The organism is Bradyrhizobium sp. SZCCT0148 (genome assembly GCF_018129985.1).
In the GTDB taxonomy this organism is placed as follows: Bacteria; Pseudomonadota; Alphaproteobacteria; order Rhizobiales; family Xanthobacteraceae; genus Bradyrhizobium; species Bradyrhizobium japonicum_H.
The window spans coordinates 1-56,451 of sequence record NZ_JAFCKT010000001.1 but is presented as its reverse complement, the minus strand read 5'-3'; the positions used below and the strand labels follow the sequence as shown (position 1 = coordinate 56,451).

Sequence of the window (56,451 nt, the reverse complement as noted above, 5' to 3'; positions counted from 1 at the left end):
GAGCAGATCGTAGGCGCGCAGGTGGATCGGAAACTCCTTGATCAGCTTGGGCGAGACGACCTTGCGGTTGAGCCGCTGTTGCAAAACGTTGAAGCTCTGCACCCGGCCCTCGCGCAGGATCAGAAGCTCGCCGTCGATCGCGCCAGGCAGGTGCAGCGACGGTACGAGATCGGGAAAACTCCCGGTAATGTCCTCGCCGGTGCGCGAATAGAGCCGGCCCGTGATGTGGCCGTTTTCGTCGCGCCCCGCCACGGCCTGCACGCGAATGCCATCCCATTTCCATTCGGCGATGTAGTCGGCGGGATCGAGCGCAGCGAAATCGCTGTCCTCGATCGCGTGCGCCAGCATCACGGGGCGAAACGGCGCGGGATCGCGATTGACCGGCTTTTCGGCGCGATCCTCCAGCCAGGCGAACAGGTCGAGATAGGGCGGTGCAAGGCCCGGCCAGACCAGCTCGACATCATGCGGATCCTTGTCGCCGAGCGCGGCCGCCGCGGTCTTCGCCAGCCGCGCGGAGATGCCGATGCGCAGACTGCCGGTGACGAGCTTCAGCAGCGCCCAGCGCCCGGTCTCATCGAGCTCGTCGAGCCAGCGCTCGAGCTGCTTCGGCAACTCGGTCTTGCCGAGCGTGCGCAGCGTGGTGACGACTTCGGTCAGCGTCGGGGGTGGCGGGTTGTTGTGCACACCCACGGCCTTCGGCCACATCAGCGCCACCGTCTCCGAGAGATCGCCGACATAATCGTAACTCAGCCCGAACAGCACCTCATCCGTGCGAGTCGCAATGAGATTGCGGATCAGCGCCGACTTGGCGTGTTTGAAGCTGAGCGCGCCGGTCAGTGCGGCCAGCGCATAGCCGCGGTCGGGATCGCCGACCTCGCGGAAATAGCCGGTGAGCAGCCGTAGCTTGTTGTTGCGGCCGGGCTCGTAGGCGAGCCGGTCGAGCAGTTCGGCGAAGCGGTTCATGCCTCGGCCTCGTCGGAGGGCGGCGTCTCGCTCTCCTCCTCGTCGCCATAGCCGACGAGATCGAGTGGCCGTGCTTTCAGCCCTTTGGTCTGGCACCAATGCACCAGTGCATCTTCCTGGCCGTGCGTGACCCAGACCTCGCCGGCGCCGGTCGCAGCGATTGTGGCGGTGAGGCCGTCCCAGTCGGCGTGATCGGAGATCACCAGCGGCAGCTCGATGCCGCGCTGCCGCGCCCGGGCGCGCACCCGCATCCAGCCCGAGGCGAATGCCGTGACCGGATCGGGAAAGCGCCGCGTCCAGAGATCGGAGGTCGCCGAAGGCGGTGCCAGCGTGATGGTGCCGGCCAGCGTCGCCTTCTTCACGCCTTTCGCCGGCCTGAGCTCGCCGAGGTCGATGCCGCGGCTCTGATAGTAATCGGTGATCTTCTCCATCGCGCCATGCAGATAGATCGGGGCGTCATAGCCCGCCTGCCGCAGCAGCTTGATCACGCGCTGCGCCTTGCCGAGCGAATAGGCGCCGACCAGATGTGCGCGCTCCGGAAACAGCGCGACGGAGGCGAGCAGCTTCTTGACCTCGTCAGCAGCATCACCATGCCGGAACACCGGCAGCCCGAACGTCGCCTCGGTGATGAAGACATCGCATTGAACCAGTTCGAACGGCGTGCAGGTCGGGTCTGGCGCGTCCTTGTAGTCGCCGGAGGCGACGATGCAGGTGTCCTCGCAGGTCACCGCGACCTGCGCCGAACCCAGCACGTGACCGGCCGGGTGAAATTTGACGGTGACGTCACCGAGCCGGATCTGCTCGCCATAGTGAATGGCTTGCGTCGAGCCGGCAAAATTCTCGCCGTAACGCAGCCGCATCATGTCCAGCGTTTCCTGCGTCGCCAGCACCGCGCCATGGCCGGGGCGGGCATGGTCGGAGTGACCGTGGGTGATCACGGCCCGCTCGACCGGACGGACAGGGTCGATATGGAAGCCACCGGGCTTGCAGCAAAGGCCGGCAGCAACCGGCAGCAAGATGTCTTGTGGACGCATGCGAATAATATAGGAAGGAGCCGCTCCAAATTAAGCCGTCATGCGCGGGCTTGACCCGCGCATCCATCGTCCTAAAGAGTTCCTTTTTTGATGGATTGCCGGATCAAGCCCGGCAATGACGAACCCGGTTCCTCAATGCCCCTGCGCCTGTTCCTGTCCTCGGGCGATCTCATCGCCGACCGCCGCTTCGAATTCGCACGGGATCTCCAGCTCAAGGGCGATCTGCCCGCCGCTGCCGACCTGCTGGAACAAGCGCTCGAGCTCGCGCCGAACTTCACCTCGGCGTGGTTCACGCTCGGCGAAATCCGCGAAGAGCTCGGCGAGCGCGACAAGGCCATCGCCGCCTTCCGGAAAGCCCGCGAGTCCGACCCGGACGACCAGCACGGCGCCGGCTTGCGTTTGATCCGGCTGGGCGACGAGCAGCTCTCGGAGATGCCGAAGGCCTATGTGCAGGCCTTGTTCGATCAATATGCGCCGCATTTCGAGGATGCCCTGGTCAACGATCTCGGATACCGCGCGCCCTCCCTGATCTTCAAGGCGGTGATCGCCGCACGCGTCGCCGCCAGGAAACCGGCTTTGTTCAAGCGCGCCATCGATCTCGGCTGCGGCACCGGGCTTGCGGCCGCCGCCTTCGCCAAGCAGGTCGATCATTTCACCGGGATCGACCTGTCATCCGGCATGATCAAGGAGGCGCGCGCGACGGGTCTGTACGCCGAGCTCGAAGTCGCCGACATGATCGATGGCTTGCGCGGCAAGCCCAATGCAAGCGCGAACCTGATGCTTGCGGCGGATGCATTCGTGTATCTGTCGGATCTCGCACCGGTGCTGACGGAAGCAAGGCGCGTGCTTGCAGCGGGCGGCGTGCTCGCCTTCACGCTCGAGACCCACGATGGCAACGGCATCATCCTCGGGGAAGGCCTGCGCTATGCCCATGAAGCGGAATATGTGCGGAGCGCGCTCGTCAGGGCCGGCCTGAAGCTTCTGACATTGCAGACGGCATCGCCGCGCATCGAAAACAACGAGCCGGTGCGAGGCCTCGTCGTGGTTGCCGAGAAAACTTGAGTCTAGGCGCTAACTCCCTGACATTTCAGCGTCATTGCGTCGCAAAGCAGTGACTTCCCACTTGCGAGCGGAACGGCGATGCCAGCACAATGCCCTCGCTAGGGAGAAACACATAATGACAAAGAATCCATCGCGGCGCGATTTCAGCGCCGCCGCGCTTGCCACCATCGCCGCATCGACCTTGCCCGCGCCTTATGTCTGGGCCGCGGAGAAGAAATACGATGCGGGCGCCAGCGACACCGAGATCAAGATTGGGCAGACCGTGCCGCATTCCGGCCCCGGCTCGCTCTACGGCGTGCTCGGGCGCATCGGCGAGGCCTATTTCCAGATGCTGAACGAGAAGGGCGGCATCAACGGACGCAAGGTCAAGTTTCTCACCATGGACGACGCTTATAGCGCGCCGAAATGCGTCGAGGCCACGCGACGCCTGGTCGAGCAGGAAGAGGTGCTCGCGCTCTACGGCTCGCTCGGCACCGCGCCGCAGACCGCCGTGCACAAATACCTGAACTCCAAGGGCGTGCCGCAGCTGCTGCTCAACACCGGCGCGTCGAAGTGGAACAACCCGAAAGAGTTCAAATGGACGATGGCGGGCCTGCCGCTCTATCCGACCGAGGCGCGCATCCTGGCGCGCCACGTCGTCAGCGTGAAGCCGAACGCCAAGGTCGGCATCCTCTACCAGAACGACGATTTCGGCCGTGATTTCCTCGGTCCGTTCAAGAAGGTGTTGGCCGATGCCGGCGGCACGGCATCGGTGATCATGGAGCAGACCTACGATCTCACCGAGCCGACCGTCGATTCCCAGCTCATCAATCTCTCGAAGTCGGGCGCCGACGTCTTCTACAACATCTCGACCGGCAAGGCGTCGTCGCAATCGATCCGGAAGGTCGCCGAGCTCGGCTGGAAGCCGTTGCAGCTTCTCTCCGCCGGCTCGACCGGCCGCTCGATCCTCAATGCCGCGGGGCTCGAGAACGCCGCCGGCATCGTTGCCATCCGCTACAACAAGGAGGTCGGCCTGCCCAAATGGGAGAAGGACCCCGACGTGATGGCGTTCGAGGAATTGCGCAAGAAATACACGCCGGCGATCGACCAGGACAACACCATCGCCTTCGCCGGCTACGGCCAGGCGGTGACCATGGGCGAGATCCTGCGCCGCTGCGGCGACGAACTCACCCGCGCCAACGTGCTGAAGCAGGCCTCGAACCTCAAAGGCTTCCACTCGCCCTACTTCCTCGACGGCGTCACCTACAGCTACACGCCCGAGGATTACACGCCGATGAAGACGCTCTTCATCTCCACCTTCACCGGCAAGGACTGGGACATCTCCGACAAGCCGATGTCGGAATAGTCGAGCGCGCACGCCACAGTGCTATTTTGCGATCGCCAGCCGATACGCCCGCGTCGCATTGACACCAAAGGCCTTGGCCCGCACCTGCGGGCCAAGCTGCGTCAGGCAGGCCTCCAGCGCGCGCTTGATCTCGCCGTAGTTGCCTGCAAGCAGGCACACCGGCCAGTCCGAGCCGAAAATCAACCTGTCCTCGCCGAAACAGCTGGCGGCGTGTGCGACGAACGGCAACAGCCGCTCCGCATCCCAGTCGTCCCAGGCTGCCTCGGTCGCAAGCCCGGAGATCTTGCACCAGACATTGCCGCAAGCCCCAAGCGCCTTGATGCGATCGGCCCAATCATTGCTTCCACCATCGGCGATCGGCGGCTTGGCGGCGTGGTCGAGCACGAAGCGCGCCTGCGGGAAGGCCTGCGCGGTTGCGATCGCGGCGGGCAGCTCGCGGGTACGGACGAGGAAATCGTAGGCGAGATCGTGCGCGAAGACCGCGGTGAGACCGCGCTGCACGTCCTCCCGCAGCAGCCAATCGGGATCGCCCTCGTCGTGCACCTGATGGCGGATGCCGACCAGCTTGTCGCCGCCGCGTGAAGCGCGAAGCCGATCGAGCGTGTCGCCGAGCGCGCTATCCGTCAGGTCAACCCAGCCGACCACGCCGACGACGATGGGGTTTTCGTGCGCAATGCGCAGGAATTGCTCGGTCTCCTCCAGCGCGGAGCGGCATTGCACCACGATGCTGGCGTCGATGCCGTTCGCCTTCAGCAGCGGCGCGAGATCGTCAGGGCCGAAGGCGCGGCGGATCGGCGTCAGCTCGTCCGCTGCCATCCAGGGATAATCGGCACCCGCCGGATCCCAGAAGTGCTGGTGGGCGTCGACGATCATGCCTTACGCGCCACCTGGCATTGGCGCGCGGGCATCGACGAGGTTCCGCGCCCGCAATTCTTGCCAGAAGGCCGCCGGCACCGTCGTCTCCGACATCGCGATATTGTCGGCAACCTCGCCTGCGTTGCGCGCGCCCATCACGGCGACCGTGACTGCAGGATGGGCCATGCAGAACTGCAGTGCGGCGGCCTTCAGCTCGGTGCCATGCTTGCGGCAGAGCGCGTCGAGTTCGAGCGCCCGCGCGACCAGCACCGCATCGGCATCCTGATAGTTGAACTTCGCGCCGGCGTGCGGATTGGCGAGGATGCCGCTGTTGTAGATGCCGCCGAGCAGGATGCCGATGCCTTTCGCGGTGCAGATCGGAAACAGCGCATCCAGCGCGCCCTGGTCGAGCAGCGTGTAGCGCCCGGCGAGCAGGAAACAGTCGACCGGCACGGCCTCGGCGAAGCGGACCAGCATTTCCGACTGGTTCATGCCGGCGCCGACCGCCTTGACGGTTCCGTCGCTGCGCAGACGCTGTAGCGCGCAGAAGGCACCGGCGACGGCGTCGTCATAGTGATCGTCGGGGTCGTGCACCAGGAGCACGTCAACGCGATCGAGGCCGAGGCGCGACAGGCTTTCCTCCACCGATCGCATCACGCCGTCATAACTGAAATCGAACACCGGCCGCTCGCGCGGCGTGCCCTTGTAATGCTCGTCCTCGGCGGCGCCGTGATCCGGTGCGCGCAGCAGACGGCCGACCTTGGTCGAGATGACGTAGGACTCGCGCTTCTGATGCCGCAGGAATGCGCCGAGCCGCCGTTCTGCGAGGCCGAAGCCGTACAGCGGTGCGGTATCGAAGAAGCGCACCCCGAGAGACCAGGCGCGCGCGACGGTCGCCTCCGCATCGGCATCGCTGACGGGGGCGAACAATCCGCCGAGCGGGGCGGAACCGAGCCCGATTGAAGTGACGTCGAGCGAGCCGAGCCGCGATCTTTTCATTCCCATTGCCTTCCAGCAGCCTTCATTTCAGCCGCCCAAATCATCTCTCCCGCTCGCGGAAACCGCAAGCGGGAGAGATTCGCAGGAGCACGGGGTTGGCGTCGCTCCTACTTCAACATCTGCGCGACGTTGTCCTTGGTGACGAGGTCGAGGCCGGTGTAGACGATCTCCGGCACCTTCTCGCCCTTCTTGATGGCGAGCAGCGTGTCCATCGCCTTCTCACCCATCTCGAACGGACGCTGGCCGACCAGCGCATTGGCATAGCCGTCGCGCAGGAGTTCGAGCTGCATCTTCAGCGTATCGGCGACGACGAGCGTGAACTTGCCGGAATCGATGTCCTTCTTGTTCCGGCTGGCGAAGGCCTTGAAACCTTCAGGCGCGAACATCGGCCAGCCGCCGATCGGAACGATGGCGGCGAGATCGGGTGTCGCCGTGCGCATGTCCGTCATCTGCTGAACCGCGAGTGCCGGATCGTCGTTGCAGAACGTCGGAGAGCCCGCGACCTCGGTCCATTTCGAGCCCTTCAGCGCCTCGCGCACGCCATCGACACGCTCGGCGAGGTTCTTCGCACCGGGGCCGCCCGAGACCATGGCGTATTTGCCGCCGTCGGGCCGCATCTTCAGCAATTCCTTGCCGAGCGCGACACCAAACTCCTTGTTGTTGGTGCCGATATAGGCGATGCGCTTGGAGCCCGGTGCATCGGCATCGAAGGTGATGACGGGAATTCCGGCCGCGCTCGCCGCCTCGATCGACTTGGTCATGGCCGCGACGTCGGCGACCGAGATCGCGAGGCCGTCGACCTTCTGGGTGACGAAGTCCTGGATGATCTGGGCCTGCGTCGCCGGCTCGTGCTCGACCGGTCCCTTGTAGATGCACTCGATGTTGCCGAGCTCCTTGGCACGTTTGAGGCACCCGTCGCGCGCGAAGTCGAAGAACGGATTGTTCATCGCCTTGGGCACGATCACGAAGCGGTAGTTCGCGGCGAATGCCGGCGTCGCCATGATCGCAACCGCGATGCCGGCAAGTAGAAATTTCCTCATCGTCTCCTCCACCCTTGTTTGGTGCCCATCCTCTCGAAAGTGCCCGGGAAGCGGACAGGCAGCATTTTATTTGCCTTCCCGGAACGACATTGACTCAGTTCATCCGCGAGCGGATGCGGTCGACCAGCACGGCCAGGATGATGATCACCCCGACCAGCGTCTGCTGCCAGTAGGAGGAGACCTGCGCCAGCACGAGACCGTTGCGGATCACCTCCAGCAGCACGCAGCCGACGATGGCCCCGAGCGGTCCGCCGATGCCACCGGCGAGGTTGGCACCGCCGATCACGGCCGCCGCGATCACGTTGAGCTCGTAGGACGTCGCCATGTTGGCCGGCGCCGAGCCGAGCCAGCCGGAGATGATGATGCCTTGCAGGCCCGCGGCGAGGGCGCAGAGCACGTAGACCTCGATTTTCACCCGCACCACCGGAATGCCGGTGAGTTCGGCGGCCTTCTCGTTGCCGCCGAGCGCGAAGACGTGGCGGCCTAACGAGGTGTGATGCAGCACCACCGCCATCGCCAGTGCGAGGACGATCAGATAGATGAAGGGCACGGGCACGCCGAGCACGTCGCCCGAGGTGAGCGCATAGAAGCGATCCGCGTCCGGCCCGCCCGGGAAGCTGCCGCGGCCGTTGGAGACGACATAGCCGAGTCCGCGCACGATCGAGAGCATGCCGAGCGTGGTGACGAAGGGCGACAGGCCGAGCACCGCGATGCAGAAGCCATTGACGAGACCCGCGATCAGCGCGACGCCGAGGCCGGCGAGGATCGAGACCAGCAGGATCAGGCCGGGCACGTTGGCCACCACGGTCTTTCCGTCGGCCGCCGTGTGCACGAACATCGCCCCCACCTGCGAGCCGGGTGCCGACAGCTCGGTCATCACCATCGAGGTGATCATGGCGGAGAAGCACATCATCGATCCCACCGACAGATCGATGCCGCCGGTGATGATGACGAAGGTGACGCCGAGCGTGGCGATGGCGATGAAGGAAAAGTTCTTCGCCACGTTCTGCATGTTGCCTTCGGTGAAAAAATAAGGACTGGCGAAATGCATGATCACCAGCAGCACCGCGAGGGCGAGCAGGACGTAGCCGGTCTGCGAGGCGAAGATGCCGCGCTGCCACCACTTCGTCTTGCCGACGTTCGAGAAGATGACGGGAGATTCCATGGGCATGGCCATCACGCCGCCTCCTTCGCGCCGGTGATGAGGGCGGTGACTTCCTCCGGCGAGGTCTGGTGGATCGGTTTGTCCGCTCGCTTCTCGCCACGGCGCATGACGATGACGCGGTCGCACACCGCAAACACGTCGGGCATGCGGTGCGAGATCAGCATCACGGCGACGCCCTGCTCCTTGAGCCGGTGGATCAGGCCGAGCACCTGCTCGACCTGGCGCACCGAGATCGCCGCCGTCGGCTCGTCCATCATCACCAGCCGCGCATTGGAGAGCCGCGTCCGCGCGATCGCGACGGCCTGGCGCTGGCCGCCCGACATCTGCTTGACGAGGTCGTCGGGGCGCGTCTCCGAGCGCAGCTCGCCGAACAGCTCCAGCGCGCGCGCCGCCATCGCCTTGTGGTCGAGAAGCGCGATCGGCCCGAATTTGCGCTTCAGCTCGCGGCCGAGGAACACGTTGGCCGCCGCGGTGAGATTGTCCGATAGCGCGAGGTCCTGGTAGACGACCTCGATGCCGACCGCACGGGCATCGACCGGCCGGCTGAAATGCACCGCGTTGCCGGCAAAGCGGATCTCGCCGTGGCTGGGCCGGAAATTGCCGGCGATGATCTTGACCAGTGTCGACTTGCCGGCGCCGTTGTCACCCATCAGCCCGACCACCTCGCCCGGCATGACCTGCATGTCGACGCCGTGTAGCGCGCGGATCGCGCCGAACTCCTTGCCTATCCCGGACAGCTCGAGGACCGGTGTCGCGTCAGCATTTGCCATCAGCAGCCTCGCTCAGACATAGCGGTTGACCAGGGATTCCAGATATTCCTGCCGGCCCGAGCGCGGCTGCGGATCGAAGCCCGGCTGAAGCGCGCGGTCGGCGAGATCGGCGAGCGAACGCTGACCGCCGAGAATGGCGCGGCCCTCAGGCTCAGCCCATCCCTGGTAACGTTCAGTCAGCGGCGCCGTGAGCGCGCCGGCATCGACCATGTCGGCGGCGGCGAGGAACGCCCGCGCGCAGGCATCCATCGAGCCGACATGGGCGTGGATCAGGTCGTCCGGGTCGATCGACTGCCGCCGGATCTTGGCGTCGAAATTGAGCCCGCCGGAGGTGAAGCCGCCGCGGTTCAGGATCTCGTGAAACACCAGCGCCAGCTCCGGGACGTTCATCGCAAACTGGTCGGTGTCCCAGCCGAGCAGATCGTCGCCGCGGTTGATGTCGAGCGAGCCGAACACGCCAAGCGCCTCGGCCAGCGCGACCTCATGGTGAAAGGAGTGGCCGGCAAGGATGGCGTGATTCTGCTCGATGTTGAGCTTGACGTCGCTGAGCAAGTCGTAGCGTTCGAGGAAGCCGTAGCAGGTGGCGACGTCGAAATCATATTGATGCTTGGTCGGCTCCTTCGGCTTCGGCTCGATCAGGATAGGCCCCTTGAAGCCTATTCTGTGCTTGTGCTCGACCACGAGCGAAACGAAGCGGCCAAGTTGGTCGAGTTCGCGCTTGAGATCAGTGTTGAGCAGCGTCTCGTAGCCCTCGCGCCCGCCCCACAGCACGTAGTTCTGACCGCCAAGCCGATGCGTCACCTCCAGCGCGGCGCGGACCTGGCCTGCCGCGTAGATGAAGATGTCGGGGTCCGGATTGGTCGCGGCGCCCGCCATGTAGCGACGATGCGTGAACAAATTCGCCGTGCCCCACAGCAGGCGCACCTTGCTCGACCCCATCTTCTGTTCGAACAGATCGGCAATCGCGTTGAGATTGGCGACGGATTCGGCGAGCGAAGCGCCTTCCGGCGCCGCGTCGACGTCGTGGAAGGTGAAGAACGGCACGTCGAGCAATCGGAACAGCTCGAACGCGACGTCGGCCTTGGCCCGCGCCTGCGCCATGGCGTCCGTGCCGTGGTGCCAAGGCCGCAGGAACGTCTCGCCGCCGAAGGGGTCGCTGCCCGGCCAGCACAACGAATGCCAATAGCAGACCGCAAAGCGCAGATGATCCTCCAGCCTGCGGCCGTGCACGAGGCGGTCCTTGTCGTACCAGCGAAACGAGGGCGCTTGTCCCGCCTCCTTGCCGGCGAAGGCAACGGGCGCAGTGGCATCGAAGAATTTGGCTGGCGCGTTCACTTAAGGACACTCCTTCAATGCGGGATACAGCTCGCGCCATCGCCGATAGGCTTCGTCATAGGCTCCCGTGACGGATGCGCGGGGCGTGAAGCTCGCGAGCCGCCGCGGGCGGGTGCAGACCGCGGCCGGTCGCTCGCCGGTCGCAGCGAGTTGGCCGAGCCTGGCGGCGCCGAGCGCTGCCCCGACCTCGCCTTCCTCGACGCGGTGAACGGGAATGCCGAGCACATCGGCGCAGATCTGCGCCCACAGCGGCGAGCGCGAGCCGCCGCCGACGAGATCGAGTTCGGCAACCGGCCCGCCCGCCGCGCTCAGCGCCGCCAGATTGTCGCGCGCGGCGAAGGCGACGCCTTCGAGCACGGCCTGCACGATCTGCGTTCGCCCGGTCGCACCGCGCAGGCCGACGAAGGCGCCGCTGGCGGCGGCATCGTTGTGCGGCGTGCGCTCGCCGTCGAGATACGGCAGGAATTTGATCGGGCTCGGCCCATCGACGCGTTCGCCGAGCGGCGCCAGCAGCGCTGCGGCCGGTGTCTCCATCACGCCGGCGAGCCAGGCCAGCGACGCCGCCGCCGAGAGCATCACGCCCATCTGGTGCCAGAGGCCCGGCAATGCGTGGCAGAACGCATGCACTGCGGTTTCAGGCGCCGGCGCGAACCGGTCGGTGACGCGGAACACCACGCCTGACGTCCCCAGCGACAGGAACGCATCGCCCGGCGCGATGGCGCCGAGCCCGATCGCGCTCGCGGCGTTGTCGCCGGCGCCACCGGCGACGACGACATCCTTCATCATCCCCCAGCGCTGGGTGAATTCCGGCCCGAGCGCCGCGCTCACGGCGCTGCCCTCGACGAGGCGCGGCATGTGGTGGAGATCGAGCCCGGTGGCGTGCAGCAACAGGGGCGACCAGCGACGCAGACCGACATCGAGCCACAGCGTGCCGGCCGCATCCGACATGTCCTCGACCATCTCGCCGGTCAGGCGATAGCGCACGTAGGCCTTGGGCAGCAGCACCTTTGCGATCCGCGCAAAGGTTTTTGGCTCATGCCGCGCGACCCACAGCAGCTTCGGCGCGGTGAAGCCGGGCATCGCCAGATTGCCGGTGATCGCGTGCAGCGAGGGGCAACGCTGCTCCAGCACGGCGCATTCGGCCTGCGATCGGCCGTCGTTCCAGAGGATCGCCGGACGCAACGGCCGACCGTCCTCGTCGAGCAGCGTTGCGCCATGCATCTGGCCCGACAGGCCGATGCCGCGGACCTGCGCGACCTCTCGCGGATGGCGGGCCGCAAGATTGTCGACCGCACCGATGGCGGCCTCGACCCAGGAATCGGGATCCTGCTCGGACCACAGCGGCGCCGGATGCGACAGCGCGAGCTCGCGCGCCGCCGTCGCGAGGATCGCGCCGGCTTCGCTCACGAGCACCGCTTTCACGCCGGACGTGCCGATGTCCAGTCCGAGATACACGTCGTCTCCTCCTTGTTCATTGCGAGGCGCGATCTTGACGTCGCGCTCTCCGCCAGAGCCGCCCCCTAGGGCAGATTGTCCCGCATCACGATGTCGATCCTGATCTTCTCCTGTTCGCGCAGGATCGGCTCGCCGCGAGCGAGCGCGAGCAGCACGCGCACCGCGGCACGCGCTTCATGCCCGGGGTTCTGTGAGATCGCGGCATCCATCACGCCCTGCAGCAGCAGCCGGCGCGTCAGCACGGTGACGTCATGACCGACGAACACGACCTGCTTGTCGCGGCCGGCGTCACTCAATGCCTTGGCAACGCCTTGCGTGCCCGCGCCGACGTTATAAAGGCCGACAATGTCGGCATGCTTCGCCAACAGCCGTGCCAGCACCTGTTCCGAACGATCGTCCTCGTCGCGCCCTTCCAGCACCGGCAGCACGCTGAGACCGGGGAATTCCGACGCCATCACCTGGTTGAAGCCGAAGATGCGCTCGGCATGGTCGCGCAGGCCCTGCGAGCCGGCGACGATCGCGACCTTGCCGGACTTTCGGCCGGCCAGCCGCCCGACCAGCGCGCCGGCGGTGCGCCCTGCGGCAATGTTGTCGATGCCGACATAATGGTGCCGGCGCGACGACGGCACGTCGGACACCAGCGTCACCACCTTGGTGCCGGCGTCGACGAGATCGTTGATCGCCGCGCGGACGCTGGGATGATCCAGCGCCACCACCGCGACGCCGTCGCAATCGCCGGACAGCGCCTCCAGGGAGGCTGCGAGCACCGATGGATCGAACACGTCGGTTGCGACCATCTCGACATTGAGGCGGCGAACCGCGAGCCAGGCCGACATTTCGCCGAGATAGGCCTCGATCTGCTGCATGAACGGGTTCGGTCCTGACGGCATCACGAAGGCAAAGCGGCGTGAGCGGCCGCGGGCCAGTTCGGCCGCGGCGACGTGCGGCTGGAACGCGTTGCGCTCGATCGCCGCTTGAACACGCCGCACCGTATCCGGCCGCACCCCCGGCCGGTTGTGCAGCACGCGGTCCACGGTCGCGAGGCTGACACCCGCCTCACGGGCGATGTCCTTCAGCGTCAGCGCGGTTGGAGTGAGGGTCTCGGCCATGGCTGAAGGCTAGCAGAGGCGTTTTGAGGTACGCAACTCATTTTGAGGGCTGTGCAGCGGAAACTCGCCTTTTGAGCCGCAACACGACACGCCGTCACCGCCCTCGCGAGTCGACCGTCGCATTCGGCCAATGGCAGGCATTCGCAAGCCTGGCGCGGACGATGTCGATGCCGGCGAGGTCGAAGGTCGCGCTGACGGTGCGGCCCACGCCGTCGGTCACCGCAACCGACATTCGCCCTCCGCTGAGCGTACGCAGCAGACCGACCGGATCGTCCACCATGAACGCGGTGCGGCCATCGACCGCCAGGCGCCAGCGCAGCGGTCTCGCCGCGGGGAGATCGGAGGGCATCGCGACCTCGACGTCTGCACTGCGCGACGGACGCCAGACACCGTTGGCACCCAGGGATATTTCGGTCCGCTCGTTCCGGCAACGCAGGACCAGGGTCTGGGGCGCATCGGGAGCGATGGGGGAAAGCGCATACAGCTTGGCGACGAACAGCGGCGAGAAGTCTCGCGGCGACGTCGTCTCGCTGATCAGCCAGCCGCTTGCGGCCGGAAGAGCCGCGGTCGAATCGCTTCGATCCGGTTGAGCTGTCGGTGGCTCGGGTGCGACGGGTCCCGGCGGCGTATGGACAAGCGGTTTCGCCGGCGCATCGCCAGGCTGCCTGGCGCCACCCCTGTTCGCGAACAGATTGTCGAGGCATTGCTTCTCCGCACTGTGCGCCTTCAACCTGCAGGCAAGACGAGCCGCGGTGTCGCCGCCGACCTCATCGCAGGCCGCTTCGGCGTCGCTTGTTCGGGCGACGCATTCGTCCAGGCCCTTCAAGGTGCCGGACGCGGATTGACCGCGGGCCTGCGCAATCTCGATCATGGCGCACAGGATGGCGCCGAGCCGCCTCATGGACGCATGATCCGGTTGGCAATTTGGTGGGAATCCCGCCAGCTATCGGCCGCCTTCAGGCGTTGCAGCCCGGGAACGCTGGCATAGGGATCGGCATCCTTCCATTTCGGATCGAAGCCTGACACGCGCAGCTCATCGAGCTTGCCGAACAGTTCGTTGACGAACGCCGTCACGCGGTCGTGGCGGGGCGAGCCCGGCTTCCAATTATAGGCGACGAGAACGGTCGGCACTGCGATCGTCTCGACCGTCTGTCCCGCCGGAATCAGTGCCGGATAGTCGGCCGAGGTCAGCGAGGCGGGAATGTAATAGTCGATCAATCCCGGTCCAAACGGCGCCGGCAGGAACTTGAAGCCCTCGTCCCATTTGCGTTTCACGAAAGCGTCGACCGGCTTTGACGTGACGAAGACGACGGCCGCCGTCTCGCCCTTGCGCATCTGCTCGAGTGCCACGGGGTGAGGCACGAACGTCTTCTCGACCTCGATACCGAGGCGGCTGAAGATGAGCGGACCCGAATAGGCGGCGGCGGTGCCCTGCGTGTTGAAATTCACCTTCTTGCCCGCGAGGTCGGCGAGCGTGTTGATCTCCGGACGAGCGAAGATGTGCAACTCCGACGGAAACAGGTTCATCACATGGACGATGCGGTTTTCGATCTCGGGCACCTGGGCGCGGTATTCGTCGAGCGAGTCGCTGTTGATGATCGCAACATCGACCCCCTTGAGATAGAGCAGGTCGTTGACATTCTCGGTCGGCCCGCGCGTCACGATGGGAAGCACCTTTACCTTTCCGCCCTCGTTGACCACCCGCGAGATCTCGGTGGCGAAGCGGAGCGGCGCGCCTTCCAGCAATCCGGCGGCAAGGCCGATCGAGCCGGCGTTGATGCGATCCCTTATCTCTGCTTCCGAGTTCTGCAGGTAAACGGCGCGCGCGGCGCGATTGACCCGCGGCGGCACGGCTGCAGCACGATCTGCGGACCGCTTGTCGGCACCGGCGCCGTTGGCATTTTGAGCGGAAGCAGGCAGCGCGACTAGCGACAAGGCGAGGATCAACAGCAGCTTGCGCATCATCGCGACCTCCCATGCGTCGCTCTGCTACGGCCGGACGTAGCTCCAGCCCTTCTCCTGCAGCTCCATCATATGGACGACGCCGGAGGGTACCATGGACGCCTCCGGCAGCAGCTCGAGCGGCTTGCCTTCCTTCTTTTCCATCCCTTCCCGGGTGACGCCGCATGCCGCGAAGCGGATCTTGCTCGGGAAGCTGAGCTCGCTCATGGCGTGAATGCGATCGGCGACCGGTGTCGTGTCCTTGCGCAGCATGTGCAGCCCGGGACCGAACGCCACGATCTCGACATCGGCCTCCTCGCCCTTCTTGCGGTAGTATTCGAGCACGTTGGTTGCGTTGTTGAGCGCCAGGTTCATCACGGCGGGATCGTTCTGGTTGACCTGGATCACGAGCCGATGCAGCGCCGGCTTGGTCACGGCGGCTTGCTTCTTCGGGACCATGGCCCGTGCCGAGATCGCAGAGGCCTGCTGCTCCTGCAGCGCGGTCATGGAGTACGCCGAGCTGATCGCGAAGGCGGCTATCAGGGCGGAGACGATGTGAATTCGTACATCAGGCATGGGACTTTCTCCCGACTACGCTCTGTCCACTCTCGATGCGCTGCACCTCGTTGGTTTCGATCCGGCCCTAGGCCCGGTCTGTCGAGCTGCGCGCGCATTCGCGTGGGCGGTACCCCGGCCATGAGACATTGAACTCAGCGCCGGCCTGCCGACAGACTGCAGTTCGTGCTAAGCGCAATGGATTAGGACAGGAGAGCATCAGCTCAACGTGCCGTTGTTTCCAGTTCAAAGCCGCTGGGGTTTTCGGGCCCACGAGACGACAGGGCCGCTTGGGCCATCGCGCCGGCGTGGAAGCCTTTGGAGCGGGCGAAGGGAATCGAACCCTCGTATGCAGCTTGGGAAGCTGCCGTTCTACCATTGAACTACGCCCGCTTAGTTCTTTATTTTCAAGAACTTAGTTCTATCTTGCAAGGAAGACCATGTGTCCATCATGTGTCCCGCCTTCTGCCGCTCAACATACAGTGGCGGCTGCACGGATCAAGTCTGCATCACGAAATCCGCTTGTGGCGCACTCAGAGTTGTAGACGAGTAGCCGCATTTTCCCCGAGCGATAAAATCGCGCGACGCGAATCACAACATCCCGCTTCCCTCTTGTTACTGGCAGTCGGATCAGAGCATGTCCAAGCCCCCTAGAATGACGGACAAGCAAAAGCTTGGCTTGTTCGGCGAAGAGTTAGTTGTTCGGATGTGTAGTTGTCCCAGGTGCAAGCGCTCAAAGACGCTTAAGCGATTGGGGCCTAATTTCAAATGTGCAGATGTTATCTGCGATTTCTGCGGCTACCTCGCGCAGGTAAAAACAACGAAGAAGTCGTCAGTGGAGAGAATCCCTTCCGAAATCGCCGGAGCTGCTTGGAAGCCTCACAACGAGCGCATGAGCGCCGGAATATATTTTCCGCTCTTCCTTGTGCTCGTCAACGAATGTGACCAAAGGAACTATGCGATTTACTACCTGTCGGCCGACCTTCAAAACGCGGGTATGTTCCAGCCTCGAAACCCTTTGCAGAAGGGCGCTGGCCGTGAGGGTTGGATCGGATTCAGATATAAATTGAACTCAATCAAAACGTCCTTCGTGCAGCTAGCAACGGGGCCCTCTACGAAAGCCAGCACATCCGCACTGGCAAATGTGGTTTCACCCGTAAGCGGGCGCCTTCCCACTCGGACGCCAACATCACAGCCGCGCTAAAGGGCTTTAGGAGGCGGCGGGAGCACTTTGAAGCGTAGACCGGAAATTGGTGCGGCTCAATTCGGGAGCCCTTTAAGGGTTCGCCGTCGCGCTTAGGGATCAGAGCACAACGTGGAGCGCCGGAGAACTCCTCCGGAGTATTCGGCGCGGCTGAGGGGCCAACGCTGAGACATCACAAAAATTACTCGCCTGTACGTTGAGAGGCAGTTACATTGCAGTTTGCTACCAAAACGGGTGACGCTATGGGATTGACTGACAAAGTCGATGTTGTCTCTTTGCAAAAGGCCTTCATCAATTTCTCGCTGCGAGCTGAAAAGTATACCGATGATATGGTGGTAGACACCTTCGTAGATTCAGCTCCGATGATGGACTTGCTTTCGAATGCTAATAGCCAGGTGGTTTACGGCCGACGCGGAACTGGCAAGACCCACGCCTTGAAATTTGTCGCTGACCTCGTTGCCAAGCGCGGCGAGATCCCAGTCTATATGGATTTGCGCTCCATCGGATCTAACACCTCGATCTACAATGACACGTCAAAATCTCTGGCGGAGCGCAGTACCCAGCTCATCAATGACGTTCTTCAAGCCGTCCTTGCCTCGCTCTATCCATGCGCCGTCGCTGCGCTCGATACCGCTCGACATCCGGAGCAGGTCGCTGTCCGTCTCGACGACTTTCAAACAGCTATCTCGTCCGTAAAAATCAGAAGAACGATCGAACGCGAAACGACAACTTCATCAGAGAACACCGCCAAGGCCGGCGGCTCTCTGGCGGCGACCTTGGCGGCCGCAGCATCCGTTACGGCATCGGCGAGTGCCGAAGCCACATCCAAATCAGCTGAGCAATCGCGAGCGAAGACTGTTGGCGAGCCGGCGTTGCACATCGATTTTGGCAGCGTCCAAGCAGCGCTGACGGGGCTGATCGAGGTTTTGGGCGCAGAGAGGGTTTGGCTTTTCATCGACGAATGGAGCGAAGTTCCCTTGGAGCTTCAGCCATATCTTGCGGACCTGCTCAGGAGAACGGTCCTGCCATCACCGCGTTGCATCGTGAAGATCGCCGCGATCGAGCACCGATCCAATTTCACCCTTAGGGGTACAGGGCGTGGTGAATACACGGGCGTCGAGCTGGGCGCCGACATGTCTGCGAGCCTCAACCTAGATGATTTTCTAGTTTTCGACGCAGACGAACAGCGGTCAATCCAATTCTTCAAGAATCTCATATTCCGACACTACAGCAAGTCGGAGAATGTTGATCCTGCTGTTCGCACGGCTGAGGATCTGATCCATGCCCTGTTTACTCAGGTGAACGTCTTCGAGGAGTTCGTACGCGCGGTTGAAGGCGTGCCGCGGGATGCGCTTAACCTCGCTGCTACAGTCGCAACCAAGGCATTTAACAACAAGATTTCAATGAACCATGTTCGAGAGGCGGCGCGCGATTGGTATCAACGAGACAAGGCATCCGTGATCAGAGGAAGCGACCATCTGTCGGATATTCTCATGGTGGTTATCAACGAAGTGATCGGCAGGCGTCGAGCCCGCGCCTTTCTGTTCCCAAACAACGTGAGAGATGAGACGATAGAGGACCTGTTCGATGCACGACTGTTACACATCCTGAAGAAGAACGTGTCCGCAAAGGATCAGGCGGGCAAGCGGTTTGACGTCTTTAAGATCGATTACGGTTGTTACGTCGATCTGATCAACACCGGTAAAGAACCCAAGATGCTGTTCGAAGCTGACGACGAGTTGATCGAAGTGCCGCGCGATGACTACAGGTCGATTCGGCGAGCCATCCTAACACCTGAGCAGCTAAGAGAAATCGCCGCAAATCGGTGAGACAAGGGAGAGCTTCATTGCCCGCATTAGGGCACTCGCGTGCGCCAAGTGATGTCAGAGCGCTCTTGCTACATCCGGCCCTGATATGACGCGCGCATCAGCTCCAGCAGCAATTCTCTGTGTTTTGCGATATCATCAGCGCCGAGGGCGAGGCGATACGCTTGATATGTTTCGTCGTAGTCCAGAGTCTCTATTCCCGCGTGCTCAATTTTGCCATCGACCTCGTCGGTCCGCGGCAACCGAATTTCGGCACGGATGTGTTTCTTTTTCGGACGGAAGATCACAAAATTGAAGGGCTGTCCTGCCCTCGACAGTCCGATATAGAGTTTGTTGTATTTCAGCTCCAATGATGGATCAATCTCTCGCGCAATAGACAGTAATTCGTCGGCAAGCTGAACCGTCGCTTTTGTGCCCTGCTTTTCCCAGTACGGCCGATCGGTCGGGGTAGCTGCCGCGTCCTCGTCCTCGTCCACCGGCCCCCTAGACAACTCGTCCATCACTTTCGTGAAGACCAGCGTTGTATGCTCTCCAACCTTAAGCGCCTGCATCTGGAGAGCAATCAACGGAATGAATCCATTGAACAATGACACAACGTTGAGAAAGCGGCTGGTGATGTCTTCCGCAACCAGCACAGCGCAGTGCTTGTATTGCGGGTAGCGCTTCCGCTCAATGTCCCAATACTCGATCGTGCGGATAATATGCGTCTCGTCCGTCGCGCCTAACTGAACCTCAACCTCGTACCGCAGCTTTCCTTCTGGATGTTGAAGGAGCAGATCCAACCGGCCTGCGCGGGGCTGCATTCGTTCCTTGTCTCGAAGCACAAGATCGCCCAATCCAAGTATCTTGGGATCACCAGCAATCAAGTCCTGCACCCACCTCTCATTCAGCTCCGGATGTAGCTTCAGAGAGATGCGTTCCGCCCTGGTAAAATTCATGGATACGCCCCGCCCTTATGTCTGCGCCATTATGTTGGCGGCCGGTTGAGAAAGCGTTTGCTTGGTCCTGCGTCCGGCCGTGACGTCAGGTCTCAGCTTTTGATGAGGCTGAATTTTGGACTTCGGCAGCTCGTCTTATTTTTCAGAAGCCAGACTTCCGACCTGAATAGAGTGAATGCGCTAGGGCCCATCACCTTTTCGGGTGATCCGAGTGATACGGATCCTACCCGGTAGCTCGATTCCGATAAACAGAAGCATGGGACCTCACGCCGACCTGCGCGGGCACTCAGCAAAATTGTCCCCGCGAAGATGGTTAAGGGATTCTAAATGCGCTGGACACATGGCTCCAGCGGATCGGGTCGAGCCATGCCGAACGCAACAACATTGCGTGGCACGCTTTTCGCGTGGACCAAAAAAGATTCCATAATTCGTCTTTATGCGCGGCCGGTTAACCACACCCGCGCAGGTCTCCCACTTTGAGTCAATCGGGATGGTGAACGCCCGGTTAAGAAGATCGAACAGGGAACCCGATGACTCGGCTGTCATCCCGACGTTTTTACATTCCATTAAGGTTAACAATTAGTGTGAACGCCCCCGTTGGGGTTACCGCTAGCAACCCCCACGAAGCCACCCAGGGACGCTCATTCGAACTTTAGCCCGTCCAGGTCGTCTAGTTGCTCGTTCTGATTTATTCGGACCTGTCGGAGGTGCGGTGGATAGAGGCGCTTCTACAACCCTAACGCCCTTTCTAGCGACCTCATCAACGAGGGTCGCTATTACCTTCGAGGGAGGTGTAAAAACCGTTCTATCGACCGCAACTCCGCTCGCAGCGCGCTGCGCGGAAGCCCGGGCGAGCGGCGGCGCTAGGCTCGAACATTAGACACGAAGACGGCAACCGAAATGCAAACTTCACTGATGGGCCACAATGCGCTGTAAGTGCAAAAGGCCGCCATCTGAGGCGGCCTTACTTTGGCGACCTAAGCTCGCTGTTGAGCAAATTCTGAATATCCTCGCGAACGAGCAAATCTAGTCCGCTCTGCCCGTGATAAGCGGACCTTCGAGAGACCGACCGCAACTTCGCAGATGGGCCAACGCCGGAAGTTGGGAAAGATAGCGGCGAACGAGAAGATCGTGGTCATTCGGGCAACCCCGCGAGGCGAAGACCATCGAGGAATCGTTGCCCCTGCCATTGTCCGCCGTAGTTAGCCCATGCGTTAATGCGAAATGACGGCTCAATTTCCAACAGGGCGGTGGCGGCTTCCTTCGCTTCCGCCCCGCGACCGAGATAAGCCAACGCAGCGGCAAGACACCGATGGGCCGATGTAAACCGCGGATTGAGCGCAAGAGCCCGTCTCGCCCTCGCGGCTGCTTCGTCATCGCGGCTCAACATGATGAGCGTACTCGCCACCCCCGTAAGGGTATCGTACAGCTTCGGGTCCACCGGGCTAAGGCGTATGGCGCGCTCGAAACTGATAAATGCTTCGTCGGCTTTTTTCATATATCGATAGGTCCAGCCCCGCTCGGACCACGCTCGCGCCGAATTTGGATTTAGTTCGACTGCACGATCAACCATCTCCTTTGCCGTGTCGTAATCGTTGGTAAACGCAGCCGTTCCTCTACCAAACATAGCAAGTGTATCGGGATCCGCGTCATCTATCTCTAAGGCCCGCCTGCCAAAGCGCATGGCGTCGGCGTAATCCAATCTGACGTCTTTGGACCATCCCTGGGCCGGCCTGAGTCCGTGCATGTCCGCTGCGAGCCGAACCGCTGCGCTGTAGCGGGGGTCGATTTCGAGTGCACGGGAGCACAATTGAAGAGCCTCTGTAAACCCTTCCTCGGTCATCGAGTAGTAGCGAGGCAGCGCGCGAAGGTAATAGTCGTAGGCCGTAAGGTTATCCGGCCGCGGACGGGCTGCACGATCGATTTCGGCGCGCGTGATGTTTGGCTCAATGACAGCGGCAACCTTTTCCGTAATCTCGTCCTGTAGAACGAAAATATCGTCCAGTTCACGGTCAAATTTGTCAGCCCAAATATGTCCGCCGGTTGACGTATCCACCAACTGTCCCGTGACGCGTATTCGCGCCCCGATTTTGCGGATGCTACCTTCCAATACGTATCTTACTCCGAGTTCGCGACCGACCCTCTTAATATCCACCGCTTCGCCCTTGTAGGTAAAGCTGGAGTTGCGCGCGATCACGAACAGCGACTTGAAGCGCGACAGCGCGGTGATGATGTCTTCCACAATACCGTCTGCGAAGTATTCCTGCTCAGGATCGCCACTCATGTTCTGGAACGGAAGCACGGCAATAGAGGGCTTGTCGGGGAGTGCGAGCGCGGCGGGCGTCATATTGACAGGCGCGGCACTATTCGCTCCAGCTAGGGCGAATACCTGAACCGGCCGAGCGATATTCTTCAAGGTGACCTCGCCTTTGTCGTCGAACTCAACCTTGATGCGGTCACGGACTTGGTCATGGACGGCGCGGGAGATGGAAATGCCGCCGACAGCTGCAATGCTTTCCAAACGTGCGGCGATATTGACGCCGTCGCCCATCAGATCCTCACCCTCCACCATGACGTCGCCTACGTGGATGCCGATCCGCAACTGCATCTTTTTGGTTTCATCGAAATCGGAGGCCACCGCATCGGTTTCCGCCTGAATTGCGAGCGCGCAGGAAAACGCTTGAACGGCGCTGGAAAATTCCGCCAGGAAACCGTCGCCCATGATCTTAAATAGCCGGCCTGAATATCCCGCAATATTGGGTTCGATGATGTCGCGCCGCAGCGTGGCCAATCGCGCCAGCGCATCTGTTTCGTCAGCGCTAACGAGGCGGGAATAGCCCGCCACATCAGCAGCGAGAATTGCAGCCAACCGCCGTTCCATCCGTTCTCCCGCCAAGGAACGCATTTAGAGTAAATGTTGCAAGAGCATCAAAGCATACAGGAGGGCAGCTGGGCTAGGGCCAACTTCCGCTTTGGGTCATTTGCTGACGTCGCCGGAGCGGCGGTTAATGGTCTGCTTAGGGCCAGAAACGGAAGTCAGCGTTGGATGGGTAGGCCACTCAACTCAGGCTGTCTAATTCATCTTGCGGCGCAGCTTCTGGATAACTTCCTGTAGGGCGGCGGCGTACTCTTGAACGGCCGCCATTACCTCCTGCGTCCGCCTTTGGTTAGGGGGAGGGATCACGTTCTTAGGCGGCTTCTTGTCGCTCACATCGGGCCGTCTACGCCGGGGGCCGTAGACCGGGCGACCGCAGCCACTCACTGATGTGCGAGCCGGTTTCAGCCAGGCTCGCTTTGCGGATTGCACGCTCGCGCTCAATCCCCGGCGGAAGCAGTTTAGCTTGCTCGCGCAGGCGCAGGGCCTCTGCGGCAAGGCGTTCTTCAAGAGATATGGTTTGCTTGATGCGGCGTCGCAGCTGCATGGCTCTAACTCCTCCTGAGGAAGGAGGCGGGAGCGCGTGATGGCGTTCTCATCACCGATATATGCCGAGGGCCGCGCGGTGATGGATGTTGTTAACACCTGTGGCAGACCAAGTCTGAGCAGTTTTGACCACTCGTCCAAGAAAGGAATTAGGACACTCACAAATCCAGTACCGAGATCAAAGGCGGGCAGTGACGGCAACTGGAATGTCCTGCGAACTCGCCTTGGGTCGGCTATGGGTCACGTGCGGCCATCGAATTGGCCGCGAGGTCGAGTCCGGTCTGCAACAAATAGCGACACCACAATGACGTCGGCCTTATCCGGGGTGAGGCCGCTAGCAGGCATCCAACAAACGGGGAAATGACTAGATTACCGGACCTTGCCGCCTCCCGAATTGAGGCTTGGCGCTTGCGATATCAGGAGGAGCGGCCGTTTCTACCCGACGAGCGATAGCACGGTCCATCGCCGCTTGCATTCGGGCGGCACCATCCGAGATCGGCTCTTCCTGAGCAGCGCTGGCAGAACTTTCCACTTTTTGCCCGATCAGAGAATTTTTCTGGCTATCAAATTCTTCTCTGGTGATCAGCCCGCGCTCAAGCAGGCCGGCCAATTTATCCAACTGTTCGGCGGCGGAGACCGACGGAGCTGCTGAGACCAGAGGCTGGGCTGGGCGTCCGATCTTCTGCTGCAAAAACTCATAGGCCTCGTCAAACGCGGCGGCATCAATAAACTGCAAGGAGTTTTCGTCGGACGCCGAGGCGAGGATTCCGGCAGTATTTTCGTTGCCTCCGGAGATGGTGAATTGGATGTATCCATTCAGGATGCCGGGGCGCTTGGCTTGTAGGGCTGTGATTGACGAGTAGGGTATGCGCTTGTCGCCCTTGAGGCCGTGCTGAAAGAGCCCGATCACGTAGGTTCGTCGGATGACGACACAATGTTCAAGCAACTCAAAGCTGCCGCCCCAACCTTTTACTATCATCGACCCTCGCTCCTGCTTCGCTCGGCTCGCGGGAGAGATAGCGGAAAATTCTCAAAGCCTCCGGTGCACAAACCACTACAATTTTACAAACTTCAAAGATCGGGCGTTAGTCCAAAAACCTCGGCTGCGTCAAGCGTGCTGAGGGTCAAAAGCCTGGCTGGGACAGGCGCGGCCCCCGTGTCCCGGTAGTGGCAATGGCAAATGTCCAAATCCGCTTTATTATCGGACAGGAGGGCGGTGCTTTCCGTTCGAAGAGATGCGTTAGCATCGCCAGCGACCGCTTTCGGGTCCTTCGAGTTGGTTTGTCATTCCAAGCATCCAAACGGCTCGGTGACCTTTCGCAGCATGAAATCGCTAGTTGACGCGCGCGAAAACCCTACGGGCCAAGAGGCTCGGCGCCGCGGAAGGCGTCATTTAAACGTTCATTAAACGCTAGTTGTCCGGGATTCGCGCGTGCCTTAGAATCGAAGGCATGATCAAACACGCCGACGAATTCAAACCTCTCGCTGTCTCGGCGGCGGTCGCAGCCAAGATGCTCGACATTGACGTGATAAAAATTCACGCCGCTGTTCGCGCAGACGAACTGCGCGCGTATCGCAACGGCGTCACGGTTCGCATCCTGCTCACCGACGTTGAGGCATGGGTGCGTTCATGGCCCGCGCCGAAGAGGCGCACCCGTCGCACCAAGAAGGAATTGGAGTCAGTGCATGCCCGTTGAGTTTGAGTACAAAGACCCGCATTTGGTCATGGAAGACTTGTTCATCAAAGCTGGTGTTCAACCCTCCGTCGTTCGATCAGAGCGGGAGATTTACGCGCCGCAGTTCAAGCACATCAACGGTGAGTTGATCTATCGTGGCTCTCAAACCGATTTTCTGGGAATGACTATCGAGGAATGGTGCGCGCCCGAACACTTGAAGAAGATAAAGCCACACTGGTTTTTTGCCGACAACCTTCAGTCGCTCGAAGAGGATGCTTTCGGCGGTCCAAAGAACAGGCCGAACCTCACGGCACGCGGCAAGTTGCTCCGTGAGGTGGGTCCGTCCTGTTACGAAGACCTAATGCTGCGCTGGGGAGCCACTCATACCACCAACGGCATCCGGCCCGGCCCCAAGCCGAAAGAAAAAGATCGCTCGCCTGACAGTGCCGCCAAAGCGAATAACCCGTGGTTGGCAGCAAACTGGAATATCACGGCTCAGGGAAGAGTTTTGGCGGGCCTAGGTGCGGAGAAAGCTGCCGCAATTGCGAAAGCGGCAGGCAGCTACATCGGCGCGACGCGTCCCACGCGCTGAGGATTCGATATGACCATTCGCAAGACCTCCCTACTCAGCGGCGCACCGAAGCGTCCTGCCGCACCGGCGCCGCATCCCGGCATGAAGCACACTACGGTCGTCGGTGGCACGAAAGCCGTAATCACCGGAGTGACGTCTACGCAGTCAGGTCACATGCTTCGTGGCGATGAGGTCCACAAACCGTCCACCGGCAAGCACCTCGCGCCTGTCGCAGTCAATCCGGGTTGCCGTGATCGTAAGGCGGGCTGCGCGGCCGGCACCGTCGCCCCCGCGCCAATTATCGATCGCGCTGCTCCTGGCGCCGTAAAGTCGCGCCGCGCCTGACGGCTTGGCTTTCGCTGGGCAGCCGCCCGGGGAAAGCCGATGGTCGCGATCGCGAGTGGCCGCGGTCCCGATCCCTGGAAAGCGGCGAGAGTGTGTGTCCCATGGCGCAGGGTTCGGTTATCGTTTGGCAGCGCGCGGCTAGAGTCGGCCGCTTCTTTGGTTACATCTGCGACGATTCGTTCGGGAAGCGCTGCCCCCGCGAGTTGTCGGTTGCGTTCGATGAGCGCGACCTCGTCGGGTGTGTGCCTTCTGAGATCGTACCGCAGCTACCGGTTTCGTTCGCCTACCATGCCGAAAAGCCGGAACATGGTCGCAACCCGCGGGCGCGGTTGGTACAGCCGAAGCCGCTGCTGGAAAAGAGTGGCGAGATCGTCACCATTATGTCCGCGGCAATCTCGGACCACTACGGCTTCATCCGCGACGATGATAGCAGCGTCGACTTCTACTTCATCGATCGCGTCATAAGCGCGCTCGGGGCGCCGCTAGAAGTCGGCGCGCGTTGTAAGTTTTGGGTTGATGCCGACGGCAAGAGCGACCGTGCGCGGCGCGTGGAAGTGATCGAACAGTGATTACGTCTTCGCTGTGAGTCCGGGTTCTTAGACCAATTGCGCCCACCCGATTGAAAGGAAGTCAAAATGTTTTCACCCTTCGACAAAACCGGTGCACGATTGCGGACCGACGTCAGCGAAGCCGAAATTGCAGCACTCAGTGAAGCGCAGCGCGTGGCTTACTTTGCGTTAGTTGAGACCGGCCTCGCCGCCGAGTCGCTGGAGGATGAGGCCCGCGCGATCCAGGCCGAGCTAAATGAGGCTCTACGTGATTGGGATGATAAAGTGCTCGCGTCGGCGCAGGTACCGAATCCTATCAGCCATCTCGACGCCGTGCGCGCCGCGATCAAAGCTCACGAAAGCGCCATATTGAACAGCTGAGCGCCGTCTTCAAGCAGCGATGCTCAGCTAGGGTCGGGCGCGCGCTTCCTCTCGCCCCGACCCTCTTCTATTCGAACGGGACTGCACCATGACCAAAGCACCTCTAGACCTCAGCGTTCTTTCCGACAAAGTCGAAGATCATTGGACCGAAGACGGAACTCCGGCGCTTGCCGCTGTCGAGAAGCTTCTCGGTCGGAAGGTTTCGCGCGCAGACGTCGTCAAGAGTGGGCGCTTGCGATATCGAACTACGCCGAAAGGTCCGGCGCCAAGAGCGCCGGTTGATCATCGTCTCGAAATTCTGAAGGCGGAGGGACGTGTGAGCGCGCTTCGCATCCGCTTCGCCGATGTGCAAGCGAAGATCAAAGCGGTGCGCGTCCGGTACGCTGACGCTATTGCCGCTTGGCAGCGCGCCAATCCACCGCCGAGCACGGACGAGGCGTACCGCCAGCACCTTGCCCGCCAAGCTCGAAACACAGCGACCGGAGACGTCGCCGCACCTCAGCCGGTCGTTCATCGCTCCGTGCTCGACGAGGTCATGAGCCAGACAGGCGGCAGAACGACACGAAATCCCGCCGCGCGGAAGGTGCGAGGCCTCATCCGGTGAAAAAATCGCAAGCAACATATGCTGAGCTGCTCGACGCGATCGTTGAGCATGGGTCAATTACGACCGCGGCCCGGTCCATTGGCGTGAGCCCGGCGAGCGCATTCTCGTGGATGCAGCAGAGCGCGAAAGGCGAGCCGGGCTTCGATGTCGAATGGATGAACGAGACAGTGCCGCTTCATGCGGCCGTGAAGCAGGCGAGCCGCCAAGTCGGCTTCGATATCCTCGAAGGCTTCCGCAAGCGGATGCGGGATGGCGTGACTACCGTTGCGCAATACCAAGGTAAGACCGTCTACAGACGCGATCCAGCGTGCGACCGATATTCGGACTCTGAGCTGATCGAATTGGGCATCGACCGCTATCTACGGGATGGGGCAGGCAACTTCATTCCCGAGACGGTTTGGACACCTCCCCCTGTGCAAGGCGTGCTCGCGCTTCTCGCCGCTGAGTTTCCCAGGCTCTACGGGAACAAGAACACAGTGGAGATTTCGCAAAAAACGAGCGGCGTTGTCCGGCATCAGGTTAGCTACTCGCTGTCGAAACCATCGGCTCCGATGGCCGTGGTGGAGGTGCTGCCGCCTTCGCCAGCCATTGCGCCGCCGGAGGAGATCATCGGTAGTGCCGACGATGACGATCTTTCCGATATTCTCGGAGAAATGGGCGACACCGCTGCAGAGCGGCCGTCGGAATCCCAGCCCGCTCCTGTCCGAGCCGAGCCGCCGGCAACGCCGCCCGAGCCGGAGTTGCAGGCTGCCGGGCTTACCCCGCTCCAGCGCGATCTTATGGCGCGGCTGAAGGCCGGCCCGGGCGGCGCGCGCACAGCACCCGTGCAACCAACTGGAAGTCCGGCCAAAGATCAGCCGGATGACGTGCCGCTCGCACCGCCTGCCGGAGCAATGAAGGTTCTGTGATGGACTTTCTTGACGATCTGATCGGACCAGCGGAAAACCCTGCTGAATCCACTGACTCCAAGTCGCGTGGGGGCGCTCTTGTGGTGCCCGACGCGGCTCCGAGCGGAGCCTTCCTAAACATCGAAGCGGCCGCGTTCCGCGAGATTGCGCATCTACCGGCCGTGGTCTTCGAGGAGGAAGACGAAAACGGGCGGCCCGCGTTTTCAAACGCCGCCGAATTCCAAGATGCAATGGGCATGGTCTCGCCGCCAACGCAAGCGGAGGCGCTCGACTGGATTCTTGAAGTGCTGGTCGCGAATGCTGAAAGGCACGGCGAGCGGCTCGCGGCTGCCTTTGCTGAAGCCGTCGCCGCGGCGCCAAAGAACCCGACGCCTGATCCGGCCGGGGTACCCGTGCGTGCCCGCATGCCGCACTCAACCGGTACTAGCAGAGGGCAGCGCAATTGACCGAAGACTATGCCATGCTGTGGACTAACGCGGGTCGGGCGGTCCTCTGTGCGTTCCCTGGGGAGCCCCGCGCGGTCGCTGCCAGCGACCGTGCGGTCCCTCCAGCGGAGCGAGCTGCCACCGCTCGACTGTTTGTCACTGAACTCACGGATTGGCGTGTCAGCTATTCGCGCGCGGAAACCCTCGTAGCGTTCCGCGCGTTGCTCGCCGATGCCGGCATTGCTTCGCCTAGAGCGCGGTGGCACCACCCTCGCGCGTGCGTTGGGGTCGTTTTCGGACCTTCAGGGATGTCGAGTACCGGGCCGCCATAGGACTCACCTACACCCCTCAAAACGGCTCCGAGAGCCTTCCGATAAGCATAACCTGTAATGTTAACCGCCAAACGCCGCTCGGTCCCCTCCGCGGCTTGCAGGGGGACAAACATGACGACTGAGCAATACGAACGTCTTCGCCGTAGCAAACGCATTTACCACCAACATCTTCGCGCGGTGGAAACTGCCATTGCGCGCGCCAATGGTCGCGCGACCGCGACGATCGATGATGTCGCGACGGCGCAACTAGCGCTGGAGTCTGTTTATAATGCGATCCACAACGGCGCCGACCCGTACGGACTGAAGCGAAAATAGCGTCTCTAAGCGCACTAGACACCGCGCCGCGTTGTCGTAGACGTTGGCGCCTGAAACGACGAAGCCCCAGCTCGATGCTGGGGCTTCGAAGAGTAACGACGCTGATCCCGTCGAAACTGTGAGTAACGAGCATGTCTTTATCATCTTCAGATTCTCGGGGCAAGGGCCTTTCGGAAAAACAGTCGCTAAGTTTAGCGCTCGACTATATCTCGCAAAATCCCGGCCGTTATCTCTTCCCAATTCGGAAGCTTTCGAAGTTTCCGCCGCTAATCAAGAATAATCTCGCCACTGCCTCCAACGATCCGGTGCAACTCACCCTGTGGGCCAAGAAGTGGCCCGGGTGTAACTGGGGCGTCGCTCACCGCAAATCAAACTTGCTCGTCGTCGACGTCGACCAGAAACCGGGCAAAGAGGGCGAGAAGACTTTCGATGATCTCGATCTAGAATACGGCTTCCCCGAGACTGAGGAGAACCGCACGCCCTCCGGCGGCCGACATCTTATCTATGAAGGGTCGCACGTCTTCGCCCTCGGCAAGGATGGCTTCGGTCCCGACGTGGACTCTCCCAACTATTCTTTGATTGCTGGGTGTCGGTTCGCAGATGGCACTTGCTACAAAGCAATCAGAACCATTGCAGCTGCAAAAGCGCCCGCGTGGTTCTATGAAATCCTCGGTCGCGCGAGAGAACGGCTGGCTAATTCGGATGTGGCAGCCGTAGAGTTAGACAAGCCGGCAAACGTTGCGTGGGCGATCGATTTTCTAAAGCACGACGCTGAGCCTGCTATAGAGGGTAGCAGCGGCGATCTTCAGACGGTCAAGATCGCGATGGGTTTGCGCGACCGGGGCCTCTCTCCAGAGCGAGCGTTCGAATTGATGCTGGAGTATTACAACGAGCGTTGCGAACCGCCGTGGGAGCCCGATGATCTCCGCCGGAAGGTGGAGAACGGCTATAGTTACGCAAATCAATCGCAGGCCGGCGGCAAGACGGCTGAGGCCGATTTCGCCGAGGATGAATTCGACACCGCTCGAATCCAGACAGGCGATCCGAGGAAGATCGCCGAACAAAAGAAGGAGCGGCAACGCCGAGCCGAGGGGCGCCCTGAATTGCACGATAACGACCGGCGGCCCATCGTCGTTCACGACGCGGCGCATTTGCCGGAGATCACTCGCAAAGTGCAGGAGCTGATCGTCAGGGGCGCTCAGGCGAAGGACGCCAAACCTGCCGACCGGATCTTCCAGCGTGGCGGAAGTCTTGTCCACCTCAGCCGCAACCGACTGAAGCAGGGGGAGGAGATTGACAGGACATACCACGTCAACAACGATCTCGTGATTTTGCCGGTCAAAGACGATTGGCTTGCTGATCGTCTTGAGCGCGAGATCAAGTTCGTGCGCGTCGGCAAGAAGGCAGGCGCGAGCGGCAAGAGCCTTCCGAAGCAAATTCCAATTCCCGCCCCGCGCGACGTTGTCAAACGGCTCAGCGCAATCAGACAGGATTGGGAATATCCCGTGCTCAATGGGACGGTCGAAACTCCAACGCTTCGGCGTGACGGCACGGTGCTTGATCGCCCGGGATATGACGAGAGGAGCGGGCTCTACTTCGACCCCGGACTGATCAACTTCCCACCGATCGAGGATCATCCGACGAAACTCGACGCGCTTGCCGCCCTTGAAGTTCTCAAGAAGCCATTGGCTGACTTTCCGTTTGGCGACGAAGATGGAATCCCCGGCCTCTCGCGCTCGGTAGCATTGTCAATGCTCTTGACGGCAGTCTGTCGCCGCGCGCTCCCGACTGCACCAATGTTCGGCATTGATGCGAACGAAGCACAAAGCGGCAAGACCGAGCTCGCACAGGTTGCAGCCATCATCATGACAGGGCGCCGGACCGCAGCCCGGCCGCTGTCGTCTGACGAATATCAGCGCTCGACCGCACTCGCCGCGGCGTTCGAAGCGGGCGACCCGGTCATCCTGTATGACAACATCGACGGTGACAAAATGACCGTTGAGGGCGAAGCCCTGTGCATGGCGCTCACCGAGGAGCGGTTTCAGATGCGACGGCTCGGGGGCAACAGTGCAGCGGATCAAATCATCGCGCCGACCAATGCTCTTATCGTCGCAACCGGCAACAAACTCACGGCGGCCGGCGATATGTCAGAGGATAGAATCCTCATCTGCAACCTTCGCGCGGATCGTCCGTTGCCCGAGCGCAAATACAAGCACTGGCCTCTCGACGAATATGTGATGACCGAGCGGCCCGCGCTGGTCTCAGCTGCGTTGACGATCTTGCGTGCGCATGCGGTGGCGCCGGATAAGAAGCCGGGCGCTCCGTTCCGAATGAGCGAATGGAGGTCCGTGGTTGCTGATGCTTTGGTGTGGCTCGGCGAACCCGATCCCGTTCTAGGCGCTCAGCGCGCGAAGGCAGAGGACCCCATCCGCGATGCGCAGCACGGTGTAGTCCGCGCCTATGTGCGATGCCTCGATCGGGGAGAGCACACGACAAGCGAAGTGCTCGCTCATCCGGAGATAGAAGAAGCCATTGCCGAAGCTCGCAGTGTCCCGCCACACAAGCTCACAAAGAAGGCCGCCGTGAACTTCCTCAAGGGCATGGTCGGCATCGATTTACACGGATACAAGCTCACGCGCTCGAAAGACCCCCACGACAAAATGGATCGCTGGAGGCTCGAAGCTGGGCGCAATGATGTCAAGATCAGGTCCAACTACCCCCGAGCAAGCGACGACGATCTCGCAGACCTACTGGGGCCAGAACCTGCTCGACATTAGGCCGCATCAACCGCCTTCCGACCCAGCCCGAGCACCTTCCCACGACGCGCTTTGGCGGATGCTTTCTGAGCCCGCGCTAACGCCTTCGCGGCCTTCTCCGCCCTCGCCTGCTCCGCTTCGGCAGATTGCATCAATCCCGCGGCAATTTCGGCTTTTAATGTCCGTGCATTCAACCCCAACAATTCGACAACGCGCCGACTGATCCGTGACTGCTCCTCGCGCATCTTCGGCCCGTTCGCCAAGATCAGCGCCGCGATGTACTTCTGACTGATCCCCTCCGGGGCATGTCCCATAAGGAAGTGTCGAATCAGATCGTCAACACCCAGATCAGCCGCAGTCGTGCTGTAGGTGTGACGGAGCATGTTGCCGCGCGCCGGGAGATCGTCGCGATGGCCAGCCTGGCCGCATCCGGGGAAGATCAGAGCATCCGCCCGAGTGTCGTAGCCAAGCGCTTCGGCGGCAGCGCGAGCCATCTTGAGCGCCGCTGCGATTTCGTCCGTGATCGGGATTAAGATGTCATTGCCTGCCTTTGCCTTGGCAATCACAAGAGTCCGCTCATTGTCCGAATACGCGTCCCAGCGCAGCCGCGCCAACTCGCCCGGCCGGGGCCCCATCAATAGACCGCAGAGGTGGTACGCTTGCCTGACCGCATTGTCGATCTTGCGCCATGCCTTCAGCCAAGCGGGAAAGCTCTTGAAAGGCAGCGCCTTCTGTGAGGGCCGTTCCGAGTTAAACTCCACGGCGCTGGTCGGCAGATACGCGGGTAAGGACCGATCGCGTCGACCGGCCCGCTTGTAGACGGCACGAACGATGCGAGCGGCATGGTTTGCGCTGACCGGCCCGTGCGCCCTGGTCACTTTCTTATGCCAATCGGCGACTGCATCAGGGCTCATGGCCATGTCGTAGAGCGTCCATCCAGACCAGCGTTGCAGAATGACTCCGGCCCCCAACTTCTCGACATTGTAAGCCCAGCGAGCTGGCTTGCCTTGCTTCTCCGCCTTGGCCTTAAGATATTCGACATAGGCATCAAACGCCGCTTCGAATTTGACGGAGCTTCGTTTGTTCGGAGCGGCGTCGCCGCTGTGGACCTTCCCAATCTCGATCTCTGCTAGCTCGCGCGCCCTGTCACACTTCACCGCCGGGAACTCACCCAGCGTGCGGAATGTGATCGTGCGCGCTCGGGTGCCCTTTGTGGTGCGGCCACCTTCGCCGCGCCGACGAAAGCGCCAGACAGTGCGCGTAGGTCCAATGAAGATGCGCAGACCGCGGACGATCGAGTCCTGAAATTCACGGCCGATAATCTCCGCCTTCGGGAGGGGGTAGACCGTGCTAGTCACCAACCTCCTCTCACGGCGCGACGGGGAACGATCGGGGGTGGCAAGAGCGGTATCGGCAAGCGCTTCCGCCTTGAGCCATTCACGCTCCCCCATCGGCTTTACAGCGGCGCTTGCGCGCTCGTCATCGGCGATCTGACGAAGCCATTCGATATGATCGTCTGTGAGCTTACGCGGGCGAAGGTGGTTTTTCAGGTCCGATCGGGGCGCCATCAACGTGTGTCCATCATGTGTCCCGAATCCGGGTATTAGCCCGGCTTCGAGGGAACCGCTGGACCTACACTTATGACGAAATCCCCTTGAGAATAGGCACTTTGGGCGATTTTGGCGCATTTCCCGAAACGCAGTTAATGTGCTTGGGAAGCTGCCGTTCTACCATTGAACTACGCCCGCTGATGCGCGGCTCGCGCCGCCCGTCCTGATTAGCCGAGACGGCGCCTTCCGCCAAGCGGTTTGGCGCGGGCGGCCTGATGCTTCTTAAGGTTTCGCTAAGATTCCAGGTGCGCCGGATTGTGGCGGTGTTATGATCCGATGACTGGGGAGAGACGTGCACTGAGTGGGGCGTGTGCATGGTGGGGCGTGGCTATTCGATATTCGACACGGCAATCGGCCGTTGCGGCATCATCTGGAGCAGCACCGGCGTCGTCGCGGTGCAATTGCCGGAGGCCCGGGAGATCGACACCCGCCGCCGCATCTTTGCGGTGCATCCCGAAGCGCGCGAGCAGCGCCCCTCCGACAATGCCGAATTTGCGATCGACGGCATCGTGAGCCTGCTGCAAGGCAACGATCCCGATTTTTCCGAGGTCAGCCTGGACGCCGGCGGGGTGCCCGGGTTCAACCGGCGCGTCTATGAGTTCGCCTGCTCGATCCCGCGCGGGGAGACGCGGACCTATCACGAGGTCGCCAAAGCGCTGGGCGCTTCGGGCGCGGCACATTCGGTGGCGCAGGCGATCGCCAAGAATCCCTACATGCTGATCGTGCCCTGCCACCGGGTGCTCGAAGCCGGCAATTACACCGACCGGCTCTCGCCTTACGGCGGCGTGATCTCCAAGCGGCGGCTGCTGGCGCTGGAGGGCGCCCATCCCGTCGCCAGCAAGACGCTGTTCGAGGTGCTGCTGCCCGTTGCTCCGCCGAGGCCGTCCACCTAGATAGATGGCATGGACGCGACCACCCTGCTGAATACACCCTCGATGACGGTTTCCGAGTTTCGCTGCGACGCGGGGCCGGATGACGCGCCGTTTGCCGAATGCCGCACCGGGCATTCCATCGCCTATGTCCGCTCGGGCAGCTTTGGCTGCCATTGCCGCGCCGGCTTCTTCGAACTGGTGGCGGGCTCGATGCTGGTTGGCGCGCCGGGCGAGGAATACACCTGCACGCATGAGCATGTCAGCGGCGATGTCTGCCTGTCGTTCTTCCTCGGCGCAGATCTGGTCGACGCCCTCGGCGGGCGGCGCGAGACCTGGCAGGTCGGCGCCACGCCGCCGCTACCCGAATTGATGGTGCTGGGCGAACTCGCTCAGACGGCAGCAGATGGCAATAGCGACCTCGGGCTCGACGAGATCGGCCAGATCCTGGCCGGCCGCTTCGTCGACATCGTTTCGGGCAAGCCGCGCAAGCCAGCCACACCCAATGCGCGCGACCGCCGCCGCGCGGTCGAGGCCGCGCTGTGGATCGACGACAACTCGCATGAAGAGATCGATCTCGAACAGGCCGCAAAGCAGGCGGGCCTCAGCCCGTTCCATTTCCTGCGGCTGTTCTCGAGCGTGCTCGGCGTCACCCCGCATCAATACCTGGTGCGCTCGCGGCTGCGCCACGCCGCACGGCTTCTTGCGGATGACGACATCGCAGTCACCGATGTCGCCTATGACGTCGGCTTCGGCGATCTCTCCAACTTCGTCCGCACCTTCCACCGCGCCGCCGGCGTATCGCCGACCAAATTCCGCCAAGCCTCCAAGGGCGGGCGCAGCATCTTCGCCCAACGGCTCGTCCTCAACTGAGACAGGTCGGCCGCATGTGCGGGTAACAGTCTGTTGACCAGACGGGTGCGTCGCGCTGGGCTTGCGGGACGCCGCGCGATACTACAACCAGCGGGCGAATCAACGCTCCTTCAAGGCGGCAAGCCGGCAGATGAACAGTACCCCGGATGATGTGATTGCGGCCACCCTGGTCGCGCTTGCCGTCGGCCTCGCCTTCATCGCCGGCTGCGCCGTCTATTATGGCCGCCGGATCACCTCGCGCAGGATTCCGATGCAGTGGGGCACTGACGGTCAGCCGGCCTGGTTTGCCCCACGCCTCGTCGGACTCTGGTCCAGCTTCGGCATCACGGCGGCGCTGTCCACTTTCCTGCTCATTCTCGCCCATCACGACCCTCAGAAACTCACGGCGCTGATCGTCGCAACGGTCAGCGTGATCGGAACGAACATGTGGGTTCACGTCTATCACCTGAAGCGGGTGATCCGGTGGCAGTCGCAGGCCCCGGCGAACTAGCCGGGCGCAAGATTCTCCAAGAGCTGCCCACCTCACCCCGACTAGGGTCGTCTGCGGCGCGCGCCCATTTGAGCGCGCTTTGCAGATGGAGACGACCATGTACGACCATATCGGGCTTCGCGTTGCCGATCTCGACGCCGCAACGCGCTTCTACACCGCGGTGCTGGCGCCGCTCGGTTACGTCCCGTGCTCCAGCGGCGACGGCTATGCCGGGTTCGGGCCGAAGGGCGAGCCGGCGCTGTGGCTGCACCTGAACAAGGGCCGCAAGGCTGACGGCGCGCACATTGCGTTCCGCGCTGGCGATCATGACGCGGTCAAGGCGTTTCACAGCGAAGGCTTGAAGAGCGGCGGCCGCGACAATGGCGGTGCCGGGCCTCGCAAGGATTACAGCCCGACATATTACGCGGCGTTCTTGATCGACCCCGATGGCAACAATATCGAGGCGGTCTGTAGCTGAACACTCTCCTCGTCATTGCGAGCGCCGACCTATCGTAGTCAAAGGACACCTCCATGGCCTCCATCCACAACGACGTCTCCCTTCCCGCTTCGGCGCGCGACGTGTGGGATGCGGTGCGTGATTTCGGCGCGCTGCATGAGCGGCTGGCGCCCGGCTTCGTCACCGCCTGCGCGCTGGACGGCGATACGCGTATCGTCACCTTCGCCAACGGTTCGGTGGCGCGCGAGATCCTGGTCGATTGCGACGACGCACGGCAGCGCCTCGTCTATGCCATCAACAACGAGCGATTGAATCATTACAGCGCATCGGTGCAGGTGATCGCCGACGGCGCGCGGAGCAGCCGTCTGGTGTGGATCATCGACATGCTACCGAACGAGCTTGCGGCCTATGTCGAGGCGCAGACCAGGGAGGCTGTCGTTGCGATCCATAAGGCGTTTCCGCCGGCGGCAGCCTAGCCGCGGTGGACGCGCTGCCGCCTCTGTGAGTTTTCTCACAGAGCTCCGCCCTCGCCGGCCGTAACCATCGCGGTGTGCGTCCGGTCGGCTCCGCTCTTCCGGCGGCGCCACGCACGCGAGGAGCATGCCATGAGAGGTGCGGACAAGGTGATTTGCCAGGCAGCCGCCGTGCTGCTGCTGTTGTCAGTCGCGAGCTCGCCGGCGAAGGCGCAGTTCCTCGGCGGCGGAGGTGCCGGCGGCGAGGACATGATGACCCAGATGGCGCCGATGCTGGAGATGATGAAGGCGAAGATGGGCAAGCGCCGCTTCGCCATGATGATGCAGACCATGGGCCCGATGATGAGCCGCGTGATGGAGAATGGCGGCGGCGGACTTGATGGCGTGATCAGCGGCGGCGGCCTCGGCAGCAGCACGCTCGGCGGCAGCTTCGGCGCACCCAATTACGGCGGCTACACCGCGATGGGTGGCGGCATTATGCCGGCCGGCTATGGCGGCGCTGGTGGCGGCGACATCATGGGCATGATCGGCGGCGCCAGCGGCGGAGACATGATGGCGATGATCCCGCAACTGATGCGGCTCGCCAATGTCGGCGGCAGCGGCCATCGCCGCCACAGGCGTCGCTAATCGGCGGCGCCTGAAAGCGCCGGCCGGATCGCAGCCTTGCTCGCGCGCGGCTCCCAGCGCGTGACCGCAACGCTGGACGATGAGAGCAGGCCAAGCAGGACCATCGAGCTCGCGGCCAGCCAGAAATAGCTCTGCGCGCTGGCTTCATGCGTCGACAGCCACCAGCCGGCCGCCGAGATGTAGACCAGCCGCGCCGTCTGCGCCAGCACCGGCCCGATCACCTTGGCCGCGCCTTGCGAGGAGAAATACATCGTCGTGGCAATGCCGAAAAAGGCGTAGAACGGTCCGACCGTCGAGAGATATTGGTGGCTCGCCGCGCGCACGGCCGCGCTGTCGGTGAAGATGTTGATCCAGAGATCGGGGAACATCGCAACGACGCAGGCCGGCGCGCCGACCGCGACGAAGGCGGCGACACTGGCGATCCAGGCGACGCGGCGGGCACGCGCGATGTTGCCTGCGCCGATCGCCATTCCGACCAGCGGCACGCAGGCGATGCCGAACGAAAACGCAATCGAGGTCAGCAGGAATTCCAGCCGCGCGCCGATGCCGTAGCCGGCGAGGATCGCGGTGCCGAACTTCGCCAGCATGTGGGTGAAGATCGAGATCGTCAGAACCGACTGCAGCGGCGAGAAGCAGGCGATGGCGCCGACCTTCAGGATGTCGAAAAACATCGCCCACTGAATCCGCAAGCCGCGCAGCTTCGGCGTCACCCGGGCGCGGCCGGAGAACAGATACCAGCCCATGATGCAGATGTTCATTGAATAGGCGATCAGCGCGCCGGCCGCGACGCCGCGCATGCCGAACTGCGGCACCGGCCCGAGCCCGAGGCCGAGCGTGCCGCCCAGCACGATCTGCCAGGCCGCCGAGTTGAGGATCAGGAACGACGGCAGCTTCATGTTGCCGGTGCCGCGCAGCACGCCGGCCATGGTGTTGAGCAGCCAGGGCAGCACCGCGCCGCCGAAGAACACCTGCGTGTAGGCGATCGCATGGGTCAGCACATCGCCGCGGCCGCCGAGCATTTCCAGCACCGTCGGCCCGAAAATCAGCATGCCCAGCATGAAGACGAGGCCGAAGCTGATGCCGATCAGGATCGCATGCATGGCGAGCGTGGCCGCCCGCTCGCGATCTCCGGCGCCGAGCGCGCGGGCAATCGCGGACGCGACCGCGCCGCCCATGGCGCCGCCCGACATCGTCATGGTGAGGATGATGGTCGGAAACACGAGCGCCATCGCCGCCAGCGCCTCGACGCCGAGGCGGCCGATATAGGAGGTCTCCGCGATCACCGTGCAGGTGCCGGCCGAGAGCGCGATCACGTTGGGCCAGGCAAGCGACAGCAGTGTGCGCAGGATCGGCCCGTCTACCAGCGCGCTTCGCACCGGCTGCGGAGGCGGCGGCAGCGGGCGCTCTTGTTCATCGACCGGAATTTCGGCGATGTCGGACATGTCCTCTCCGGGGCAGAGCGCCATTTGCGGCGCGGCAATGCTTAGGTGTGCCGATTATTTTCTTCGCGCAGAAGGCGCAACGAGAGGCTTGTTAGCACGGCCTGCTGCGATTCCTCCTGCGCCAATTGCAGGCGTGCCCTGCGGCAGTGCATTTCGCGAGATGAACTTACCCAATCGTCCAGACCAACGGCGGCCTCCCGCCTGTCGTCGGGCGCATGTGCACGCCGATGTGGCGCCCGCATCCCGCGGCGAGGCCTGCGAACAATCCCTCCAACACCCTGGCGCAAGCGGGGTGATAGTCGACGACGTCCTCCATCAGCTTCCAACTCTGCTGGCGGAGTTCGAACGTGCCTTCGGATTGCGTGGTCTCGGCCGTGTCGTCCTGTGCGGCGAGCAGCGCATTCAGGAATGCGGCGAATTCATTTGGACCGCCGCGGCTCATCGCCAATGCGGCCGCGACGTCGTCGAAATATTGCATGCCGATCAGCTTGCCGGTGAGGTGCAGGAGATAGCTCGCATCCTCCGGTCCGAACAGCTGCACCATCACGGGCGCGGCGGTGCGGACATATTCCATCGCGTAGTTGCGATAGGCTTTCTCCAGGCGCGGCTTCGGCCAGCTCGCAACCGGCAACGCTGGCGCAGTCTTGGCATCGAACAGCGGCGCTTCGAGGTGGCGCGCGAACACGAGCCGCTGGTCGAGCTCGAGCGGATGGTCGTACTGGCAATAATAGCCTTCCAGTCCGTCCTGGCCGTCAACGCTCTGCTTGGTGCAGACGAAGCCGAGCCTGAGATCGCCGAGGGCTGCGCCATTATTGGCGTGCCATCCGCGCAGCATCGAGCGGCTCACCTCGCCGGGAACGCCGCAGATCGCGGTGCCTTTCCAGATCCAGCGCGGCGGCGGATAGCGGATCCAGGCCTTGGTATCGCTCTCATACATGTATTCGACATGCACGCCGCCGATCCAGTTGGAGAGATAGTGATATTGCGCGGCCGCCACCGCCGGCGGCAGATGATCGATCCCGAGCTTCTTGAGCCCCGGCAGGAAACGCTCCTGCTGCTGACGGCGGAACACGCGGAAGACGAACTCGGCCGCGTCCGCCGTGCCGCGCCGCGTGACGACGGTGAGGATGAGGCCGGTGAAGTAAGCGTGGTAGAGATCGGCGACCGCGCGCCAGCGCTTCCATTGGGCTTCCTGCGCGAGATCTGATGCGGCGGTCATGTTCGCTCCCGGCTTGTTGTTTTGCGGGAGTGTGTCATCGCGGATCGGGTGACGCAACACACCACAAGCTCGGTGTCATCGCCCGCGAAGGCCGGCGATCCAGTACTCCGAGACGGACATGCTTGAACCGAGAGGCCGCGGCGTACTGGATTCCCCGCCTTCGCGGGGAGTGACAGCGGTGGTGATGTAAATGAGGGCATAGTTTATCCCCAAAACGCCCCCCTTTCTGCATCTACGAACGTCGAATCGATCCGTGAATAAGGGCAAAGCTCGCCGCAAATGTGGGCATAGTCGATCCGCAACCTGGCCTCCGGACAAAAAAATCGGCCGCGCCGGCGCCGCGACCGATTGGGTAAAATCCGAGAATTTACACCGGCAAGGCGCCCTCGCAGTCGACGCTTCAAACCTCTAGTGACGCCGGCACGTCGTCACGCCGATAGATCCAACCGCCAATCTTGAGCGGTGCGAAGGCCGGCTCAATCCCGGCGCGCTCCATCGCCCTCCTGACGGTGGTAGGGTGCATTCCCCGCTCGCGGGCCAGAAGCCACGCCGAGATGAACGTCTTGCGGAAGGCCTCGACCTCGGCCGGCATCACCACGACCTGCTCTTGCCTGGTCACGGGATTCCTGACGACGACCGTCTTGATGTAGCCCTCCTTGATCAGGGCACGCGCTACCGGCTCGGAGGTGCAGATCGCGACGGTCGCCTGCCGGAGCTTCAGCCCACCGTGGTCCCGGTCCCGTACGATGCGCATCACCTCGGCCAGATCGAGGAGAAGGGCGGCATAGCCGTGCTTTCCGGTAAGCCTGAAGGTGCTCTTCAGATGCCCGTCGAGCAGGTGACGCAAGACAACCGCCGTCGGCCTGCTCGTCCGCCGCGGCACGTCCTTCATCGAAATCTGTCCCTTCGATCGTGCCGCCACGGGCTTGGCGTTCCGCAGGATGCTCCCGACGAAGGCATCGAGCTCCGAGATCGCGTAGCGCGGCCTGACCTTCGATTTCGGCGGCATCGCGACCGGTCGGATGAACCCGTCCCGCGCGAGGCGCGCTGCGTCCGCGGCCGTCGCACCGATGTGCTTTGCGACCTCTGGGATGGCCAAGGACTGCCTCTCCAATTCCACCGCCTCCAAGCCGGCGCGGGCGTCGAACGCGATCTTGTGGAACGAATAAGCCATCTGGCGATCGCCGATCACGCCGAACCCGTGCAAGACCTTCTTCAGCCGATGCGGATTGAGGCCGGTTTCGTCCGCCAAGGACCAGACCGAGTGCAGCCGGCGCTCGTCGACCACCTTGCCCAAGAACTCCTCTCCCGACCGCAGGGCGAAGCTATTGAGCACGAAGTCGGTTACGAACGACCGCACGGGCGCGAACGCCGCATGCCGCGGATAGACGCGCTGCCGGCGGGTCTTCAGGAGCTTGAACAACGAGCCGATCGCTGCGGCGGGCCCGTAGAGCCCCCCTTTGCGTAGCAGGGAGAAGTCGTGCTGGATGTCCTCCAGAAACCCGGTGAACGCCTCCGCGCCGCCGCGCAGGATCAAAAATCCGGCGTGTCCACCCAGACGACGCCGTTCTTCGTCGAGGCGATCGAAATCCACCGTGCGCCCGTAGAGCTTCATAGCTCCGACGAGCTGGCAAAGCGTGATCGCGACGTGAATCTCGAGTGTGTCGAGCAGGCCGACCGGCGCCGATCGCTTCGCCAGCCTCGCCGAAACGTAGTCCTCCAGGCCGGTCGGCCGCCGCCGGACGGCGCTGCTCGACAGCGCATCCAGACGCGGCAGCGACGGCGCGACCAGCCGCGCGAAATCATGGCGGAGTCCGTATTCATCGGCGCTCGCGACCTCGACCAGGCCGAGACCGTGGACCGCGCAGGTAGCCACCGCCTCGATGCACCAATCGGCGCGGTTGAAGACCACCGCCTCCGGATCCCGGTCCGGATCGGAATTCGCGGCCACGTCCGCCCGAAGGCATTCCGGGCAAACCATCACGCGCCGGCGTCTCAGCATGTCGCGGACGAACATCTCGCCCCGATGCTGATAATCGAAGCCCTTGCCACGAACGAAAGCAAACTCCATGAGGCCCGCCGCGGGGAGCCCGGCCAGCTCGGCCAGGTCGGCGACGGCACCGTCGGCGCCGTCCACGATGCCCTGGAAATCGAGTCCGAAGTCGCCGCAGAGCTCTAGCGCCGTCAGGCCGTTGAGGAAGGCGAGCCGCGAGAGCAGGCTGGTCGGCGGCTCGGACGCGCACTGATCGAGCGTTGCCGGGAGCTTCATCAGAACTTCCTGGTGGTCTTGCGGACGTTTTTGCTCGGACCGACCGACAGCTCCTCTTCTTCCTCCTCTTCCAGGATGACGCTAGGGTCGAGGTCCATCCAGTTCGGCGACAAGAACATGTTCAGGGCCTCCGGCTGCATCGTGCGCTCGGCATAGGCTTCCGCGAAGTCCTTCCGGCCAACGGTCCGGCGACGGCCCTCGACGCACAGCGTGATGGCCTCGAGCAAGATCTCGATCACCAAGCCCATCTGGAAGGCCGCCGCCCGGCGCAGCCGGGGCACCAGATCCTCCTCCTGCTTGGCGACCTTCAGCCCGACCGCCTTCGCGAAGCTCTCGACGACGTCGGCGATCCATGCCGCGTCGTCCTCCGGGCCGAGATCTTCGAAAACGACGTACTTGAGGCGGCGGGAGAGTTGACGGTCGCCCTTGGTCACAGCCACGATCTCGTCGGTGCCGCTGAGGATCAGGTGGACCGGCCAGATCCGGGAGATCATCAGGTTGCGCAGCGTGTCCCTGATCTTCTTGAGCTCCTTCTTGCTCGCCTGGTGCAGCACGTTTCCGAAGTCGTCGATGTGGAGAAACAGGATCTTCTGCGCCCTCAACTGTGCCCTGACGCGCTTCCAGACCTCGTTCTCGCGCAAGACCGTATCGGAGTCGGGGTCGTAGTTGAGCGCCTCGAGGACGGTGTAGCCGAGTTGGCCGAGGGTGCACGAGCCCGGCGCCAGCACGCTGACGAGGATGCAGCCGGACCCCGGCTCGCCGTACCCCGGGAAGGCCGGATGCTCGGCGAAGGCGACCTCGAGGGCCTCCGTCTTTCCCGAGCCGCTTTCGCCCACGACGGCGAAGCCGACGCCGGCGCGGCGATTGCGCCCGGAGAGCGGCTTGTTCTTGAAGCGCTTCTTTACCGCATTCTTGATCAGGCGCTTGATCTGAACAGCGATACGTTCGTCGCGGTTCGACCTCACGTAGGTGGCCTCGAGCTTGGCCATCACGGCCGCCACGCGGCCGTCCTCGACCGTCAAGAAGGACGTCAGCGATGCCAGCCGGTCGGCGATGTCGTCGTCCACCACCGGCTTCACCTGGGGCCTGCGGCGGCTCACTTGCCGCCCTCGTCGGGGATATCCCAATGCACTCCGCGGGACTTGTTCTTGGCAGCCGCGGGCTTCGCGGGAGCCCGCTTCGTCGCCGGCCTGCGCTTGGCAACGCGCGGCTTAGCGCGACGTTTCGGCGCTGCGGCGCGAGCCACAGCGTTGTCGTGCCCATCGACCGCCTGAGCACCGTCAAGGAGATCCCTGGGACCCGCCCGCTTCGCCCTCTTTCGCTCCGCCACGAACTTGACGCCGATCTTCATTCGGCGATGGTGGTGGGCGATCTCCTTCGGCGACATCGGCTCGGTCGCAATGTTCATGCGCTGGCGGCCGAGCTTCCCGACCTCGACGAGGTGGGCGATCGTGTCATCCAGAAGCGGCTTCGTCAGCTTGTTCAGAGCCGCGTTGCGAAGCTGGAATTCATCCCAGGCCGCAATCCAGTCCTTGGCGGTGACGCCTTCGAGTTCGTCCGGTCCCTCGACCAGAACCCAGTCGCCCCCGATCTTGGCCGAGATCGCCCCAAGGTTCATGAGGTTGACCCGCGCGCGCACTTCGACGTGCTTCTTGGCCACGAAATGCGCGTTCAGTTCGTCCGACTGGTAGTCTACGCCCAGCACACGCAGGCCACTGGCGTCGAGGACCGGATGGAGTTCGACGCCGAACACGATGCGCCGCAGATGATCGTCCGGCGGAGGATCGACGCCGAATTCCTCGGTCAACCGCAGCCACGCTGCACGGGGCGCCTCGCCGCCGAGCCCCGAATGCGGGTGGTTGTGGTAGTGATCCACCTTGTACCGGACAAGCGCCTCGGCGAATTCGTCAACGGTGAGGTTCGCGCGCCCCTGACTGTCGTAGTCCCCTTTCTCCACCACGTCGGAGAACGTCCTCCCGGCGAACATGGCGATGAACTTGTCGTTGGTCGTGCGGAACACGCGCTCGACCGTTCCGCGGAGGAAGGGCACGGCGCTCACCGTGGTCTGGAAGACGACATCGAGATCCACGACCCGCGCCCGCACGTCCAGGTTGGCGAAACTGGTGCCGGCGTCGGCAACGAACATCTCGGGCGTCCCGTGGATGTCGAGCGGCGTCAACGCGCCGGCCGCATCCGCGTACGGCTGCTTGTCCGAGACGATCATGTCGAGCGTCCGGATCGCGTTGGCCGACGAAGCCTTGCGGGCGAGGCTCATTCCGACGACGCACTTCGTCGCCACGCAGATGGCGAGGCACAGCACCAGCCTCACCCTCGGCACCCTGGCCTTCTGCTCGTCGGTGTAGGTGTTCCAGACGCCAGTCAGGATCAGCAGGATATGCAAGTCGACGGTCCACTCGTCGATCTCGACGCGCTCGAGCGGCCGAACGACGTCGGCAAGGCCCGTGGTGACGGCGCGGAAGTAATTCTTGGCGCGTTCCTCCCCTTCCTGACCGGCCATGAGATCGAACGCCGGGATCTTCGCGACCTCGTCGAGCAGGCAGGTGTAGGACGGCGTCTTCAGGTCCGGAAGACCAGCGTCGCGACGCTCTTTGTTCAGCTTCTCGATGTGCGACGACATGTCCCGCCACACGACCGAGACGTCCGGTTTCTCCGGCGTGGCGACGCGTAGGGAGAACTCATAGAGGATGGCGTACTCCAGCGCGTTGAAGCGAGCCTTCTTGTTCCCGCACTTGCGGTGGTCCGTGCGCAGCGCCAACGGATTCATGTTGCCGGCGACGAGAGCTTTCACCCAGTCGCGGAGGCATCGCGGCCCGGGCGGCTTGCGGACGACGACCTTGCGGCCGGCGCGCTTGCGCTTGTTCTGGGAGACGTTCGCCGTTTCGGTCTTCTCGATCTCTTCCGCGATGGCCTCGATGATCACCGCCAGCACGTCGTCGCTGCCGACCTTCTTTCCGCTCTCCTTGGCCTTTTCCCTCATCGCCTTGATCGCGATGGCGAACCTGTCGTCCTTGGCGATCTTCTTCTTGCTCTTCTTCGCGTCTTCGACCATGCGGATGTACGCCACGCAGTAGGCGAACTTCCACATGATGTCGGCCTGCTCCTCCTGCGGCAGGTCGCTCAGATGATCCACGCCGGCATGCATGCGGGCCTTCGCGACCCCAGGACGATAGAAGTTGCGGTCCAGCCGGAAACCCGGGCTGAAGCGCACCACATCGACCTGCTCGCGGCTGAGGGTCTGCGTCGCGTCGGCGTTGTCGGCGCGAGCGATCGTGACAGAGGTCCTGTCGTGGTCGAGGATGGTGTATTCGACGCCGTCGATGACCATGCGGTCGTGACGGCCGAAACGCAGCCGGACGCCGCCGCGGGGGCGGGGAGCAGGTGCCGGAGGATCGATGCGAAGCTTGGCCATGTTACTTCCTCAGATCTTGTCGCTGGGGCGGCACACGACCGCTTTGGAGACCATGCGGCCGTGGCGGACGAGACGCAGCTTGCCGGCGGCGACCGCACGGGCGGCGGCGCGATAGCCGAAACCGCGGCGGCCGCTGGCCTTGGCCAGCGCACCGAGGGTGGTCGAGCCGTGCAGGCCGGAGATCAGGCGTGCGATGATCGCGTCGTCGTCGGGGTAGGGCTTGCGGCGGACGGTATGGATCAGGCGCGCGTTGAAGCGGTCTTCGTCCGTCAGCTTCTCTTCGGTGACGAGATTCACGTGGGTGGCGACCTTCGGCGAGATCTGCCGGCGGATGAAGCCGTGAATCTCCTCGACGCGCGACGCTTCGACCTTGTCCTTCGGCTTCACGGAGTGCGCCATGCGCGAGCCGTCGATGTGGATCGACATGAAGTCGAAGGTGAAGCGGTGGCGGACCCCGTCCGCATCGACGTAGGAGACCTGCGGATACTGGTCGATGACGTCGACGACGTCGGGCCGCGCCAGGAGCGACAGCGCCGCGTCCAGCTCGAGGTTCGATTCGTAGGCGGTGGCGTTGCCGTTCGCCTGGAAGCCGCCCCTGGACGACCCCTTCGAGCGCAGCGAGATCTTGCGCTTGCCGCGGCTACGGCGGGGCGGGGTCCAGACCTTGATTGCGACCGGCGGCCGCAGGTTGGGGTTCGGCTTCAGATAGTCTTCGAGCGTCTTCCACGTCGTCGTCATGATCCTCGGCTTTCGGCAAAGCGATGCCGTTCGCCGGTTTGGGGCCGGCGTTAAGCATGCTCATGGTGGGGAGCCGACAGCCGGACATCCGGCGCAATGCCGCTTGCGAGAAGCGGACGATTGAGCGAAGATCAGATCGCCTTAGCGGGTGCGGTCTGGTCGACGCTTCGGCCAGTCGATTTGGGGGCGGTTCCGGTGCAAACGGGCCGCCCCTTTTCGTTGCGGGTTACGTGTCTGGGTCTGTTTTCCTCTCGTTCCCGATGCTCAGGTAAGCTGCGATCGTAGCGATCGGCAAGAAGATTCCTGTTTTTGCGCGCCGACCAAAATTAGTAGAAACCCTTGTGGCACAGTGACTTCTGGACTCTTTTCCAAGGACTCGTCTGCCAACGATTTTCAGGAAACCAGCTGATTACAGGGGTCGGCGGATTTCGGGATTGCGGCAGACGAATCCTTGAAGAATTTCGTTAACCATTTTCGACATTCCCTGGGCCCCCACCGCGCAACCGTCAGATTCTCGGCGGCATATCGGCCGGATCGAGACCGAGACCCGGAAACACCGCCTCCTGTTCAGGCTCGAATCCCCAGCGCGCCTGGACCATCGCGCCGGCGAATTCCGCCTTCGCAAGCCAGCGGTCGTCCTCCTGGGCCATGACGTGAGCCATCATGGCGAATGACTGCGGGGCGAAAGTCTTCAGCGCGACGGGCTGCCCGTCGCTCGCGAACGTGACGCCTCTGAATGGCGGCTCCCGAAGCGCCCGGGACAGCAGGTCCGCCTGGTCGCCATCGGCCGTGCGATCGAGCAGGTAGCGCTCGGAAACCATGTCCAGTCCGACGCCATCGGGGGCCTGAACGGTCATGATGTCGTCACGCTGACGGACCCGGGCCTTGCCGCCCACGACCTCCTGGTAGACGTCCACTATGCCGTCGATCTCCACGGCTTCGACGGTGGGATCGAAAACGAACATCAGGCGGTCGTCGCGGACGAGATCGACCGGGGCGATCACGCGACTTTCGCGTTCGTAGGCCAAGAGCGACGCGCCGCAGAACAGGGTGATCGAGGCGTCGACCGAATTCAGCCAAAAAGCCCGCAAGACCTCTGCATTCCGGGTGGGAAGTCGCGTCAATCCGCGCGCCCGGGCCAGTCGCCCGCCAAGCGTGATGTCGTCCTTATGGGTCTGGATGGTCTCGCGGGCGGTCGCCCGCCGCCCCATGAATTCGGCGTAGATTGCCTCCGTCTCGGGGCTTCGGCGCCCCAGCGACGACCAGACCTTCTTGCCGGTCTCGGGATCCTGCCGGTAGCGGGTCAGATACTCGCGGCCCTTCGCGACCTTCCACTGCATGCCGCCGTCGAGATCGTACTTGTCCCGCAGGGATCGGCCATACTCGGGCCACACGTCAGCCAGGGTCTCCAAGAGATCCCTTTCAGCCGAATTCATGTGCCTAAGATCGACCATTATTGTCCGCTACGTTCTAGTGCGCATTGAAATCTAGTAGAAACTTTCTTATGAGTCAACTGCGCACTATAACAATGTGCGCGATATTTTGCCCTGCGTCCCCTGATCGGCAATGATGGCAACTGCCGAATCAAGGATTTTCGATGCCGACCGAACCTAAAAAGAAGACTTCACGAAGCGGTCCGCGGCTCCCCGCCGGCACCAAACAGATGCTGGTGCTCATGGACGAAACGGTGATTAAGCAGGTGAAGATCGCCGCGATCGAGGACGGCACGAAGATGTCGAAGGCCGTCGAGACCGCGTGCCGAGAATGGCTGGCGAGGCGGGCCGCAGCCCCGAAAGCGGGCTGACCTTACCGCTGCCACCACAGCAATCCACGGCCCCGTACAGACCCGCGATTGGTACTTTCAGATCGGCAACGCCCTCGTCCGGGACCGATGGAGCATCGTCAGCGAGATGAAATGTAGGGCGTCGCTTCGAGCGTCACTGACGTCTGGCCGGCAGGGATGATGTCTATCATCATTCCTACCGGAGCAATCTGCATAGGTCGGTCACGCCTTACCGGCGGAGGTTGAACGCCCTCGGATGCTTCCAGCGAAAGTGTCCGCTTCATCTCTCCCTCTCTGAATGCCCAAGAATGCCTTTCGATCAGATGCTGGCCAGGCAAGAGCGACCGTACCATTCCCAACACGTCCAGTACCGACGATTCCTCGTTGTTTACATGACCATGTTCAGCAGGTTCAGACATATCCCGCTTGCTCTGAACAAGGTCGGTGTCCGACGCGCTGGGATCTGCGAATTTCTCATCGTCAGTCGCTTGTGCCATGCCACTTTCGATTTCTGCGCCTAATCCCAGCGCCTGCAGAGCGGGGATCAGCACCTGCTGGAGGCGCGTAATGGCAAGATGGTGGCATTGAAAAAACGGGATCATGCAGCGAAGGACGTTCTCCCTCCCGCCCGCGGCTTTCTCGATTTCGCGGTATTGCATCCACTTATCGCCCTGGGCGTTCCAGTGATACAAAAAGCCATAGCGAAAAAGCTCATCATGGTACGACCGGCGCATCCAGAAATTGCCGCCGAAGACAACGTTCCATAGGTTCACGACAGGCCATTTCGAAGTTTTGACGGCCTCTGCGAGCGCCTCCATTTTAGAAAGCTGCTCGGTCAGCCTTTCTGAATGATAGAGCGTCTCGATATCTGTCAGCCCTGCCAGGGTCGCCGGAACGTTGGCGAACATCGAGCGCGAGATCGAAATCACCTTTTCAAAATGACAAACATCCCGTTCGTAGATGATCGGACGTAGCCGCAGGGCAAACGACTCGAATGCCTCTTCGTTAACGTCAGGATGAGTAAACCAGGTTTCGGCGATTATCTCACGGCCCTCGACACTGTACTTCGTGTTGATGGCGAACCGGACCCGGTCGATCGCTTGCGCGAAAGACCCCGCATTCAACCGCTTAGCGGCTAAGACAAACGCAACGAGCCGCTTCGCGGACTCGACGTCGGTCTCGATCTCGGCCGCACCGCCCGTGGTCTGTATTGTCGCCTTCACCGTCGTTTCCTCAAAAGTTTTGTAGCGATCGCATTTGGGTGTTCGGCGAATGCTTGTCAAACCTTTGGGGAGTCGAAAAAGGCTCGGTTTACCGGCCTTTTTCGACTCCGACATCGCGTAGCGGATAGACTATGCTCGCATTTGCGGTTGGCTTTGCCCTGATTTGCGGATCAACATGGGCTCCCTGCGGACAAACTATGCCAGCATTTACAGGTGAGGTTAGCTCTACACCTTGAAATGCTTGCTGAGCTTGAGGCCCTGGGCCTGGTAGTTGGAGCCGATGCGCTGGCCGTACATCGCGTCGGGACGGGCCAGCATCTTCTCGTAGACGAGGCGGCCGACGATCTGGCCGTGCTCGAGGATGAACGGCACTTCGCGCGAGCGCACTTCCAGCACGGCGCGCGATCCCAACCCGCCGGCACCGGCATAGCCAAAGCCGGGATCGAAGAATCCGGCATAGTGCACGCGAAATTCGCCGACCAGCGGATCGAACGGAACCATCTCCGCGGCGTAGTCGGGCGGCACCTGCACGGCTTCCTTCGACGCCAGGATGTAGAACTCGCCGGGATCGAGGATCAGGCTGCCGTCCGGACGGGCCGAGATCGGCTCCCAGAAGTCCTCGACGGAATAGCCGGCGCGGCGATCGACGTCGACGACGCCGGTGTGGCGCTTGGCGCGATAGCCGACGAAGCCGTTTGACCTTTCGCCGGAGAGATCGACGGAGACGGCGACGCCGCCCGAGAGATCGGCATCGTCGATGTCGACGAGGCGCTCGGCGGCATGAAGCGCATCGAGTTCGTCGGGATTGAGGATGGCGTCGCCGGTGCGGAAGCGCACCTGGCTGAGGCGCGAGCCTTCGCTGACCAGCACCGGAAACGTCTTCGGACTGATCTCGGCATAGAGCGGGCCGTGATAACCGGCACCGATCATGTCGAAGCGGCGGGTGCCGTCGGCGATCACGCGGGTGAAGACGTCGAGCCGGCCGGTGGAGCTCTTCGGGTTCGCGGCCGCGACGATCTCAGGCGGCAGCGCGAGGCTCTCCAGCAGCGGCACGATGTAGACGCAGTTGGTTTCAAGCACGGCGCCGTCGGCGAGGCTGAATTCGTGCAGCTTCAATTCGTCGATGCGCTCGGCGACGGTGGCTCCGGGACCGGGCAGGAAGCTGGCGCGGACGCGATAGGCGATGTCGCCGAGACGCAGATCGAGGCTCGCCGGCTGGATCTGGCTCTCGACGAAATCATAGGCGGGCAGAATGAGGCCTGCCGCCGCCATCGCCGCGATCATGCGGTCGGGCAGGATACCATTGGCGTCGGGCGCGACCGTGAACGTCAACCGGGAGTCCTCGTCGGGGGTCAGATGCATCCGGACATGCCGGAAATACAGGTCTTTTACGGCTATCCGATGGATGCCTTGACGGAAAGGGCATTGCGGAATATGAGCATCACTTATCCCGTGGTGATTTGAGCCGGCCGGCTTGCAGCCACGTTAAATAAGTCGCTAAACAGGCCGGGGACCTCTGAGATCCCGGCCCGTGGACATGTCCAGGCCGGTTTTTTTGTGACCGTTTTCGCGTCAAGCGGTCATGTCGGAGGTACCTATGTCGAAGTCGACCGCCAACTACCGTCCCGAAACCCGCCTGGTCCATTCCGGCACCTTGCGCTCGCAATATGGCGAGACGTCGGAGGCGCTGTTCCTGACCCAGGGCTATGTCTACGACAGCGCCGAGCAATGCGAGGCGCGGTTCAAGGGCGAGGATCCGGGCTTCATCTATTCGCGCTACTCCAATCCCACGATTGCGATGTTCGAGCGCCGCATGATCGAGCTCGAAGGCGCCGAAGCCGCCCGCTCGGCCGCGACCGGCATGGCTGCGGTGACGACCGCGATCCTGGCGCCGCTCAAGGCGGGCGATCATTTGGTCGCCTCCCGCGCGCTGTTCGGCTCGTGCCTCTACGTCGTGCAGGACCTGCTGCCGCGTTACGGCATCGAGACCACGCTGGTCGACGGAGCCAATCTCGACGAATGGCAGCGCGCGGTGAAGCCCAACACCAAGACATTCTTCCTGGAGAGCCCGACCAACCCGACGCTCGACGTGCTCGACATCCCCGGGATTGCCGAGATCGCGCACAAGGCCGGCGCGCGGCTCGTCGTCGACAACGTGTTCGCGACGCCGATCTGGCAGAGCCCGCTCGCGCTCGGTGCCGACGTCGTGGTCTATTCCGCGACCAAGCATATCGACGGCCAGGGCCGCTGCCTCGGCGGCATCATCTTGTCGTCCGAGGCCTTCATCGCCGAGCACATCCACAATTTCATGCGCCAGACCGGCCCGTCGATCTCGCCGTTCAACGCCTGGGTGCTGCTCAAGGGCCTGGAGACGCTGGGCGTGCGCGTGCGCGCGCAGACCGAGACCGCCGCGCGCATCGCCGACGTGCTGGCGAGCCATCCGAAGATCTCGCGGCTGGTTTTTCCGGGCCGCGCCGATCATCCGCAGGCGGCGCTGGTGAAGAAGCAGATGCGCGGCGGCTCGACGCTGGTCGGCTTCGAGGTCAAGGGCGGCAAGCAGGCCGCGTTCCGCGTGCTCAACGAATTGAAGCTGGCGAAGATCTCCAACAATCTCGGCGACGCCAAGAGCCTCGTCACCCATCCGGCGACCACGACGCATCAGCGCCTGAAGCCGGAGGATCGCGCCGCGCTCGGCATCAGCGAAGGTTTCATCCGCTTCTCGGCGGGGCTGGAGCATGCCGATGATCTGATCGAGGATCTGACGGCGGCGCTGGAGAAGGCGTGAGAGGCGAGGTCTTGCAGCGTGGGCAAAGCGAAGCGTGCCCACGTCGTCTTCCTCCATATCACTGAGCGATGGTGGGCACGGCGCTTCGCGCCTTTGCCCACCCTACGGCAGCACTACGGCACGTCTCACATCGGCCGATAGGTCCGCACGTCCCCCGGCACGTTCACGCCAAGCTTGATCTGGCCGACGGATCGGATGATGTCGTCGCCGAGCAGCTGGGCGAAGCAGGCATAGCCCCAGTCGTTCATGTGCAGTCCGTCGGCGATGACGAAGCTCTCGACCGGGATCGCCTGGTTCTCGTGCCAGTCGCGCATCACCTCGAAGCGCGGGAAGATGCCGACGTGACGAAGCTCGGCGACCTTGCCGAGCAGGTTCACCATCTTGCCGGCGCTCTCCTTGCGCTGGTTGACCGCCGGCGAATATTGCGGATCGACCAGCACGATGTCGGAGCCGCCCGCGGCCTGGATGCGGCTGATGCCGTCCTCGACCAGTTTTGCGGTTTCGCCGGGATCGAGATTGCGCAGCACCGCGTTGGTGCCGACCTGCCAGATCACGAGATCCGGGTGCACGTCGATCACCTGCGTCTGCAGGCGCTTCATCATCTCGGGCGCGTCCTCGCCGCCGACGCCGGCATTGACGACGGTGATGTCGGCGGTCGGATAGTGCCGGCGCAGCTGCGCGGCGAGACGGTTCGGATAGTTGAACTCCGGCGAACTGGCGCCGAAGCCCGCAGTCGACGACGAGCCGAACGCGACGATGACGACGGGCTGGCCCGCGACGAGCTTGCCCGCGACATGCGGCAGCGAGCCCATCGCCTTCGAGCCGCCCTTCGGCGGCAGACACGGCACGCGGTTGAAGATATCGGCGGCGGACTTCGCGACCTCTTTCACCTTGTCGATGGCGCGTGAGGTGACGCCGCGCTGCTCGGATGACCTTGCGGCGACGGTCGTCTGGGAGGGTGAAGCGGACGTGGGATCAGACGACTGCGCCGGTGCGGGCGTAGCCTGCGCGGCCTGAGTCTGCGCCTGCGCGGCCGGTGCCAGCAACAACAGAACTGCGGCTGCAGGCGCGGCCATCCATGCCGTCAGGCAAAAAGGGCGGAGAGAACTCATTAACGCTAGACCTCAATTTTGCTGCTGGGCCGGGCCCAGATGGGCTGCGTCGATCACGAACTGTGCCAACGCCCGGCCAAGGCAATCATGGACTTGCTTCGCCAGCTCGGGCCCGCGGGACGGGCTGAACAGGTCGAACTGACCCTGATCATTCCACTGCCGCATGATCGTAAAGCGGTCGAACAGCGGAATATCATGCTCCTGCGCCACGACGCGCATATTATCGAGAAAGGGCTGGGCCGAGATCATCGTCTCGGTACGTGGGCTGTATTGCAAATTCATCAGAACGACGTCGGCCCCTGCCTTTTGCAGCGCAATAACCCCGTCGGTGACGGCGCTGCGAAACTCGTCGGGATCGATGGATCGGATGGCGTCCACGGTCCCGGTCTGCCACACCACCAAAGTAGGCGTTTTTGCTTCCATCAGCTTAACGAAGGTCGAGGCGGCCTCCTCTGCCGTTTTCTTGCTCTGTATTTCTACGGAGACGTGCACCGCCTCTGATGGCGGCAGTTTTTCCTTCAGGATCGCCTCCATGCGCGCCGGATAGGAGCTGCTCTCCGACGCCGGAATCGTGGTCGAGCGGCTGCCGATGACCAGGATCTCGAGCGGCTTACCGGCCTTGACGGCTTCGGCGACCTTGGGAAGCTGGCTTTCGCTGTTGAGGAGATAGGACGGCAGCTCGCACGCTGCGGGCGCGGTCGGAGCGGCAGGCGCAGCAGCATCCCCCGCGCGCGCCACAGGCGCGGCGAGGCTACCGCATAGCAGGACCAGGCTCAGGAGAACCTTCGCCTTCATCAGCCCCCTCCCGCCAGATCGGCGTTGCCGACGGCGTTCTTGGTTTTCGCACCGCTCTTGTCAGCCACGCGCTTGTACCACGAAATGACCCAGGCCACGCCCCACATGATCAGGACCCCGGAGAGACTAATCAGCGCATGCATGGCTGCCCCGCCGGAGACTTCGGCGAGAATGAAATGGCCGGCGAAGGCCAGGAAGACGCCAAGGCAGAAGATCTCCAGCGAATGCTGGCCACATAGAATTAATGGGCGCAGCCAGCGCGATTTCAAGCCCGGCCAGTCCCGGGGCAGGAAGCGCACGGTGAGCGCGGCCAGCGCCAGGAAATGCGTGAAGCGCAACACGTCGAGGTCGGTCTTGTCGATCGGATACATCCATTGCTCGATCCGCTTCGGCATGAACTGGGAGAGCTGCGGCACGTACCAGGTCAGCGTCACGTAGAACGCCGCAACGAGATAGGCGATCGCGATCCACATCGTCACCGGGGACGCCAGGATACGCGACATCCGGCGCGCACCTCCGAGCGCACACCAGGCACCGAACACGAACAGCAATTGCCAGGCGAAGGGGTTGAACGCCCAGAAGCCGTTCGGATAGGCCGACAGATAGAGATCGTATTCCCAGGTCACCGCGTAGAGCACGACGGAGAGGCCGAGCGTGACGTCGGGTCGCCATTTCATCGACCACAGGATCAGCGGCAGCGCCAGCATCAGCACGATGTAGAGTGGCAGCACGTCCATGTTCACGGGGCGGAAACGCAGCAGCAGCGCCTGCACGATGGTGACGTCGGGCTGCTTGAGGAAATCCATGATCCCCATTTCTTCGGTGTAGAGCGGGTTCTCGAAGCGGGTCGCGACGTAGGAGATCTCGGCGAGGAAGATCGTGAACAGGAAGACGTGGGCGACATAGATCTGCCAGACCCGGCGCAGGATGCGCGCGGTGGCGATGACGACGCCACTCTCCAGCATCGCCCTGCCGTAGACGAAGGCGGCGGTGTAGCCGGAGATGAAGATGAAGATCTCGGTGGCGTCGCTGAAGCCGTAATTGCGGATGGTGAACCAGGTCAGCAGGCTCGGCGGCAGATGGTCGATGAAGATCAGCCAGAGCGCCAGCCCGCGGAACAGGTCGAGCCGGAGCTCGCGTTCGCCGATGGCGGGCAGCGTGATGGCCGGCGCCCTCGCGCGCGGCTTCGCCCCCGCGGGCTTGCTGCCCACGGCTGCGCTATCTGCAAGCTTGACGTCTGCAGGATTGGCGGTTCCCGCGATCGTCGATCCCGTCACTTGGTCGGCAATGGTCATCGGGGGCCAAATACCCTTCGGCAAATCGCGACGCGTCTCGAGGAGTGTACCGGTCCGGTCGTCGTCTCGCAAAGCGACCGGGTCAAGGAAGGGCCCGACTCCTGTGGAGGTATTTCCCTCGGGGGTGTCCTACCCTTCGAATTCTGGCGGGACGATGTCGCGAAAGCCGCCTCAGGGGTTTGGTTCCGGAGCGGGATTTCGGTATGGTAGCAGCCATGTACCGCGCCGTGACCCGCCAGATTGAAGTAACCGTCGAGCCGAACTTTGTTCCGGAACAGTCCTCGGCCGACCGTTCCCGCTATTTCTGGTCCTACACCATCGTCATCACAAATTCGGGCGATGAGACCGTGCAGCTCAAGACGCGGCACTGGATCATCACCGACGCCTCCGGCCGCCAGCAAGAGGTCAAGGGGGAAGGCGTGGTCGGCGAGCAGCCGACGCTCGCGCCCGGCGAGCGCTTCGAATACACCTCGGGCGTCCCGCTCTCGACCGCCTCCGGCTTCATGACCGGCCGCTACCAGATGGTCAGCGAAAGCGGCGAGCGCTTCGAGATCGACGTACCGGCGTTTTCGCTGGATAGCCCCGATAACAAGCGGGTGTTGAATTAGCCTCAATGTCATTCCCCGCGAAGGCGGAGAAGCCAGGACGCCGCGACCTCTCGGTTGAACCACAACCGTCTCGGAGGACTGGATCCCGGTCCTTGTGCGCAGTTGCGCACTGGCCGGGCGATCACACTGAGTGTGTGGCTGCAAACACGCCTTCTCGTTCTCGCGGCGCGTTTCGCCCGAGCTTTGCTTCGTCACTCCACCCTCCAAATCCAAGAGGGCGCAGGGAAGGCCGGGTGCCGGCTGGCACCCGCGGTCCGCTGCGCGAAATGCACACGCAGGAAGAACCGCACAGCAGCATACAGGTGTCGCCGATCACTCGGCCTTCCCTGCGCAGTGGCTGGACGGCTTATGCCGTGATCTCCCGGGAGCCGACCATTCCTTCTGGCCTCCCTCGCCGTTCGAATTGACGATGCCGTCTGCCCGGTTGGGCTCGCGCACATCTTCGAACGGCTTGACCGTGGCAACGACGGCCAGGACCACACGGTTTTGCCGTACG

At 62.7% G+C, this 56,451-nt stretch carries 53 protein-coding genes, 1 tRNA gene and 1 riboswitch (1 of these 55 only partly in view); of the genes, 22 read left to right on the top strand and 32 right to left on the bottom strand.

Going from position 1 to position 56,451, the window contains the following annotated elements:
* A protein-coding gene (locus JQ580_RS00270) for an ATP-dependent DNA ligase (RefSeq protein WP_212277745.1) crosses the window boundary here: on the bottom strand, positions 1 to 963 show its 5' portion. It extends 690 nt beyond the left edge of the window; the window shows 963 of its 1,653 coding nt (coding positions 1-963); the start codon lies at positions 961 to 963; the stop codon falls past the left edge of the window.
* The gene (locus JQ580_RS00265; protein WP_212277743.1) at positions 960 to 1,997 is read right to left on the bottom strand and encodes a ligase-associated DNA damage response exonuclease; all 1,038 of its coding nucleotides are present in this window, start codon (positions 1,995 to 1,997) and stop codon (positions 960 to 962) included. The genes JQ580_RS00270 and JQ580_RS00265 overlap by 4 nt, the downstream gene beginning before the upstream one ends.
* A 135-nt stretch (positions 1,998 to 2,132) precedes the next feature.
* On the opposite strand from JQ580_RS00265, the gene JQ580_RS00260 reads away from it, so the two are divergent.
* Positions 2,133 to 3,059, top strand: coding sequence for a class I SAM-dependent DNA methyltransferase (locus JQ580_RS00260; protein WP_212277742.1), 927 nt, complete (start codon positions 2,133 to 2,135; stop codon positions 3,057 to 3,059).
* Between the two features lie 115 nt (positions 3,060 to 3,174).
* A complete protein-coding gene (locus JQ580_RS00255) occupies positions 3,175 to 4,404 on the top strand; it encodes an ABC transporter substrate-binding protein (protein WP_212277740.1) in 1,230 nt (409 codons plus the stop codon).
* 21 nt (positions 4,405 to 4,425) lie between these two features.
* Here the strand turns inward: JQ580_RS00255 and JQ580_RS00250 are convergent, their stop codons facing one another.
* The 12 genes from JQ580_RS00250 to JQ580_RS00195 form a co-directional block, all read right to left on the bottom strand.
* Positions 4,426 to 5,277 carry an amidohydrolase family protein gene (locus tag JQ580_RS00250; RefSeq protein WP_212277738.1) on the bottom strand — a complete coding sequence of 284 codons (852 nt, stop codon included), beginning with the start codon at positions 5,275 to 5,277 and terminating at the stop codon, positions 4,426 to 4,428.
* A gap of 3 nt (positions 5,278 to 5,280) precedes the next feature.
* Positions 5,281 to 6,258, bottom strand: a complete 978-nt coding sequence (locus JQ580_RS00245) for an aldo/keto reductase (RefSeq protein ID WP_212277736.1) — start codon at positions 6,256 to 6,258, stop codon at positions 5,281 to 5,283.
* Positions 6,259 to 6,365: 107 nt separating this feature from the next.
* The gene (locus tag JQ580_RS00240) at positions 6,366 to 7,298 is read right to left on the bottom strand and encodes a sugar-binding protein (RefSeq protein ID WP_212277734.1); all 933 of its coding nucleotides are present in this window, start codon (positions 7,296 to 7,298) and stop codon (positions 6,366 to 6,368) included.
* Between the two features lie 94 nt (positions 7,299 to 7,392).
* Complete coding sequence (locus tag JQ580_RS00235) at positions 7,393 to 8,475, bottom strand: ABC transporter permease (protein ID WP_212277732.1); 1,083 nt, start codon at positions 8,473 to 8,475, stop codon at positions 7,393 to 7,395.
* Positions 8,475 to 9,233 carry an ATP-binding cassette domain-containing protein gene (locus tag JQ580_RS00230; RefSeq protein ID WP_212277730.1) on the bottom strand — a complete coding sequence of 253 codons (759 nt, stop codon included), beginning with the start codon at positions 9,231 to 9,233 and terminating at the stop codon, positions 8,475 to 8,477. The genes JQ580_RS00235 and JQ580_RS00230 overlap by 1 nt, the downstream gene beginning before the upstream one ends.
* Positions 9,234 to 9,245: 12 nt before the next feature.
* Positions 9,246 to 10,568 (bottom strand): xylose isomerase, encoded by a 1,323-nt coding sequence (gene xylA / locus JQ580_RS00225; RefSeq protein ID WP_212277728.1) that lies wholly within the window; start codon positions 10,566 to 10,568, stop codon positions 9,246 to 9,248.
* Positions 10,569 to 12,023, bottom strand: coding sequence for a xylulokinase (gene xylB / locus JQ580_RS00220; RefSeq protein ID WP_212277726.1), 1,455 nt, complete (start codon positions 12,021 to 12,023; stop codon positions 10,569 to 10,571).
* A 65-nt stretch (positions 12,024 to 12,088) separates the two neighbouring features.
* On the bottom strand, positions 12,089 to 13,132 hold the full coding sequence (locus JQ580_RS00215; protein ID WP_212277725.1) for a LacI family DNA-binding transcriptional regulator: 1,044 nt from the start codon (positions 13,130 to 13,132) through the stop codon (positions 12,089 to 12,091).
* Positions 13,133 to 13,226: 94 nt separating this feature from the next.
* Positions 13,227 to 14,033 (bottom strand): hypothetical protein, encoded by an 807-nt coding sequence (locus JQ580_RS00210; protein WP_212277723.1) that lies wholly within the window; start codon positions 14,031 to 14,033, stop codon positions 13,227 to 13,229.
* Complete coding sequence (locus JQ580_RS00205; RefSeq protein WP_212277721.1) at positions 14,030 to 15,097, bottom strand: TAXI family TRAP transporter solute-binding subunit; 1,068 nt, start codon at positions 15,095 to 15,097, stop codon at positions 14,030 to 14,032. The genes JQ580_RS00210 and JQ580_RS00205 overlap by 4 nt, the downstream gene beginning before the upstream one ends.
* Positions 15,098 to 15,121: 24 nt before the next feature.
* Positions 15,122 to 15,649, bottom strand: coding sequence for a DsrE family protein (locus JQ580_RS00200; RefSeq protein ID WP_212277719.1), 528 nt, complete (start codon positions 15,647 to 15,649; stop codon positions 15,122 to 15,124).
* Positions 15,650 to 15,947: 298 nt separating this feature from the next.
* Positions 15,948 to 16,021, bottom strand: a tRNA-Gly gene (locus tag JQ580_RS00195).
* A gap of 244 nt (positions 16,022 to 16,265) precedes the next feature.
* Between JQ580_RS00195 and JQ580_RS00190 the strand changes: the two genes are divergently transcribed.
* On the top strand, positions 16,266 to 16,832 hold the full coding sequence (locus JQ580_RS00190; protein ID WP_311981821.1) for a DpnI domain-containing protein: 567 nt from the start codon (positions 16,266 to 16,268) through the stop codon (positions 16,830 to 16,832).
* Between the two features lie 242 nt (positions 16,833 to 17,074).
* Positions 17,075 to 18,661 (top strand): ORC-CDC6 family AAA ATPase, encoded by a 1,587-nt coding sequence (locus tag JQ580_RS00185; protein ID WP_212277717.1) that lies wholly within the window; start codon positions 17,075 to 17,077, stop codon positions 18,659 to 18,661.
* A 68-nt stretch (positions 18,662 to 18,729) separates the two neighbouring features.
* Here JQ580_RS00185 and JQ580_RS00180 read toward each other — a convergent pair whose 3' ends face one another.
* The 4 genes from JQ580_RS00180 to JQ580_RS00165 form a co-directional block, all read right to left on the bottom strand.
* The gene (locus tag JQ580_RS00180) at positions 18,730 to 19,596 is read right to left on the bottom strand and encodes a hypothetical protein (protein WP_212277715.1); all 867 of its coding nucleotides are present in this window, start codon (positions 19,594 to 19,596) and stop codon (positions 18,730 to 18,732) included.
* Positions 19,597 to 20,731: 1,135 nt separating this feature from the next.
* Positions 20,732 to 22,465 (bottom strand): adenylate/guanylate cyclase domain-containing protein, encoded by a 1,734-nt coding sequence (locus JQ580_RS00175; RefSeq protein ID WP_249133883.1) that lies wholly within the window; start codon positions 22,463 to 22,465, stop codon positions 20,732 to 20,734.
* Between the two features lie 352 nt (positions 22,466 to 22,817).
* Complete coding sequence (locus JQ580_RS00170) at positions 22,818 to 23,018, bottom strand: hypothetical protein (protein ID WP_212277713.1); 201 nt, start codon at positions 23,016 to 23,018, stop codon at positions 22,818 to 22,820.
* A gap of 363 nt (positions 23,019 to 23,381) precedes the next feature.
* Positions 23,382 to 23,996 carry an SHOCT domain-containing protein gene (locus JQ580_RS00165; protein WP_212277711.1) on the bottom strand — a complete coding sequence of 205 codons (615 nt, stop codon included), beginning with the start codon at positions 23,994 to 23,996 and terminating at the stop codon, positions 23,382 to 23,384.
* Positions 23,997 to 24,468: 472 nt separating this feature from the next.
* Here JQ580_RS00165 and JQ580_RS00160 point away from each other — a divergent pair, with 472 nt between their 5' ends.
* The 9 genes from JQ580_RS00160 to JQ580_RS00120 all read left to right on the top strand — a co-directional run bounded on the left by JQ580_RS00160 (position 24,469) and on the right by JQ580_RS00120 (position 31,899).
* Complete coding sequence (locus JQ580_RS00160) at positions 24,469 to 24,714, top strand: helix-turn-helix domain-containing protein (RefSeq protein WP_212277709.1); 246 nt, start codon at positions 24,469 to 24,471, stop codon at positions 24,712 to 24,714.
* Positions 24,704 to 25,285 carry a hypothetical protein gene (locus tag JQ580_RS00155; RefSeq protein ID WP_212277707.1) on the top strand — a complete coding sequence of 194 codons (582 nt, stop codon included), beginning with the start codon at positions 24,704 to 24,706 and terminating at the stop codon, positions 25,283 to 25,285. Before JQ580_RS00160 ends, JQ580_RS00155 begins: the two co-directional genes overlap by 11 nt.
* Positions 25,286 to 25,710: 425 nt before the next feature.
* Complete coding sequence (locus JQ580_RS00150; protein WP_212277705.1) at positions 25,711 to 26,178, top strand: hypothetical protein; 468 nt, start codon at positions 25,711 to 25,713, stop codon at positions 26,176 to 26,178.
* A 66-nt stretch (positions 26,179 to 26,244) separates the two neighbouring features.
* Positions 26,245 to 26,538, top strand: coding sequence for a hypothetical protein (locus JQ580_RS00145; RefSeq protein ID WP_212277704.1), 294 nt, complete (start codon positions 26,245 to 26,247; stop codon positions 26,536 to 26,538).
* A gap of 88 nt (positions 26,539 to 26,626) precedes the next feature.
* On the top strand, positions 26,627 to 27,142 hold the full coding sequence (locus JQ580_RS00140) for a hypothetical protein (RefSeq protein WP_212277702.1): 516 nt from the start codon (positions 26,627 to 26,629) through the stop codon (positions 27,140 to 27,142).
* Positions 27,139 to 28,050 (top strand): LysR family transcriptional regulator, encoded by a 912-nt coding sequence (locus JQ580_RS00135; RefSeq protein ID WP_212277700.1) that lies wholly within the window; start codon positions 27,139 to 27,141, stop codon positions 28,048 to 28,050. The genes JQ580_RS00140 and JQ580_RS00135 overlap by 4 nt, the downstream gene beginning before the upstream one ends.
* Positions 28,050 to 28,496, top strand: a complete 447-nt coding sequence (locus JQ580_RS00130; protein WP_212277698.1) for a hypothetical protein — start codon at positions 28,050 to 28,052, stop codon at positions 28,494 to 28,496. Before JQ580_RS00135 ends, JQ580_RS00130 begins: the two co-directional genes overlap by 1 nt.
* A gap of 422 nt (positions 28,497 to 28,918) precedes the next feature.
* A complete protein-coding gene (locus JQ580_RS00125; protein WP_212277697.1) occupies positions 28,919 to 29,122 on the top strand; it encodes a hypothetical protein in 204 nt (67 codons plus the stop codon).
* Positions 29,123 to 29,253: 131 nt separating this feature from the next.
* Complete coding sequence (locus JQ580_RS00120) at positions 29,254 to 31,899, top strand: bifunctional DNA primase/polymerase (RefSeq protein ID WP_212277695.1); 2,646 nt, start codon at positions 29,254 to 29,256, stop codon at positions 31,897 to 31,899.
* Here the strand turns inward: JQ580_RS00120 and JQ580_RS00115 are convergent.
* A complete protein-coding gene (locus tag JQ580_RS00115; RefSeq protein ID WP_212277693.1) occupies positions 31,896 to 33,446 on the bottom strand; it encodes a site-specific integrase in 1,551 nt (516 codons plus the stop codon). The genes JQ580_RS00120 and JQ580_RS00115 overlap by 4 nt on opposite strands.
* Before the next feature lie 356 nt (positions 33,447 to 33,802).
* On the opposite strand from JQ580_RS00115, the gene JQ580_RS00110 reads away from it, so the two are divergent.
* The 6 genes from JQ580_RS00110 to JQ580_RS00085 all read left to right on the top strand — a co-directional run bounded on the left by JQ580_RS00110 (position 33,803) and on the right by JQ580_RS00085 (position 37,256).
* Positions 33,803 to 34,381, top strand: coding sequence for a methylated-DNA--[protein]-cysteine S-methyltransferase (locus tag JQ580_RS00110; protein WP_212277691.1), 579 nt, complete (start codon positions 33,803 to 33,805; stop codon positions 34,379 to 34,381).
* A gap of 9 nt (positions 34,382 to 34,390) precedes the next feature.
* Complete coding sequence (locus JQ580_RS00105) at positions 34,391 to 35,230, top strand: helix-turn-helix transcriptional regulator (protein ID WP_212277689.1); 840 nt, start codon at positions 34,391 to 34,393, stop codon at positions 35,228 to 35,230.
* A gap of 130 nt (positions 35,231 to 35,360) precedes the next feature.
* Entirely contained in the window at positions 35,361 to 35,720 is a 360-nt protein-coding gene (locus JQ580_RS00100; protein ID WP_212277687.1) for a hypothetical protein, read from the top strand.
* Between the two features lie 97 nt (positions 35,721 to 35,817).
* Entirely contained in the window at positions 35,818 to 36,177 is a 360-nt protein-coding gene (locus tag JQ580_RS00095; RefSeq protein WP_212277685.1) for a VOC family protein, read from the top strand.
* A 53-nt stretch (positions 36,178 to 36,230) separates the two neighbouring features.
* Positions 36,231 to 36,632: an SRPBCC family protein gene (locus JQ580_RS00090; protein WP_212277683.1), complete on the top strand. Its 402-nt coding sequence runs from the start codon at positions 36,231 to 36,233 to the stop codon at positions 36,630 to 36,632.
* Positions 36,633 to 36,761: 129 nt separating this feature from the next.
* On the top strand, positions 36,762 to 37,256 hold the full coding sequence (locus tag JQ580_RS00085; RefSeq protein ID WP_212277682.1) for a hypothetical protein: 495 nt from the start codon (positions 36,762 to 36,764) through the stop codon (positions 37,254 to 37,256).
* Here JQ580_RS00085 and JQ580_RS00080 read toward each other — a convergent pair.
* The 7 genes from JQ580_RS00080 to JQ580_RS00050 all read right to left on the bottom strand — a co-directional run bounded on the left by JQ580_RS00080 (position 37,253) and on the right by JQ580_RS00050 (position 47,766).
* Positions 37,253 to 38,698, bottom strand: a complete 1,446-nt coding sequence (locus JQ580_RS00080; protein WP_212277680.1) for an MATE family efflux transporter — start codon at positions 38,696 to 38,698, stop codon at positions 37,253 to 37,255. The genes JQ580_RS00085 and JQ580_RS00080 overlap by 4 nt on opposite strands.
* 166 nt (positions 38,699 to 38,864) lie before the next feature.
* Entirely contained in the window at positions 38,865 to 39,917 is a 1,053-nt protein-coding gene (locus JQ580_RS00075) for a hypothetical protein (protein WP_212277678.1), read from the bottom strand.
* 400 nt (positions 39,918 to 40,317) lie between these two features.
* Positions 40,318 to 42,186: a TniQ family protein gene (locus tag JQ580_RS00070; protein WP_212277676.1), complete on the bottom strand. Its 1,869-nt coding sequence runs from the start codon at positions 42,184 to 42,186 to the stop codon at positions 40,318 to 40,320.
* Positions 42,186 to 43,286, bottom strand: a complete 1,101-nt coding sequence (locus JQ580_RS34065; RefSeq protein WP_212277674.1) for a TniB family NTP-binding protein — start codon at positions 43,284 to 43,286, stop codon at positions 42,186 to 42,188. The genes JQ580_RS00070 and JQ580_RS34065 overlap by 1 nt, the downstream gene beginning before the upstream one ends.
* Positions 43,283 to 45,616, bottom strand: coding sequence for a hypothetical protein (locus JQ580_RS00060; RefSeq protein ID WP_212277672.1), 2,334 nt, complete (start codon positions 45,614 to 45,616; stop codon positions 43,283 to 43,285). Before JQ580_RS00060 ends, JQ580_RS34065 begins: the two co-directional genes overlap by 4 nt.
* A 9-nt stretch (positions 45,617 to 45,625) precedes the next feature.
* Positions 45,626 to 46,354, bottom strand: coding sequence for a TnsA endonuclease N-terminal domain-containing protein (locus JQ580_RS00055; RefSeq protein ID WP_212277670.1), 729 nt, complete (start codon positions 46,352 to 46,354; stop codon positions 45,626 to 45,628).
* Between the two features lie 506 nt (positions 46,355 to 46,860).
* Positions 46,861 to 47,766 (bottom strand): nucleotidyltransferase family protein, encoded by a 906-nt coding sequence (locus JQ580_RS00050; RefSeq protein WP_212277668.1) that lies wholly within the window; start codon positions 47,764 to 47,766, stop codon positions 46,861 to 46,863.
* A gap of 185 nt (positions 47,767 to 47,951) precedes the next feature.
* On the opposite strand from JQ580_RS00050, the gene JQ580_RS00045 reads away from it, so the two are divergent.
* A complete protein-coding gene (locus tag JQ580_RS00045; RefSeq protein ID WP_212277666.1) occupies positions 47,952 to 48,158 on the top strand; it encodes a hypothetical protein in 207 nt (68 codons plus the stop codon).
* 98 nt (positions 48,159 to 48,256) lie between these two features.
* Here the strand turns inward: JQ580_RS00045 and JQ580_RS00040 are convergent, their stop codons facing one another.
* Both JQ580_RS00040 and JQ580_RS00035 read right to left on the bottom strand, forming a co-directional pair.
* On the bottom strand, positions 48,257 to 49,360 hold the full coding sequence (locus tag JQ580_RS00040) for a hypothetical protein (RefSeq protein WP_212277664.1): 1,104 nt from the start codon (positions 49,358 to 49,360) through the stop codon (positions 48,257 to 48,259).
* A gap of 225 nt (positions 49,361 to 49,585) precedes the next feature.
* Positions 49,586 to 50,722, bottom strand: coding sequence for a 2'-deoxycytidine 5'-triphosphate deaminase (locus tag JQ580_RS00035; protein ID WP_409363187.1), 1,137 nt, complete (start codon positions 50,720 to 50,722; stop codon positions 49,586 to 49,588).
* 80 nt (positions 50,723 to 50,802) lie between these two features.
* Positions 50,803 to 50,882, top strand: a riboswitch (SAM riboswitch).
* A gap of 75 nt (positions 50,883 to 50,957) precedes the next feature.
* On the opposite strand from JQ580_RS00035, the gene JQ580_RS00030 reads away from it, so the two are divergent.
* Positions 50,958 to 52,145, top strand: a complete 1,188-nt coding sequence (locus tag JQ580_RS00030) for an O-succinylhomoserine sulfhydrylase (RefSeq protein WP_212277662.1) — start codon at positions 50,958 to 50,960, stop codon at positions 52,143 to 52,145.
* 125 nt (positions 52,146 to 52,270) lie between these two features.
* Here the strand turns inward: JQ580_RS00030 and JQ580_RS00025 are convergent, their stop codons facing one another.
* From JQ580_RS00025 to JQ580_RS00015, 3 genes are read right to left on the bottom strand one after another with little or no spacing between them, the layout of a single operon-like run.
* On the bottom strand, positions 52,271 to 53,257 hold the full coding sequence (locus JQ580_RS00025; RefSeq protein WP_212277660.1) for an SGNH/GDSL hydrolase family protein: 987 nt from the start codon (positions 53,255 to 53,257) through the stop codon (positions 52,271 to 52,273).
* A 12-nt stretch (positions 53,258 to 53,269) separates the two neighbouring features.
* Entirely contained in the window at positions 53,270 to 54,052 is a 783-nt protein-coding gene (locus tag JQ580_RS00020; protein WP_212277658.1) for an SGNH/GDSL hydrolase family protein, read from the bottom strand.
* Positions 54,052 to 55,347 carry an OpgC domain-containing protein gene (locus JQ580_RS00015; RefSeq protein WP_212277656.1) on the bottom strand — a complete coding sequence of 432 codons (1,296 nt, stop codon included), beginning with the start codon at positions 55,345 to 55,347 and terminating at the stop codon, positions 54,052 to 54,054. Before JQ580_RS00015 ends, JQ580_RS00020 begins: the two co-directional genes overlap by 1 nt.
* A 215-nt stretch (positions 55,348 to 55,562) precedes the next feature.
* On the opposite strand from JQ580_RS00015, the gene apaG reads away from it, so the two are divergent.
* Positions 55,563 to 55,955: a Co2+/Mg2+ efflux protein ApaG gene (gene apaG / locus JQ580_RS00010; RefSeq protein WP_212279159.1), complete on the top strand. Its 393-nt coding sequence runs from the start codon at positions 55,563 to 55,565 to the stop codon at positions 55,953 to 55,955.
* Positions 55,956 to 56,267: 312 nt separating this feature from the next.
* On the opposite strand, the gene JQ580_RS00005 is transcribed toward apaG, so the two are convergent.
* A partial coding sequence (locus JQ580_RS00005; RefSeq protein WP_212277654.1) for a hypothetical protein occupies positions 56,268 to 56,451 on the bottom strand: 184 nt, incomplete at its 5' end.

Bases quoted from the DNA above. Each gene is read 5' to 3' on its own strand.
- JQ580_RS00265 (WP_212277743.1), bottom strand. From the start codon at position 1,997: ATGCGTCCACAAGACATCTTGCTGCCGGTTGCTGCCGGCCTTTGCTGC.
- JQ580_RS00260 (WP_212277742.1), top strand. From the start codon at position 2,133: ATGCCCCTGCGCCTGTTCCTGTCCTCGGGCGATCTCATCGCCGACCGC.
- JQ580_RS00255 (WP_212277740.1), top strand. From the start codon at position 3,175: ATGACAAAGAATCCATCGCGGCGCGATTTCAGCGCCGCCGCGCTTGCC.
- JQ580_RS00250 (WP_212277738.1), bottom strand. From the start codon at position 5,277: ATGATCGTCGACGCCCACCAGCACTTCTGGGATCCGGCGGGTGCCGAT.
- JQ580_RS00245 (WP_212277736.1), bottom strand. From the start codon at position 6,258: ATGAAAAGATCGCGGCTCGGCTCGCTCGACGTCACTTCAATCGGGCTC.
- JQ580_RS00240 (WP_212277734.1), bottom strand. From the start codon at position 7,298: ATGAGGAAATTTCTACTTGCCGGCATCGCGGTTGCGATCATGGCGACG.
- JQ580_RS00235 (WP_212277732.1), bottom strand. From the start codon at position 8,475: ATGGCCATGCCCATGGAATCTCCCGTCATCTTCTCGAACGTCGGCAAG.
- JQ580_RS00230 (WP_212277730.1), bottom strand. From the start codon at position 9,233: ATGGCAAATGCTGACGCGACACCGGTCCTCGAGCTGTCCGGGATAGGC.
- JQ580_RS00215 (WP_212277725.1), bottom strand. From the start codon at position 13,132: ATGGCCGAGACCCTCACTCCAACCGCGCTGACGCTGAAGGACATCGCC.
- JQ580_RS00210 (WP_212277723.1), bottom strand. From the start codon at position 14,033: ATGAGGCGGCTCGGCGCCATCCTGTGCGCCATGATCGAGATTGCGCAG.
- JQ580_RS00205 (WP_212277721.1), bottom strand. From the start codon at position 15,097: ATGATGCGCAAGCTGCTGTTGATCCTCGCCTTGTCGCTAGTCGCGCTG.
- JQ580_RS00200 (WP_212277719.1), bottom strand. From the start codon at position 15,649: ATGCCTGATGTACGAATTCACATCGTCTCCGCCCTGATAGCCGCCTTC.
- JQ580_RS00190 (WP_311981821.1), top strand. From the start codon at position 16,266: ATGTCCAAGCCCCCTAGAATGACGGACAAGCAAAAGCTTGGCTTGTTC.
- JQ580_RS00185 (WP_212277717.1), top strand. From the start codon at position 17,075: ATGGGATTGACTGACAAAGTCGATGTTGTCTCTTTGCAAAAGGCCTTC.
- JQ580_RS00180 (WP_212277715.1), bottom strand. From the start codon at position 19,596: ATGAATTTTACCAGGGCGGAACGCATCTCTCTGAAGCTACATCCGGAG.
- JQ580_RS00170 (WP_212277713.1), bottom strand. From the start codon at position 23,018: ATGCAGCTGCGACGCCGCATCAAGCAAACCATATCTCTTGAAGAACGC.
- JQ580_RS00165 (WP_212277711.1), bottom strand. From the start codon at position 23,996: ATGATAGTAAAAGGTTGGGGCGGCAGCTTTGAGTTGCTTGAACATTGT.
- JQ580_RS00160 (WP_212277709.1), top strand. From the start codon at position 24,469: ATGATCAAACACGCCGACGAATTCAAACCTCTCGCTGTCTCGGCGGCG.
- JQ580_RS00155 (WP_212277707.1), top strand. From the start codon at position 24,704: ATGCCCGTTGAGTTTGAGTACAAAGACCCGCATTTGGTCATGGAAGAC.
- JQ580_RS00150 (WP_212277705.1), top strand. From the start codon at position 25,711: ATGGCGCAGGGTTCGGTTATCGTTTGGCAGCGCGCGGCTAGAGTCGGC.
- JQ580_RS00145 (WP_212277704.1), top strand. From the start codon at position 26,245: ATGTTTTCACCCTTCGACAAAACCGGTGCACGATTGCGGACCGACGTC.
- JQ580_RS00140 (WP_212277702.1), top strand. From the start codon at position 26,627: ATGACCAAAGCACCTCTAGACCTCAGCGTTCTTTCCGACAAAGTCGAA.
- JQ580_RS00130 (WP_212277698.1), top strand. From the start codon at position 28,050: ATGGACTTTCTTGACGATCTGATCGGACCAGCGGAAAACCCTGCTGAA.
- JQ580_RS00125 (WP_212277697.1), top strand. From the start codon at position 28,919: ATGACGACTGAGCAATACGAACGTCTTCGCCGTAGCAAACGCATTTAC.
- JQ580_RS00120 (WP_212277695.1), top strand. From the start codon at position 29,254: ATGTCTTTATCATCTTCAGATTCTCGGGGCAAGGGCCTTTCGGAAAAA.
- JQ580_RS00115 (WP_212277693.1), bottom strand. From the start codon at position 33,446: ATGGCGCCCCGATCGGACCTGAAAAACCACCTTCGCCCGCGTAAGCTC.
- JQ580_RS00110 (WP_212277691.1), top strand. From the start codon at position 33,803: ATGGTGGGGCGTGGCTATTCGATATTCGACACGGCAATCGGCCGTTGC.
- JQ580_RS00105 (WP_212277689.1), top strand. From the start codon at position 34,391: ATGGACGCGACCACCCTGCTGAATACACCCTCGATGACGGTTTCCGAG.
- JQ580_RS00100 (WP_212277687.1), top strand. From the start codon at position 35,361: ATGAACAGTACCCCGGATGATGTGATTGCGGCCACCCTGGTCGCGCTT.
- JQ580_RS00095 (WP_212277685.1), top strand. From the start codon at position 35,818: ATGTACGACCATATCGGGCTTCGCGTTGCCGATCTCGACGCCGCAACG.
- JQ580_RS00090 (WP_212277683.1), top strand. From the start codon at position 36,231: ATGGCCTCCATCCACAACGACGTCTCCCTTCCCGCTTCGGCGCGCGAC.
- JQ580_RS00085 (WP_212277682.1), top strand. From the start codon at position 36,762: ATGAGAGGTGCGGACAAGGTGATTTGCCAGGCAGCCGCCGTGCTGCTG.
- JQ580_RS00080 (WP_212277680.1), bottom strand. From the start codon at position 38,698: ATGTCCGACATCGCCGAAATTCCGGTCGATGAACAAGAGCGCCCGCTG.
- JQ580_RS00075 (WP_212277678.1), bottom strand. From the start codon at position 39,917: ATGACCGCCGCATCAGATCTCGCGCAGGAAGCCCAATGGAAGCGCTGG.
- JQ580_RS00070 (WP_212277676.1), bottom strand. From the start codon at position 42,186: ATGAAGCTCCCGGCAACGCTCGATCAGTGCGCGTCCGAGCCGCCGACC.
- JQ580_RS00060 (WP_212277672.1), bottom strand. From the start codon at position 45,616: ATGGCCAAGCTTCGCATCGATCCTCCGGCACCTGCTCCCCGCCCCCGC.
- JQ580_RS00055 (WP_212277670.1), bottom strand. From the start codon at position 46,354: ATGACGACGACGTGGAAGACGCTCGAAGACTATCTGAAGCCGAACCCC.
- JQ580_RS00045 (WP_212277666.1), top strand. From the start codon at position 47,952: ATGCCGACCGAACCTAAAAAGAAGACTTCACGAAGCGGTCCGCGGCTC.
- JQ580_RS00035 (WP_409363187.1), bottom strand. From the start codon at position 50,722: ATGCATCTGACCCCCGACGAGGACTCCCGGTTGACGTTCACGGTCGCG.
- JQ580_RS00030 (WP_212277662.1), top strand. From the start codon at position 50,958: ATGTCGAAGTCGACCGCCAACTACCGTCCCGAAACCCGCCTGGTCCAT.
- JQ580_RS00025 (WP_212277660.1), bottom strand. From the start codon at position 53,257: ATGAGTTCTCTCCGCCCTTTTTGCCTGACGGCATGGATGGCCGCGCCT.
- JQ580_RS00020 (WP_212277658.1), bottom strand. From the start codon at position 54,052: ATGAAGGCGAAGGTTCTCCTGAGCCTGGTCCTGCTATGCGGTAGCCTC.
- JQ580_RS00015 (WP_212277656.1), bottom strand. From the start codon at position 55,347: ATGACCATTGCCGACCAAGTGACGGGATCGACGATCGCGGGAACCGCC.
- apaG (WP_212279159.1), top strand. From the start codon at position 55,563: ATGTACCGCGCCGTGACCCGCCAGATTGAAGTAACCGTCGAGCCGAAC.